A 44,294-nucleotide genomic window follows, 5' to 3' on the forward strand; every position below is an offset into this window, starting at 1 on the left:
ACCTGGTGTTTGAGTTTGATCACGGCGCCTTGGTCGGCCATTTGGGGATGTCGGGCTCACTGCGCGTGGTGGACTCCTGCGTGCCGGCGCTCAAGCACGACCACTTGCTGTTTCACCTCGCCGGCGGCAAGCAGCTGCGCTACAACGACCCGCGGCGTTTTGGCGCGTGGTTGTGGTGCGACGACATCGCCAGCTTCCCGCTGTTTCAAAAACTCGGGCCTGAGCCGCTGAGTGAAGCATTTAATGGCGCGTATTTATTTGCCCAAAGCCGCAAAAAGCAAAGTGCGGTCAAGGGCTTTTTGATGAACAATGCTGTGGTGGTGGGCGTGGGCAATATTTACGCCAACGAGAGTTTGTTTCTCTGCCGTATCCACCCCACCAAAGCAGCCGGCCAACTCACGCGCAAGCAGTGCGATGCGCTCGCCGCCACGATTAAAACCGTGCTGGGCAACGCGATTGAACAAGGCGGCACCACGTTGCGCGATTTCATCCAACCCGATGGCACGCCAGGCTATTTTGCCCAGCAGTTGTGGGTCTACGGCCGCGCAGGCGAGGCGTGCAAAGTCTGCGGCAGCGAGATTCAAAGTGCGGTCATCGCGCAGCGCAACAGCTTTTTCTGCCCACAATGCCAGAAAACGTCGCGCTAGCGGCGCTTGTTAGCCAACGCGCTGAGCACCGGCGGCGGCACCAAGGTGGACACATCGCCGCCGTGCAGCGTGATTTCGCGAATCATCGTGGATGACACATACGACCAGCGATCCGACGGCGGGAAGAATAAACTCTCCACCCCGTGGGTGAGCAGGCGGTTGAGGTGCGAAAGCTGCAATTCGTATTCAAAATCCGCCACCGCGCGCACCCCGCGCACAATGCCTTTAATCTCGCGTTCCATAATCACATCCGCCAGCAGGCCTGAAAAGCCGAGCACCTCCACATTGTCAAGCCCGTGGCAGGATTGCGCCACCAGCGCCACGCGTTCATCAAGGCTAAACAGCGGCTTTTTGCTCGGGCTGGCCGCCACCGCCACCACCACACGCGGGAACAGTGCTGCCGCGCGGGTGATGATGTCTAAATGCCCGTTGGTGATCGGGTCAAAGGTGCCAGGGTAAATCACTGTGGTTTGCATAAAAAATCCTTGTCTAACATCGGCGCAATTAATGAGAGCACGCGTGATAGCGCCCCGCGGTTTTGCGCCAGCACCTGCTCGCCACGCGCGCCAAGTGCGCTGGCAAAGTGCGGTTCGGTGAGGCATTTTATCAGCGCTTGCGCAATCGCCTCAGGCGCGCTGTTGACGATCATCACGCCGTCAACCGCACGCAATTTGTCATACACATCGGTGAAATTGAAGACATATTCGCCGCTGATCACAGGCAACTTGAACGCCAGCGGCTCAAGCGGGTTGTGCCCACCTATCGGCTGCAAGCTGCCGCCAACAAAGGCCACATCACTGATGCCATAAAGCGCCATCAACTCCCCCATGGTGTCGCCTAACATAACCTGCGTTTCAGCGCGTGGCGGCGTGTTGTCGCTCAACCGTGTGGTGGCCAGCCCTGCGCGGTTAAGCAACTCGGCGACTTGCTCAAAGCGCTCTGGGTGGCGCGGGACAATAATCAACAGCGCATCCGGCCGCGTTGCGAGCAGGCGCTGATGAGCTTGAATCAGCAGCTCATCTTCACCTTGGTGCGTGCTGCCGGCAATCCACACCTTGCGCGCACCGAGCTGCCAAGTATGGCGCCAGCTGTCGATTTTCTCCGCCACAGCAGGGTTGAGCTGAATGTCGTATTTCAAATTGCCGAGGGTTTTCACCTTGTTATCCGCCACACCCAAAGTGCGGTAGCGAACCGCACTTTGCTCATCTTGCGCGGCAATCAGGCTGATTTCTTGCCACACGCTACTCAGCGCGGCGTTGAAATACCCATAGCGTTGAGCCGAGCGGGCCGAGAGCCGCGCGTTGATGATCATAAACGGAACATCACGCTTGTGCGCTTGGTGGATAAAATTCGCCCAAATTTCCGTTTCCATCACCAAACATAACCGAGGTTGCACAAAATTAAACAGCCGCGCCATGGCATCGGGCAAGTCGTAGGGCAAGTAATAGTGCGCCACGCGCTCACCAAAGAGCGCCTTCACTCGCGCAGAGCCCGTTGGCGTGACGGAGGTGACGGTAATCGGCAGGTTTGGGTAGCGGGCGAGCAGCGCATGAATCAACGGTGCAGCTGCCAGCGTTTCCCCCACCGATACCGCGTGAATCAAAACCCCACCCGGCTGAGGCGGCGCGGCCTTGCCATAAAACCCATAACGCTCACCGATGCGCGTGCGATAGGCCGGATTTTTACGGCTACGCACTAGCAAATAAAGCCACACCACCGGCTGCAAGCAATATAAAAGTGCGGTATAAACCCAACGAAAGATCATGCGTTGTCCTTACATTGTGCCACGCCGTTGTCGCAATAGGTGATGCCCTCTTGCATAGCGCGCTTGAGCAGTTGATCATTGGCAGGCAGTGCGTCACGCTCGGCTTCATGGTGCCAAAGATGATAGGCAATGGCGGCAAAGCGCACGTTGCGGCGCTTGATGCCGTTGTTGTAAAGCCGCGCGACAAATTCACTGTCTTCCCGCCCCCAGCCGACAAAATCATTATTAAAACCGTTAATCGCCAGCGCATCATCACGGAAAAACGCCATATTGCAACCTCGAATGCCTTTAAATTGCCCCGATTTTGGTTTGAATAACAAGCGGCTAAGCCATGGCAGATGAATGGAGGTGAAGCGTTTTTCAAAACGTGATTCAATCCCTTTGTGATACCACTTCAAGTTTGGGTAATGCATTGGATTTTGCAAAATCGCCTGCGTTTTGGCCTCAGGCAGCACCACTCGTGAGCCTTGCACAAACACACCTTTTTGCGCCAGCGCAATGTGATCAGCAACAAACGCGCGGGAGAGAATCATATCGCCATCAATCACAACCACATAATCGCTTTTTGCTTTGGCCAGCGCCAAATTGCGCGATTGCGCTAGTTTGAAACCTTCATCAGGCTGCCAGCTGTGAATCAGCGGGATGCTAAAGTGCGGTTGGATTTGGGCGATGGCATCACGGGTGCGCGCATCGGAGCCGTCGTCGGCGATGATCACCTCACACGGCATCACCGTTTGTTGCAGCACAGAGTTAAGCACCGCCAACAGCGCGTCGGGGCGATTGTAGGTGGTGATGATAAGCGACACCGTCAAGTTCTCGTTGGCCTCGGCCAGCTTAATGTATTTGTAATACGCACCCATCGCATTCGCGCTTGAAATGACAAAACCATCACGGCCGCTTAAAAAACCTTTTTTCAATACATAATTTTTGAAAAATGCCGCCAGGCCGTGGCTGATTGCGCTGGCGAGGCTGGCGTGCTTTTTGTGCTTTTGCTGTTGGGCAAAAAGTGCGGTGTATTGTTGCATTTTTTGGATCAAATCATCACTGCTTGCAAATGAATAGTGATCAAAGCTGTTTTTCAAGCGTACGGTTTGCACTTGCGCTGACAGCACCAAAGATTCATGCACTTGGTTGTCGTTGAATTTCACCAAAGTGCGGTTATACAGGCGCTTAACGTAATCAGGATACCAGCCGCACGTTTTAATCACACGCCCGCGGTAGTGGTTTAGGCGCAAGATGGCGTACACCGTGGCGGGGTTGCTGAGATCCAGCGCGGCGAGCTCGGCAATCAGTGGCGCGGGGAGCACCTCGTCGCTGTCGATGTTCAAAATCCAATCGTGCTTGGCAAGCTCACTGGCGCGGTTTTTCAGCGGGCCAAAGCCAATAAAAGGCGAGTGCTCAATGCGCACGTTGTCAAACTCACGGGCGATGGCCAAGGTGTTGTCGCTTGAGCCGTTATCGAGCAGCAGCACCTCATCAAAAGGGGCAAGTGCGGTCAGAACCTCTCTGAGGTACTTTTCGGAGTTTTTCACCAACATTGTCACACTGATGGGGAGTTTGTCTGTCATGGAGGCCTCGTTAGTTTATCTCGGTGGGCAGGGGCGCTGGCTCATCGGCAAGCGAGTCAAAATCCACCCAGTTGAAAAAATCAAACACGCGAATCGGCTCGCGCGTGCCCTGCCAAAAGCTCGGCTGGCCGCGGAAAACGGCGCTGTCAATCCCCATCCACTCACTCACCCCGCGCAGCAAGCGCGTGGCACTTTGGTGCAGTGGCAGTGATTGGTGCGCGGTGTCATCACTGGAGAGGACAAAAAACGGAATTTGATAGTTTTGCTTAGTTTTGTTGCCGATCAGCAGCACCATGGATGAGTTGTTCTTCTCATAGCGATCAAACGACAAACCGTGATCGGAAAAATACATCAGCGAATAAGGCTGATGCTGTGCTTTGAGCTTGGCCACCAACGTGTGCAGCAGCGCATCGGTTTCTTTCAGGGATTGCAAATAGCACGACATTTCGTGATTGAGGTAATCAAAGTGCACTTCCTCTCGCACGCGTTGGCAAAATTTCGGGTGTGACCCCATCAAGTGCAGCACAATCAGCTTCGGCTGGCCGGCGTTATCTGCCAGCGCGTTGTCAAACGGCGGCAAAAGTGCGGTGTCGGGGTAGTTGACGCTGTCGTAATTGCCCTTTTTGGTGAAAAAGACGCTATCGGCACGCACGCCCACACTGGCCGCTGCTGTGTCAAATTTGCCGAGAGCCCCTTGGTTGGAAATCCAGTAGGTTTTAAAGCCCGCGTCTTTCGCCAAGGTGATTAAATTGTTGCCGTAAATCACCGTATCCCCCACGTTTTGATACAGTGTGCGCATGAGTGAAGTTTGGGTGTTGGGGGCGGCGGAAATATAGCCTTGATAAAACTTGCCGTTCTCCACACTTAAAAACGGCGTGGTATCGAGTGGGAAGCCGCTGAGCGCGAGGTAATCATTACGCATGCTCTCGCCGATGACCATCACATAGGTTTGATAACGCGGCTGCACCGTGGCAATTTGCCAATCTGACGGTTTTTGTTCTAAAAGTGCGGTGTTGAGTGCTTGGCGCGATTGCTGGTAGTCATCCACTAGGCTGTAGAGCTCAGCATAAAAGCCCACCACAAACACGCGCGTGTTGGCCAGATTAAACGGCTCGCCCTTTTTCACGCTGGTGGAAATCGGTTTATACAACACCGCAATCACCACCAGCACCAACCACAGTAGGTTGAGCCGCGTGCGTTTGACCGCACTTTTCGGCTCAAGGGTGGCAAGATAGAGTACCACTATCCCCAGCAGTGCAAAGGCGGCGACATAAGCCCACACATAAAGCGGGAAGGAGGTGAGATATTCCAAACTTTCGCCGAGATTAGTTTCAAAAAATGAGGCGATAATCCCCGATGATGGCCGGCCGTAAAGCACCGCTTCTGGAATATAAAACAAGCACGAGATTAAATAGAGCACAAAAAAGGCATAAAACGCCCAGCGTGCGTAGTTAAACAAGAGATAAAAATCAAAACGATGCCGCAATGGCATAAAGATTGGGCGCAAAGCCGATAGCGCGCGCAGAAAGTGCGGTGAAGATCACCAATGCGAGATAAAATCGGTGGCGAAATAACGCCTGAAACACGCGTTGCATTGTCTTGCCTTGATAATAATAAGCCCCTAATAATGCAACACACTAATAGGGGCTGGGTTGAGCTCGGTGAAATTATTTCTCTTGCACTTTCGCTTTCAGCTCGCTGATGCTTTGCGCAGCTTGTGAGAGTTTTTCAGTCGCTTGTTGTTGCAAGGCGATAAGCTCCTTGGCTTGCTCTTCAGTCGGTTTTTCAACCACGTATTTTGCAGAGTCTTCCATCAATTTGATGAAATCACCAAAGCCTGAGACAAATTTGTCTTTCAACGCTTTGCCGTCGTCTGTTTTTACGTCTAAGCCTTCAACGCTAGCTTTGATTTCTTCATATTTAGCCGCAATTTTTTTGAAGATGTCAGCTTGCTCTTCAGGGGTTTTCGCGGATTGCAAATCCGATTGCAGTGTTTGAATTTGTGCCAAGTTGCCATTTTGTTCGGTGGCTTGGTCAAACGCCGCTAAGTCTGCTTTCAAATCCGCTTGCACGTCAGCGCTTTGTTGGGCGGCGGCTGGTGCTTCGGCTTTTTGGGTGTCGGCTTTGTCACACGCCACCAACGCCAAGCCTGCAAACATCATGGTTAAAAATTGATAAAAACGTTTCATTTATAGGTCCTCATTGTAGTGTCGCCCCCAGCGGGCAAGTGGATTTTTTTAGTTTACGACTTTTTCACATAGCGGTCAAAGTGTTGCTTGCTTTGACCGCACTTTTTGTCAAAAGTTTAGTCAGCGGAATATAAAGCTTGCCAATTTCAATCTTTTGCCGGCCTTGCGCCTCGCGCCAGCGGTTGGTGTCGCGCAGGGAATAGACGCAGCCGCAATACTCTTGCTGATAAAAGCGCTCGCGCTTGCTGATTTCAATCATGCGTTGCGAGCCGCCGCCTTTGCGCCAGTTGTAATCCCAGTATTCCACATCGTCGTATTTGGCCGCCGCGCGGTGGCCGCAGCCGTTGATTTGGTTCATATCCTTCCAACGCGAGATGCCCAGGCAGCTGGTGAACACGGGGAAGCCGTGCTCGTGGGCGTATTGGGCGGCTTTTTCAAAGCGCATGTCAAAGCACATAGTGCAGCGGATGCCGCGCTCAGGCTCGTCTTCCATACCTTTGGCGCGCTCAAACCACTCGGCGCGGTCGTAGTCGGCATCAATAAACGGGATGCCAAATTTCTCGGCAAAGCGAATATTTTCTTCTTTACGGATCAAATATTCTTTCAGCGGGTGAATATTTGGGTTGTAAAAATAGATGGTAAACTCGATCCCCGAGGCGCGAATGGCCTCCATCACTTCACCTGAGCACGGCGCACAGCACGAGTGCAGGAGCAAGCGATTGTGCCCGTTGGGCAGGCTCAATTGTGGCCGCACAAAAGGGGCGTTGGGGTCTTTTTTGTTTTTGCGCCGCTTGGCGCGCACGGATTCAACCGCACTTTGGGTATATTCAGTTGTCATTAGTAGGTTCTGTCCACAGAAAGATAAGCCAAAGACATCAACGCCTGTTTATACTCGCTCTCGGGCAACACCGCCAAGGCATCCACGGCTTTTTGCGCTTCATCGCGCGCACGTTGCATGGCGTAATCCAGTGAACCGCACTTTTGCATCACATTAAGCACAGCGTTGAGTTTGTCGCGCCCGTTGCCGTTTTCAATCACCGCTTTAATCATCTCACGCTCAGCTTCGTTACCGTGGTGCATGGCGTGCAGCAGCGGCAGGGTGGGTTTGCCCTCGGCGAGATCGTCACCAATATTTTTGCCCAGCTGGGCTTGATCGGCGCTGTAATCGAGCACATCGTCGACGAGCTGGAAGGCGGTGCCGAGGTAGCGGCCGTAATCCGCCAGCGCGCGTTCAACCGCACTTTCAGCTTTAGCGGCAATGGCGGCGCATTGGGTGGCCACTTCAAACAAGCGCGCCGTTTTGCTGTAGATCACCTGCATGTAGCTTTCTTCAGTGGTGTTAGGGTCGTTGCAGTTCATCAGTTGCAGCACTTCCCCTTCGGCGATCACGTTGGTGGCGTCCGACATCACTTTTAAAATGCGCAAATCATCGAGTGCGGTCATCAGCTGGAAGGCGCGGGTGTAGATAAAATCCCCCACCAACACGCTGGCGGCGTTGCCAAACAAGGCGTTGGCAGTTTCGCGCCCGCGGCGCATGTCGGACTCGTCCACCACATCGTCGTGCAACAGCGTGGCGGTGTGAATAAATTCAATAAAGGTGGCGGTGGTGATGTGCGATTGATCGCGTACACCCAAGGCGCGCGCGCTGAGCACGGCAATCATCGGGCGGATGCGCTTGCCGCCAGAGCCAATGATATAATGCCCCAGCTGGTTGATCAGCGCCACATCGGATCGCATCTGCGCCAAAATCAAGGCGTTGACCGCGTGCATATCCTCGGCGCACAGCGCTTGGATCGCCGCCATATCGAGGCGTTTTGGTTGTTCACACATAGACAATTTGCTTTTTTTGGTGTTGATAAATTTGCCCTGATTGTACCTGAAAACCGCCAAATTCTAAAATGGATCACACGAAAAAGGATCTTTTTTCACTTTCACGAAAATAGTTACTTGCTATTGGCACGATTTTTGCGTAAAATCCGCACCCTATATGAATTTTAATTTGCGCAGCGAAAACATAAACGTTATTCCTGCCAACTTTCGCGGAGTTTTTTTATATGTACGCAGTTTTCCAAAGTGGCGGCAAACAACATCGTGTGAGCGAAGGTCAAGTAGTTCGTTTAGAAAAACTTGACATTGCAACGGGTGAAACCGTTGAGTTTGACTCAGTGTTGATGGTCGTTAACGGTGAAGATGTAAAAATTGGTGCCCCATTGGTAAGTGGTGGCAAAGTAGTGGCTGAAGTAGTGGCACACGGTCGTGGCGAAAAAATCAAAATCGTTAAGTTCCGTCGTCGTAAACACAGTCGTAAACAACAAGGCCATCGTCAGTGGTTCACAGAAGTGAAAATCACTGGTATCAGCGCCTAATTTAGAGGAGATCGAAAATGGCTCATAAGAAAGCGGGTGGTTCAACTCGTAACGGTCGTGACTCTGAAAGCAAACGTCTTGGTGTTAAACGCTTTGGCGGTGAATCAGTTTTAGCCGGCAGCATCATCGTGCGTCAACGTGGTACTAAATTCCACGCGGGCACTAACGTTGGCATCGGTCGTGACCACACTCTATTTGCAACAGCAGATGGTAAAGTTAAATTTGAAGTGAAAGGCGACAAAAATCGTAAATTTGTTAGCATCGTAACTGAATAATTTAACGGTTCGAATTGAAAACCCCGCACTTTTGCGGGGTTTTTTGTTTAACCGCACTTTGCCTTTGGCGAACGCGGCGAACTTCAGTACAATAGGTGCAAACAGGCGAGAGATTATGACACCATCAAGACCGATTAGCGGATTTTTCCTAGCGCTCACCACCGCAGCCTGCTGGGGCAGCTTGCCACTTGCGTTGCAGCAGGTGGTGCGGCTTATGGACAGCACCACCATTGTGTGGTTCCGTTTTATGGCGGCCACGCTCGGCTTGCTGGTGATTTTAGCCTTGCTGAAAAAGCTGCCTAATTTTATCTTGCTGCTCAAAGGCAGCTACCGCTGGCTGATTTTGCTCGGCGGCATCGCGCTCGGTGCCAACTTTGTGCTGTTTAATACCGCACTTTTGTATGTGTCGCCCGATGTCACCCAAGTGCTAGGGCAGATTTCGCCGTTTTTAATGATGATCGCCAGCAGCCTGTTTTTAAAAGAAACCATGGGCGCGCCGCAAAAAATCGGCGCCTTGCTGCTGGTGGCGGGCTTGTTGTGTTTTTCAATCAAAAATTGTTTGAGCTGTTCACCAGCCTGACCGATTACACCATCGGCGTGATTTTCACCGTCAGCGCCGCGGTGGTGTGGGTCGGCTATGGCTTGGCGCAAAAAGTAATGCTGCGCCGGCTCAATTCCCAACAGATTTTATTAATTTATTATGCCACCGCCGCACTGCTTATCACCCCGATGGCCGCGCCCCATGAAATCACGCGCCTGCCTGTGTTTGAGCTGTGCTGCTTGGCCTATGCCTGTGTAAACACCTTGGTGGCCTACGGTTCGTACGCCGAGGCGCTCAACCGCTGGGAGGTGAGCAAAGTCAGCGCGATTATCACCCTTACCCCGCTGTTTACCATTTTATTTACCGCGCTGGCGCACTGGCTGGCGCCAGCAATTTTCAGTGAATCGAGCCTTAATTTCACCTCCTATATTGGTGCGTTGGTGGTGATTGCAGGCGCGCTGTATTCCGTTTTAGGCAACAAAATGCATTGGCATGCTCGCCCAACGCGAGCAAAGGAGACGAGATGAAATTTATTGATGAAGCCCTGATTCGCATTGAAGCAGGCGACGGCGGCAATGGCTGTGTGAGCTTTCGCCGCGAAAAATACATCCCCAAAGGTGGCCCAGACGGCGGCGACGGCGGTGATGGTGGCGATATTTATTTAGAAGCGGATGAAAACCTCAACACCTTGATTGACTACCGCTTTGAAAAACGCTTTAACGCTGGCCGCGGTGAAAACGGCCGCAGCGCCAATTGCACTGGCCACCGCGGCAACGACATCACCTTGAAAGTGCCCGTCGGCACACGCGCGATCGACAACGACACCAAAGAGATCGTCGGCGATCTCACCCAACACGGCATGCGTTTGTTGGTGGCCAAAGGCGGCTATCACGGCCTGGGCAACACGCGCTTTAAATCGTCTGTCAACCGCACGCCGCGGCAAAAAACCAACGGCACCGAGGGCGAAAAACGCGATTTACTGCTTGAGCTGATGCTGCTGGCGGACGTGGGTATGTTGGGGCTGCCGAATGCGGGCAAATCCACCTTTATCCGCGCAGTTTCAGCCGCTAAGCCAAAAGTGGCGGATTACCCATTCACCACCTTGGTGCCAAGTCTTGGTGTGGTGCGCGTGGACGACACCCGCAGCTTTGTGATTGCCGATATTCCAGGTCTGATTGAAGGCGCAGCCGACGGCGCGGGCCTCGGCATCCGCTTTTTGAAGCACCTAGAGCGCTGCCGCGTGTTGATCCACTTGGTGGACATTAACCCGATTGACGGCAGTGATCCGGCGGAGAATATCGCGATCATCGAGCAAGAGTTAGCGCAATACAGTGAGAAGCTGGCAGAAAAACCGCGCTGGCTGGTGTTTAATAAAATCGACACGTTGCTTGAGGATGAGTTGCAAAGCAAAGTGCAAGACATCATCGATCGCCTAGGCTTAGCGGAAAAAACCTATCAAATTTCCGCCGCCAGTGGTGAGCACGTCAAACAACTGTGTTGGGATATTATGCAGTTTTTAGATGAGCACCCACGCGAACAAGCTGAGGCCGAACAGGCACCAGAAGAGGTGAAATTTAAGTGGGATGACTATCATCAAGAGCAACTCGCCGCCCATCAAGATGAAGACGATGAGGATTGGGATGACTGGTCCGACGAGGATGAAGAAGGCGTTGAGATTATTTACAAGCCTTAAAACCAAAACCGCACTTTAAAGTGCGGTTTTTTTGTTTTCTTGTTCTCTTTCATAACTCCGTCATCTCTTTTTTGGCGATCTGTTTTCTTTCATAACTCCGTCATCTCTATCTTTTGGTGATCTTTTTTCTGCCATCACTCCGTCATGCCGCTACGGTTTCGCCGTTGGCGACTTCCTTTCTTTGCTTGTCCAAAGAAAGGAAGCAAAGAAACGACATTAGCCCCTGTCCATAAGATATTCGCTTAGCGCCAAATTGCTACGGCTCATTCGGGATCAAACCCTCACTCGCCTAGCACTTTAGGCACCCGCTCAGCATCTTATTCCGGGGGCGATCGCATAATCGAGATTTTAATTTTGAAATGCAAAGTGCGGTCACCGCACTTTTAAACTGACTTTGAAACCGCACTTTTGATCTACAAAACACGGAACGTTGTGGTTCGATCCGCCATTTTTCGCGCGGAAATGGAGCGGTTGGATGAATTTCAAGGAAGCATTTGAGCGCCTGCATCAAATGCGACGTAGAAATTCCCAACAAGCGAGATTTCCTTAAAAATGGCAACGCCCTTTCTTTCCCCGATTTCTTTGGGCGAGCAAAGAAATCGGGTCGCCAACGGCGAAACCGTAGCGTGATGACGGAGTGCTGAGAGAGAAAAAGCCGCCCGCCGCAGACGGAACTGCGATACAGATAACGGAGTCATAAAAGAAAACAGATCACCCAAAAAGAGATAACGGAGTGATGAAAGATAAAAGTGCGGTCAAACCAGACCACACTACAAATTAAGAGTGTGTTTTGCGGCCTCACCCCACCCGATAAAGCCGTGAGCAGACGGCGCCGGTGGTTTTTTCTTTGAGCAGTTGCCAGGTGTGGGGGAGGGCAAGTGCGGTGAGGGTGGCTTCGCTTTCCATGTAAATTAAGGCGTTGTTGGCCAACCAGTGGTGTTGTGTCAGTGCCTGAATACAAGGCGCGAGCAAGTTTTGGTGAAAAGGTGGGTCGAGGAAGATGATGTCAAAAGGGGCTTGTGGCGCGCTTTGCAGCAGCTTGAGGCTGTCGCCTTGGCGGATGTCGGCGTTGGGGGCGGCAAGGCGGCTGAGGTTTTGTTGCAAAGTGCGGTAGGCTTGCGGGTTGAGCTCAAAAAATTGCACAAAGCCAGCGTGGCGGGAGAGGGCTTCAAAGCCCAAGCTGCCGCTGCCGGCGAACACATCTAGGCAGCGGGCGTCGATGATGTCGTTCATCAGCCAGTTGAATAACCGCTCTTTGATGCGATCGCCCGTTGGGCGCAGGCCTTCGGCATTGAGCACGGGCAGTTTGCGGCCACGATAGCGCCCTGCGATGATCCGCACGTCGCCACTCGGGGCGCTGCCTTTTGATTGTTTTTTCGCCATAACATCTTCTTTTTGTTTAAATTTTGCGCCTATCATCGCGCAATAGTATGACGTAAGTCAATAAAATGTGGACTGGTGTGCAAAAAGGATTGCAAAGCGAAGCGGGATCACAATAATTCTCATTAATAATCATTACAAAAACAAAGGGTATTATGGAGTCGATTTCGCTACTCGCGTTGCCAAAAGGGCAATGCGCCACCATTGTGGCGGTGGAGGATAACCACGAATTTGGTGCGCTGGACGCCACAGTCAGCCAGCGCTTGTTGGATTTGGGCTTTTGCCCGCAAACGGCGATCACGGTGATTGCACACGGCCTTTTGGGCTCGCCGCTGGCGGTACGCTTGGGCAATGGCTCGCAGTTTTCGCTGCGCGCGCAAGAGGCGGCGAAAATCCGCTGCCAAGTGCGGGAGGGCGCATGAATGTTGCATTAGTCGGCGCGCCCAATTGCGGCAAAACGGTGTTATTTAATGCACTCACGGGCCTGCGCGCGAAGGTCGCCAATTACCCAGGCGTCACGGTGGATAAAAAAGCCGGGCGCTGTCGTGAAAACCCAAACATCACCTTAATTGACCTGCCGGGCACCTATAGCTTGCACACCACCAGTTTAGACGAAGACGTCACGCGCAAGGTGCTCCACGGTGAGCTCGGCGAGGCGCCTGAAGCGATTTTGGCGGTGGTGGATGCCACCAATTTGCGGATGTCGCTGCGCATGCTCCTTGAGCTTAAAGCGCTGGGCTTGCCGATGATGGCTGCGCTGAATTTGAGCGATGTGGCGTGCCATCGTGGTTTGAAAATCGACATCGCGCGTTTATCTGACTTGCTCGGCATGCCGGTGGTGGAAACGGTGGCAATTAGCCGTCGCGGCATCACCGCACTTTGCCAGCAGCTGCGTGACAACGCCTTTGCCAACACCCCAACCGACACCGCCCATGAGGCGCAAAGTGGCCATTACCAAGCGGCCGATGCGATTTTGGCGCAAGTGGTGCAAACTCAACCGCACTTGCCCGTTTGGCACCAGCGGCTGGATGCTTTGGTGCTTCACCCTGTGTGGGGCTTTGCGGTGCTGCTGGTGATTTTGCTGCTGACCTTTCAAGCAGTGTACAGCTGGTCGGCACCGTTGATGGACCTCATTGAAGCCAGCGTGGGCGCCTTTGGTGAGTGGCTCGCTGGCGTGCTGCCTGAGGTGCTGCTGCAAAGCTTGCTGGTAGACGGCGTGATTGCTGGCGTGGGCAGTGTGCTGGTGTTTTTGCCGCAAATTGCCATCCTCTTTTTGTTGATTTTGTTGCTGGAAGATTCAGGCTACCTGCCGCGCGCCGCGTTTTTGCTCGACACCTTGTTTGACAAAGTAGGGCTCTCGGGCCGCACCTTTATCCCGCTGCTGTCAAGCTTTGCCTGCGCGGTGCCGTCAATTATGTCGGCGCGCACCATCAGCAACCCGCGTGAGCGGCTGGTAACCATTGCCATAGCACCACTGATGACCTGCTCTGCGCGGCTGCCAGTGTATGCACTGTTGATTGCCGCCGTGGTGCCAGATAAAACGGTGTGGGGCGTGTTTAATTTACAAGGCTTGACACTTTTTGCGCTCTATCTTATCGCGATTCTCTCCGCGATTGTGGTGGCGTGGGTGATGAAATATGTGGCCAAGCGCCGTGGCGGCGTGCGCCAATTCCCGCTGTTGATGGAGCTGCCGACCTATCGCATGCCGAATTTCAAACACATCGCGCTGTCGCTGTGGGATCGCGTCAGTGCCTTTTTGAAAAAAGCCGGGACGGTGATTTTTGCCCTGAGCGTGATTTTGTGGGCGCTGGTGTCCTTCCCGCAGGCGCCGGTAGGTGCCGCGCTGCCTGAGATTGAATACAGCCTCGCCGGCACCTTGGGCCATTGGATTGAACCGCTATTTTCACCGCTGGGGTTTGACTGGCAAATTTGCATTGCGATGATAACCGGCATTGCCGCGCGCGAAGTGGTGGTGGCCTCGCTTGGCACAATTTATGCCGTGGGTGCTGGCTCTGAGGAGTTGTTGCAACAAAGCTTAATCCCGATTATCCACAACACCTGGAGCCTGCCAACAGCGTTTGCCTTTTTGGCGTGGTATATCTACGCACCGATGTGCATGGCCACGATAGCGGTGATTAAACGCGAAACCAAATCCAACGCGCAAACAGCGCTGATCACACTCTATTTGACCGCACTGGCCTATTTTGCCGCGTGGTGCGTTTTTCACCTGACACAATGGGGGTTATCGTGGTAGAAAAGTTGATTGTTTTTGCTATCGTCTTACTGGCTGCGATCTTTTTATGGCGGCATTTTTTCAGCCGCAAACGCGCGTGCGGCTGCGACAAATGCGCAGGCTGCGGCCAATCGGATAAGGGCTGTCATTAAAACACGAAAGTGCGGTTGAGCAATATGCAAAAACCGCACTTTTAGGCTATAATTACGCCTTTATTAGCCATTTTTTACCGATTATGTTACCCGATACCCATGCAATTATGAGCAAAGTGCGGTATTACCTGCACCATAAAGGCCATCAAACGTGGCGATTGTCGCGCAAAAGCATTGAATTTATTTGCCTGCTGATTGGGGCAGCGCTGGTGGCGTTGGTGTCGCTGGGCTTTGCGCTGCTCTCTGAAATGGGGCTGGAGTGGAACGCTCACTGGGCGCAGCATTACCCTTACGCCATTTGGATTGCCTTGCCGCTGGGGCTGCCTATTTTGGCGTGGTTCACCCAGCGCTACACGCCGTTTGTCAGCGGCAGTGGTATCCCTCAGGTGATCGCCTCCCTCTCGTTGCCACATGGCGCGAACAAAACCCGCCTGATCACCTTTTGGCAAACGATTTGGAAAATCCCGCTGACCTTTTTGGCGATGTGCCTGGGCGCCTCGGTCGGGCGTGAGGGGCCGTCGGTGCAAGTGGGCGCGGCGGTGATGCTAGCGTGGGGCAATTTTTGCCGCAAGCACAGCATTGCTTTTAAAGGCTTGACCACCAATGAGCTGATTGCAACGGGTGCCGCTGGTGGCTTGGCGGCAGCGTTCAACGCGCCATTAGCTGGTGTGATTTTTGCCATTGAGGAGCTTGGGCGTGGCTTGCTGCTGCGCTGGGAGCGCCGCGTGCTGTTGGGCGTGCTGGCCGCGGGGTTTATTTTGGTGGCGATTCAAGGCAACAACCCGTATTTCCCGCATTATATCGGTGAAACCGAAGTGCCGAGAATGTACCTGTGGGTGCTGATTTGTGCGCTGGTGTGCGGCGTGTTGGGCGGCTTGTTCGCGCGGCTTTTGAGCAAAGGCTTTGCCGCCTATTCGCCTGCCAAGTTTCGCGGCTGGATTCGCCGTCATCCGTTGGCGGTGGCGTTTTTGATGGGCTTGATTCTCGCCGCCCTTGGCGCGTACAGCGAGGGGCGCACCTACGGCACGGGCTATGAGCAAGTGACCTATCTTTTAAACGACGCCCCCGTTCACCCTGAAGGCTTTGGCTTGGCGAAACTGTTCGCCACCGTGGCCACCTATTGGGCCGGCATTCCAGGGGGGATCTTCACCCCTGCACTCACCACGGGGGCGGCCATTGGCGCACACATTTGGGATTTCTCTGGCGGTTTGATTGACCAACGCCTGCTGGTGTTGTTGTCGATGGCAGCATTTTTGGCTGCGGCGACGCAATCGCCTGTCACCGCCAGTGTGGTGGTGATGGAGATGACCGGCAGCCAGCCGGTGCTGTTTTGGATGTTGATTTGCTGCTTGGTGGCGTCCATTGTCTCCCGCCAATTCTGCCCGAAACCATTTTATCACTTTGCCGCCGGGCGCTTTCGCCAACGCATTCAAGAAGAAAACGCGCTGCAAGCCCATTTGCAGCAGGCAGAAATGCGTGATGACAACGACAACAGCCCAACTGAGCCGAGCAAATCGCAAGGATAATTATGCACGATATCACCCAAGCGCGGCGCTTTAGCGTCGCGCCCATGCTGGATTGGACTACCCGCCATTGCCGCTATTTTCACCGTCAGTTCAGTTGCCATGCGCTGCTTTATACCGAAATGGTGACCACGGGCGCGGTGATTCACGCCAAATACGACCACCTCACCTACAGCGAGGCGGAGCAACCGCTGGCGTTGCAGCTCGGTGGCTCTGACCCAAACCAGCTGGCGCACTGTGCTAAATTGGCCGAACAGCGCGGCTATAACGAGGTTAATCTCAACGTTGGCTGCCCGTCGGATCGCGTGCAAAACGGTGCGTTTGGTGCCTGCCTGATGGCGAACGCCGAGTTGGTGGCGCGCTGCGTGACGGAAATGCAAAGTGCGGTCAGCATCCCTGTCACGGTCAAAACCCGCATCGGGATTGATGAGTTGGATTCGTATGATTTTTTATGCGCGTTTATTGATACCGTCTCCCGCGCGGGCTGCCGTGATTTTATTATTCACGCGCGCAAGGCGTGGCTGTCGGGCTTGAGCCCAAAACAAAACCGCGAAATCCCACCGCTGGATTATGAGCGCGTTTATCAATTGAAAAAAGACTTCCCGCAGCTGTGGATTGGCATTAACGGCGGCATCAAAACACTAGACGACATGCAAACCCACCTCGCCCACGTTGACGGCGTGATGGTCGGGCGCGAGGCGTACCTCAACCCAAGCCTGCTCGGCCATATTGACCGCACTTTATACGACAGCCAAAGTACGGTTGTCACCCCGGTTGAAGCGGTGCAGGCGATGCTGCCGTATATCGCGCATGAGCTGGCGCAGGGCACGCGGCTTCAAAGCATCACACGGCATATGATCAACGCCTTTGTGGGCTGCAAGGGCGCCAAGCAGTGGCGGCGTTATTTAAGCGAAAACGCCCACAAAGAGGGCGCGGGGCTGGAAGTGGTGGAAACCGCACTTTCATTTGTGATATAACTCAAATATATTTCATTTATTGCTATTAACTATCAACATTGTGCGCAAAAGTTGTGTACACTGTCAGGATATGAATAAAAAACAGGAGAATAAAATGGCATCACGTAGAGAACTCGCCAATGCGATTCGATTTTTAAGCATGGACGCCGTGCAAAAAGCCAAATCGGGCCACCCAGGTGCGCCGATGGGCATGGCGGACATCGCTGAAGTGCTGTGGCGCGACTTTTTAAGCCACAACCCAGCCAACCCAAGCTGGGCCAACCGCGACCGCTTTGTGCTGTCAAACGGCCACGGCTCAATGCTGATTTACAGCCTTTTGCACTTAACTGGCTATGATTTGTCCATCGAGGACTTAAAACAATTCCGCCAACTGCATTCCAAAACCCCAGGCCACCCAGAATACGGCTACACCGCGGGTGTGGAAACCACCACCGGCCCACTTGGCCAAGGCATCACCAACGCGGTGGGCATGGCGATTGCCGAAAAAACACTGGCAGCGCAATTCAACCGCGACGGCCATGACATCGTCAATCACTACACCTACGCCTTTTTAGGCGACGGCTGCTTGATGGAAGGCATCTCTCACGAGGCCTGTTCACTGGCGGGCACTTTGGGCTTGGGCAAATTGATTGCGTTTTATGATGACAACAATATTTCCATCGACGGCCACGTGGACGGCTGGTTCACCGATGACACCCAAAAACGCTTTGAAGCCTACGGCTGGCATGTGATCCCAGCAATCGACGGCCACGATGCCGAGCAAGTGAAAAGTGCGGTTGAAAAAGCGCGCGCTGAAACCAATAAACCGACACTGATCATCTGCAAAACCATTATCGGTTACGGCTCGCCAAACAAAGCCAACTCTCACGACAGCCACGGTGCGCCATTGGGCGATGACGAAATCGCCGCCACCCGCAAAGCGCTGAACTGGGAATACGACGCGTTTGAAATCCCACAAGCTATCTACGACGAATGGTCCGCCCTTGAAAAAGGCAAACAAGCCGAGCAAGCATGGGACGAAAAATTCGCCGCCTATGAAAAAGCGCACCCTGAACTGGCGAAAGAATTTTTGCGCCGCGTGAAAGGCGAGCTGCCAATTGACTTTGATGCCAAAGCCAATGAATTCATCGCCAAATTGCAGGCTAACCCAGCCAACATTGCCAGCCGCAAAGCCTCGCAAAACGCGATTGAGGCCTACGCACCACTGTTGCCAGAACTGCTCGGCGGTTCAGCTGACCTTGCAGGCTCCAACTTGACCTTGTGGTCTGGCTCACGCCCAATCCGCGCAACCGAAAACGTGGACGGTAACTACATCAACTACGGCGTGCGTGAATTTGGCATGTCTGCCATCATGAACGGCATTGCGTTGCACGGCGGCTTTATTCCTTACGGCGCAACCTTCTTGATGTTTATGGAATACGCACACAACGCGGTGCGCATGGCGGCATTGATGAAACAACGCGTGTTGTTTGTCTACACCCATGATTCCATCGGCTTAGGCGAAGACGGCCCAACGCACCAACCGGTTGAGCAAACTGCCGCCTTGCGCTTGGTGCCAAACTTAGTCACCTGGCGCCCATGCGACCAAGTGGAATCCGCCGCTGCGTGGAAGGCCGCCCTTGAGCGCCAAGACGGCCCAAGTGCGCTGATTTTCAGCCGCCAAAACCTCACCCAAATGCCACGCGATGAAGCGCAATTAGCCAACATCGCCCGCGGTGGTTACATCTTAAAAGACTGCGACGGCACCCCTGAGCTCATCTTGATTGCCACCGGCTCTGAAGTGGAACTGGCGGTGAAAGCGGCAGAAGAGCTCAGCGCTGAGGGCAAAAAAGTGCGCGTGGTTTCCATGCCAAGCACCAACGCCTTTGACGCGCAAGACGAAGCCTACCGTGAAAGCGTATTACCAAGTGCGGTCAGCAAACGTGTTGCGATTGAAGCCGGCATCGCTGACTTCTGGGCGAAATACGTAGGCCTCAACGGCCGCGTGGTGGGCATGCACGGCTTTGGTGAATCCGCACCAGCCGGTGAGCTGTTCAAACTCTTTGGCTTCACTGTGGAAAACGTGGTGAAAACCGCCAAAGCGATTTTGTAATTCGCAAAAGTGAGAAAAGCAGCCTTCGGGCTGCTTTTTTATTGCCTGAAGCGCGTGGAAACTGCGCTATCCGCCGCTGTGTGAGGCATCTCACAGAAATTTACGCCTTTAGGCATTGAATTGGCGGTGAAAAACGATTATGTTAGCTAAATACGTCAATTTTGTTAAAGAGTGCTCATGAACAACACCCGCGAGACAGCCACGCCCGTGCGCGAATTTGCCGCCATTGACCTTGGCTCCAACAGTTTTCACATGATTATTGCCCGCATTGTCAATGGCTCCATTCAAGTGCTCTCTCGCCTTAAACAACGGGTGCAGCTAGCCCAAGGGCTGGATGAGAACAACCACCTCAGCCAAGCGGCGATTGCCCGCGGCGTGGCGTGTTTGGCGCTGTTTGCCGAGCGTTTGCAAGGGTTGCCGGCGGAGAATATCCGCACTGTGGGCACCTACACTTTGCGCCAAGCGGTGAACAAGGCGGATTTCCTCAACGCGGCCAAGGCGGTGTTCCCCTACCCGATCAACATTATTTCAGGCGAGGACGAAGCCAAGCTGATCTACTCCGGCGTATGCCACACCCAGCCTGAATCGGGCCGCAAACTGGTGGTCGACATTGGCGGCGGCTCGACGGAAATGATTGTCGGCGACGGCTTTAAGCCACTGCTGGCCAACAGCCGCAACATGGGGTGCGTGAGTTTTGAAGTGGCGTTTTTCCCCAATGGCACCATCAGCCGCGCACAATTTGAGCGCGCCCGCCAAACCGCACTGTCACGCATGGCGGATTTAAGCGAGCCTTACCGCACTTTAGGTTGGGACACGGTGCTCGGCTCCTCGGGGACGGTGAAAACGGTCAGCCAAATTGTGCAGGCCAATTTTGACCCCAGCGGGCTCATCACCGCCGAGATTTTGGCCACCGTGATTGAGCGCGTGCTGGCGGTGGATCATTTTTCAAAAATCAACCTCAAAGGGCTCAATGCTGAGCGCGCCAGCGTGTTTGTGCCAGGCTTGGCGATTTTAAGTGCGCTGTTTGACAATTATGGCATTGAGCAGATGCGCTACTCTGACGGCGCGCTGCGTGAAGGGGTGATGTATGGGCTGGAAAAGGCCTTTGTGGTGGACAACATTCGCGAGCGCACCATCGACAGCCTGATGGAGCATTTCACCGTGGATCAAGCGCAAGCGCTGCGCGTGACCGACACCGCCATGCTGCTGGGGCAAAAATATGCCTGCTGGGCGAATGAGCAGCAAGCCGAAGAGCTTTTAAATATTTTATTTTGCGCCGCGTTTATCCACGAAATTGGCCTGTGCATCAACCACAAAGGGGTGCAAAAGCACTCGGCTTATATCATCGAGCACAGCGATTTGCCGGGGTTTGACTACCACCAACAGCACCTGCTCACGCAATTGGTGCGTTTTCACATTGGGCCTGTCAACCTCGATGAGCTCACCATTCCCGCACGCTATGCCAAGCGCGATGTGGTGTCGCTGCTGGTGATGCTGCGCTTGGCGATCATCATCAACCGCTCGCGCCAAGCCACCGAGCCGGCGGAGCGTTTTGCCTTCACGATAACAGAAAAGTGCGGTTTATGGCGCCTGGCATTTGAGCCCAATTACCTCGCGCGCAACCCGCTGACCGAAAAAGAGCTCAATGAAGAAGGCGCGCTGCTGCACGCCTTAGGGATCAAGCTCGAGATTGCTTAACTTAGCTTTCTTGTACGCCGCCGACTTCTTCGGCGAGTTTTTGCACAAACGCCAGCAAGGTGTCACTCATCAGCAAAAAGTCGGCTTCAAAGCGCTGTTGCACGTCTTCTTTGACGATGTCGTCGTTTTGGCTGCGCAGGCTGTCGCTGAATTTCACCCGTTTGAGGCTGGCATCACTGGCCAGCACCGCACTTAAGCGCTCGCTCCACTCCAGCGCTAATTTGCTCACCAGCTTGCCGGCGTCAAAGTGGGCGAGCATTTCATCGCTGTCCAGCGCTTGCTGCTTGCAGCGAATCACTGAGTCATCACGGCTGGAGATGAGCTCCGCCTCACCGAGGGTGGCGAGCCATTCAGGCAGTGTATCGCTGGCGATCCAATCCGTCATCACCGCACTTAGGTCATCCACAAAGGCCAGCGGCACCACCGGCAGCGAGCCGAGGGATTTGCGCAACAGTGCCAGCACCGCCTCTGCGCGGGTGGCGCTGGCGGCATTGACAACAATCAGCCCCGTGGCGGGGTCAATAAAAAGTGCGGTGTGTTGATGCTTGCTAAAGGCTTGCGGCAGCAGCTCGTGCACCACGTCGTCTTTCAGCGCTTGTTTTTCCACCTTGCTGAGCTTGCGCTGCTCTTGGTCTTCGCGCACGAATAGGCGCTCTTCAAAGGCCTTTTTCACCACCGCCGCGGGCAGGATTTTCTCCTCTTTTTGCGCCACTAAAAAAAGCCGGCCGGTGAGGGCAAAGGTGAGCGCATCGAAGCCTGCCACAGGGGGCACCCAGCCAAAGTGGCTTAAATCGTGCTTGCCGCAAGGGTGAAAAGCCTGCGCTTGCAGCGCCTTGGCCACGGTTTGCTCGCTTAAATCAATCGCCTTGGTGAGGCGATAAATCATCACATTTTTAAACCATTGCATTGTATCTTTCCGTTAGCAGTCAATGATAGAATAGCGCTATTGTACTGATTCTTTCATGATATAGCGATGAAAAACACCCAAATTGCCTTTATTGGCGCAGGAAATATGACCAACGCCCTCATCTCGGGGCTGCTGCGCGCTGGCCTGTCAGGCGAGATGATCATGGCCAGCAACCCAAGTTTACCGAAGCTGACCGCACTTTCACACTTAGGCGTGCGCACCACGCAAGACAACCGCGAGGCCGCGGCGTTTGGCGAGGTGGTGGTGCTGGCGGTGAAGCCGCAAATCATGGCGCAGGCCTGCCAAGGGCTCAGTGCGCTCGATTTTGCCGACAAATTAGTCATCTCTATTGCCGCTGGCATGCCGATATCAAGGCTCAAGCAGCTGCTGCCAACGGCGCAGGCGATTGTGCGCGCGATGCCCAACACCCCAGCACTGGTGCAAGCGGGCATGACGGGGCTTTTTGCCAATGCGCACTGCAATGCGCTACAAAAACAGCTGGCTCAAGAGTTGTTTGAAGCGGTTGGGCGTGTCTGTTGGCTGGCGCGTGAAGAGGAGATTAACGCCGTCACCGCCGGCTCTGGCTCGAGCCCGGCGTACTTTTTCTATGTGCTGGAGGCAATGCAGACCGCACTTTTACACATGGGGCTGGATGAAGCCCAAGCGCGCACGCTGATTGAGCAAGCCATCGCCGGCTCTGCCCAGATGGTGATTGGCAACCCGCAGCTGAGTTTAAGCGAACTGCGCGCGCAAGTCACCTCCAAAGGCGGCACCACGGCGGCGGCGATTGCGCAATTTGAAAAGTGCGGTTTGGCCGACATCATCGAGCAGGGCATGGCGCAAGCGGCGGCGCGCGCGCGTGAGATGGAGCAGCAGTTGTGATCACACTTTCGCCTTTTGCTTGGCTGATCGCCAGTTTTATCGGCTATTTCGCCGCTTATGGTGTATTTTTGCCGTTTTTGCCGGTGTGGCTGCAATCGCAACACTACAGCGATGAGATGATTGGCATCATTGCCGCCAGCGCGTTTTTGTTCCGCTTTATCGGCAGCATGGCCTTTTCCCAATGGGTGAAGCTGCCCTCGCATTTGATTCCAACCCTGCGCGCCATTGGCTATTTGAGCCTGCTGCTGACCGTGGGCATGATTTTCAGCGCGCAAAGTGCGTGGCTGCTGTTTATCTTTATTGCGCTGTTTAACATGGTGTATGGCGCGGGCGTGCCGCTGACCGACTCGCTGGCGGGCACCTGGCAGCAGCAAGTGCCGCTTGATTACGGCAAGGCACGCCTGACCGGCTCGCTGTCGTTTATCGCCGCCAACTTGCTGGCAGGCTATGTGCTGGCGCTGTGGGGCGATGAAAACACGCTGTGGCTGATGAGCGCGCTGCTGCTTGTTTACATCATCGCGCAGCACGCCAAGCCGGCCGTTGCGCCACTCAACCCGCAAGACGACACCGCAGGCGTGGAGGAGGCCAGCTACAAGCGCATTTTCCAAAACCGCCCTGTGGTGGCGCTGCTGGCGGTGCTGGCGCTGTTGCAAGGTGCGCACGGTGCTTATTATGCTTACGGCGTGCTGTTTTGGTCACAACAAGGCATCAGCGTGGAGCTCACCGGCTGGCTGTGGGGCTTTAGCGTGGCGGCGGAGGTGATTTTATTTTCTTTGCCAGCCGCTTGTTTAAAGCGACCTCGCTGACCGCACTTTTAACCATTTCCGCCCTGTTTTCGGTCATCCGCTGGGTCGGCATGGCCTATGTTGAGGGCTTTTTCGCCTTTTTGCTGCTGCAATGTATGCACGCCTTCACCTTCGCGATTTGCCATTTTGCCACGGTGCGCTACATCTCCGCCCAGCCAAGCCGCTTGATTCCGAAACTGCAAGCACTCTATTCCGGCGTGTGCAGCTGCTTGAGCGTGGCCTTGTTGATGCTGCTTTCTGGCAGTTTGTATAAAATCAACCCCGCTTGGGCCTTTTTGGCGATGGCGATTGCGGTGCTACCGTGCTTCCCGCTGTTGGTATACATCAAGCGTCGGCTGGCCTAAACCGACCGCACTTTATGCAAAGTGCGGTTGAAAAGTGCACAAAAGGCTTTATTTCTGCGCGCAAAAAACTTATACTACCGCTCTAGTGCCAATCAGGAACTAGTTTATGCCAGTATTTATTCACACTCTATTTTGTTCGCATCCACTACGCCGTAGTGCTGCTGACTATTTCCATTGGCAACGATCCTCAATTATTGAGGATTTTTTTTGCCCAAAATTCGCCCTTTTCACGCCTATTATCTCGGAGTAAACGATGCAACACGTTCGTACCTTTAACACCTATATCCGCGACGAAATCATTAAACAAGGCGGCTGGGTCAACGCCCATGCCCACGCCGACCGCGCGTTTACCATGACGCCTGATAAAATCGACATTTATCGGCGCTGCAATTTGCAACAAAAATGGGATTTGGTGGATGAAATCAAGCGCCAATCGAGCATTGAGGACTACTACGCTCGCTTTTGCCAAGCAATTGAGATGATGATTCAACAAGGCGTGACGGCCTTTGGCACCTTTGTGGATATTGACCCGGTGTGTGAAGACCGCGCCATCATCGCCGCCCACCGCGCGCGCGAGGTGTACAAAAACGACATCGTGCTCAAATTCGCCAACCAAACCCTCAAAGGCGTGATTGAGCCCACCGCGCGCAAGTGGTTTGACATCGGCTCAGACATGGTGGATATGATTGGCGGGCTGCCGTATCGCGATGAGCTCAACTACGGCAAAGGGGCGCAGGCGTTTGACATTTTGATGGAGGCGGCCAAATCCCGCGGGATCATGTGCCACGTACACGTTGACCAGTTCAACACACCGAAAGAAAAAGAGACCGAAATGCTGTGTGACAAAACCATCGAGCACGGCATGCAGGGGCGCGTGGTGGGCATTCACGGCATCTCGATTGGCTCGCACCCGAAAGAATACCGCTATCAATTATACGAAAAAATGCGCCAAGCCCAATTGATGATGATCGCCTGCCCAATGGCGTGGATTGACTCCAACCGCAAAGAGGATTTAATGCCGTTTCACAACGCCTTGACCCCCGCTGATGAAATGATCCCTGAAGGCATTGTGGTGGCGCTTGGCACCGATAACATCTGCGATTACATGGTGCCGCTGTGTGAGGGCGATATGTGGCAAGAGCTCAGCCTGCTCGCCGCCGGCTGCCGCTTCCCAGACATTGAAGCGATGATCAATATCGCCAGCGTCAACGGCCGCAAAGTGTTGGGATTGGATTAATTAAAACGCAAAGTGCGGTTAATAAAAACCTCACCGATGTGAGGTTTTTTAGTTCAGTTAAGCATAAAACCACAGCGCGCCGAAGATATCAAGCAGGAGGTTGTTGCCTAAAATCAGGCCAAAGGCCAGCACCATCGGGGCAAAATCAATCATGCCTGTGCTTGGCAAAATGCGGCGAATCGGGGCAAGCAGCGGCTCACTGATTTGGTAAAGCACATAATCGAGCGGATGTTGCCCGCGGGAGAACCAGCTCATCACCGCGCGGATAAAAATCGCCCAGAAAATAATCTTGCCGAAGGTTTTCACCAGCGAGAAGGCGGCAATAATCAGCATGCTGCTCCACGGCAGGGCGGTTTCAGACAGCGAGTTCAAGCTGGCATAAAGCACCACGTTCAAGGCATAAGCCAGCACGATCGCAGCAATATCGATGTTTTTCCGCGTTGGGATCACCTTGCGCAGCGGCGCAAGCACTGGCTGGGTGAGTTTCACCACGGTTTGGGACAGCGGATTATAAAAATCCACCCGACAAAACTGAAACCACGCGCGCAGCAGCAACACGATGGTATAAAGGCCGATCACGGTTTGTAACAAAAATGGCAACGTGTTCATAGCATTCCTTACAGTGAATAAAAAGTGCGGTTGGACCGCACTTGATAAGATAAGGCTGAATTAACAAAATTCAAGTTACGCGGTTGGGTAATCCCACCAAATGTCGAACAGCTCAGTCACTTCAATGTTTTGCAGTTTGTTTTCTTCCAGCCATTTTTTGACCAGCTCGCGGTGGCTGTCGTCACATTGGCCAAGTTTTTCAAGGCACACCAAGCCTTCCCAGTTGAGGTAGCCGCTGCCTTCATAGGCCAAGCCGTTTGGGCGGATCACTTCAGCGATAAAGCGGTCTAACGTGGCGTCGATCTCGTCCACTGGGGTGTTTTCAGCAAATTGCCAACGCACCACAAAGCCGAGCTCTTTAAACTCGCCAAGGTGCATTTTTTTACGTTGTCTGCGGTTACGTTCGATAGCCATAGTTATGTCCTTTTGTCGGTTTTAATAAAATAGAGATCCCACACGCCATGGCCGAGCTTTTGCCCGCGCAGCTCAAATTTGGTCAGCGGGCGGCTGCTTGGACGGGCGATAAATGCGCCATTGTCGGCTTGATTGGCCAGCGCATCGGTGCTGCCTAGCACCTCAAGCATTTGCTCGGCGTAGTTTTCCCAGTCGGTCGCCATGTGGATAAAGCCACCGCACTTGAGTTTTTGCACCACAAGATCGACAAACTCACGCTGCACAATCCGGCGTTTGTGGTGCTTGGCTTTGTGCCATGGGTCTGGGAAGAACAGCTGCAAGCCCTGCAAGCTTTCATCGGGGATACAATCTGTCAACACTTCAACAGCATCGTGACAGATTACACGTAAATTGTCCACCTTTTGATCCACCGCGTTGGCAATGCACGCACCCACGCCCGGGGTGTGTACCTCAATGCCGAGATAATTAAGCTGTGGGTTGGCTTTGGCCATTTCCACCAGCGAGTGGCCCATGCCAAAGCCAATTTCCAGCACCACGGGGTTGGCGTTGTTAAAAAGTGCGGTCAAGTCAAAGTGGGCGTGTTGATAATCCACGCCGTAATCGGCCCAGTGCTCGTTCATCGCATTTTGTTGATGCTGGCTGAGCCGGCCGGTGCGCAGCACAAAGCTGCGGATTTTGCGCTTAAAGCGCCCATCGGCGGTGAATTCAGGGTTGGCCACATCTTTACGTTTGCCTTGGGCAAAGTTGGTTGTTTTCTTGTCAGTCATAGATTTTCCTTAACGCTTGCCTGCATTATGCAAATCTGGCGTGAGATTACAACTGTTTTCTCCCCTCTTGAGGGCGGCTTGGTTTGTAAATTGATATAGATTTGTGTAGGCGTGCGGCGAACTTGTGCTATAATTGACCGAATTTTTATGATGCAATTTTAACCAACACTTCCTAACTTGGGTACCACAAACCATGGCTAATCATTTTATCACTCGGCCTCGCGCGCTGTTGGCAGCGTGCATGTTGTGCTTGGCGTCGGTGGCGCACGCCAATGAGCTGCAAACGATTGTGCAAAAAGCGCTGCAAAAAGACCCGCGCATTCTTGAGGCCAAAGCCGATGTCAAAACGGCTGAAAACCGAACTGAACAGGCAGTTTCTGAACATTATCCGAAATTGTCGGTGTTTGGCCGGCAAACGGTGCAACAACACCACCGCTATGAAAGTAATAGCTCATCGAGCTTCAACCCAGGCGTTGAGGCCTCGGTTAATTTGTATTCCTTTGGCGCGATTGAAAAACGCGTGAAACAAGCCAAAGCCAACGAGCAGGCCACGCTGCACAAATTCGATGTGGCGCAAGAGCAGCTGGCGTTCAATATGATTGAAATTTATTTGCAGGCACTCAAAGCCAAAGAAACGCTCAGTGTGCTTAAACAAAGCTCAGGGCGGATTGACAGCACCTTAAACGAAATTGATGTGATTGCCGACAACGATGTGGGCCGCCGCTCGGAATATGTGCAAGCGCAAGCGCGTAAATACGCCATCGCCCAGCAAATGAACAGCGTTGAGCGCGAGCTGCAAAGCGCTATTGGCAAACTCAAACGCTACACAGGGCACAACTTGAGCGTGGCCAAAATCACTGACCCGTTCAACAAACTCAACGCCAAGGTGCTTAAGGCCCGTTTCACGCGGGATAAAACCTTGCATCCGTCTTATTTAGCCAGCAAAGAAGAGATCAACTCCACCCTTGCAGAGCTTGAAGCGCAAAAAGCCGCGCGATTGCCAAAAGTGGATTTGGTCGGCCAAGCCACCAAAGACGACCAGCTGGTGTATTTGAATGTGTCGGTGGATCTTTACAACCGCCAAAACAGCTATGCCGTGCAAGAAAACGCCAGCCGTTTAAGTGCGGTTGAAACCCGCCTTGACCAACTGGTGCAAGATCTTGATGAGCGCAAAGAGCTCGCGCTGATTAACCTGGATCAATACAAAGCCCACATCAAAACCTTAAATAGCCAGGTGAACACCCAAAAAGAGGTGATTGAGTTTTATAAAATGCAATTCTCCATTGCCAAGCGCACCTTGCTCGAGCTGCTCAACGCGGAAAACGAGCTGCTCTCAGCACAGTTGAGCAAAGTGAACTCAGAATACGAATTACGTCACTCGATCCTCGATTATTTGGCCTCACAAGGCACATTGACCCAGTGGGCGGGCGTTAGTCAACAATAAAGGGCATTATGAAACAGATTATTGAAAACCTTGCGTTAGCAACGCAATTGCTCGGTGCGCCGTTGTCGGTGGCAACACTGGCCGCGCACACCGTGAAAAAAACCGGCAACAGCCTTGATTTTTCATCGCTGTGTGAATTTTTACGTAGCGAAGGCTACGACAACAGCCTTTCTGAGCGCGCTTTGCGCGACATTCCATCCTTGGCGATGCCCGTGATTTTGATTTTGCGTAATGAAGAGGCCGCTGTGGTCACTCAAGTGCGGGTCAATGAAGAGGGCGAGCGTTTTTATCGCATCGCTGAGCCAGGTGATGTGCAGCTTGAGGTCAGTGAGCGTGAGCTGCAAGAAAAATACATCGGCTATTGCTGGTTTATCAAGCCAAAATTGGCGCAGGATTTGCGCTCCGAGCTGCCGGAATACACCTTGCCGAAATCGTGGTTCTTCCGCATTATTTGGCGCTTTAAAAAAATACTACTACCAAGTGATTTTGGCGACATTTTTGATCAACACCCTCGCGCTGGTCAGCTCACTGTATGTGATGAATGTGTATGACCGCGTGATCCCAAACCAAGCGTATGAAACCTTGTGGGTGCTGAGCATTGGCGTGTTTTTGGCCATTTTCTTTGAATTTTTAGCCAAAACCTTGCGTGGCCATTTGACTGACATCGCCGGCAAAAAGGCGGATTTGATTATCTCCGCCATGCTCTTTCGCCGCGTGATGTCGCTGCGGCTGCAAGACCGCCCTGTCTCGGCGGGGTCTTACGCCAACAACTTGCGCGATTTTGAATCAGTGCGCGAGTTTCTTACCAGTGCCAGCTTGCTAACGTTGGTGGATTTGCCGTTTTTGATTTTGTTTATCACCGTGATTGGCCTCATCGGCGGCAAGCTCGCATTAGTGCCAGGGATTTTGATCCCAATTGTGATTTGCATCGGCATTTTTGCCCAATTCCCGCTATCGAAAGCGATCAACGAATCCATGCGTGAGTCGTCCCAACGCCAAGGCTTGGCGGTTGAGGCGATTGAAGGCATTGAAACCTTGAAAAACAACAACGCCGCATTGTGGGCGCAAAAACGCTGGGATCATTTCACCGCCAAAAGCTCGTTTTCATCCATCAAGGTGAAAGACATCAGCAACTTGGTGATCAACGCCATCACTGGCTTGCAACAGCTCAACACCGTGATTTTGGTGGTGGTCGGGACTTATCTTATCCACAGTGAAGACCCCGCCTCACGCATCACCATGGGTGCCTTGATTGCCTCAGTGATTCTCTCCGGCCGTGCGTTGGCGCCATTGGGCCAAATCGCCAGCCTGGCGATTCGCTTTCAACAAGCGTGGACCGCACTTAAGGGTGTGGACGGCATTGTGCAGCGCCCAATTGAAAAATCCACCGAGCGTGAATATATTAGCTTGCGCCAAGTGCAGGGCAACATCAGCTTTAAAAACGTCAGCTTCCAATATCAACAAGACGACGCACCGGCATTGAGCGGCTTGAACCTCAACGTGCGCGCAGGTGAAAAGGTGGCGATTTTGGGCAAAATTGGCAGTGGTAAGTCAACCGCACTTAAGTTGGCGGTGAACTTGTATCAACCCAGCCAAGGCACCGTGACGCTCGATAATATCAACACCCAGCAAATCGACCCTTACTTTTTGCGCAACCAAGTGCTGCTGCTTGAGCAAAACCCGCGTTTGTTCCTCGGCACCCTGCGTGAAAACCTCGACATTGCTCGCACTGATAACTTTGCCAGCGACCAAACCTTGCTTTATGCGTTGCAGCGCTTAGGGCTGCTGGAGCTGATTCAAAGCAACCCACGCGGGCTGGATATGCCGCTGGGTGAAAACGGCTTAGGCCTTTCTGGCGGGCAACGCCAAGCGGTGGCACTGGCGCGTATGATGTTGAAAAACCCGAAGTGGCGCTGCTTGACGAGCCAACCACCGGCCTTGACCAATACAACGAAAATGTCGCGCTGGGTGCCATTGCCCAGTGGGCGCGCAACAAAACGTTGATTGTAGTCACCCACCGCCCACAAGTGCTGCGCATTGTTGACCGCGTGATTGTGATGGAAAACGGCCAGGTGACCATGGACGGCCCGCGCGATGCCGTGTTGCAACGCTTGAATGAACAAAACAGCAAGCCGACTGCCAAAGCAGTGAGCGAAAAAGTGCCAACTGACGTAGAGGACGACAGCCGCGCGCAATAAAAGTGCGGTTGCAAACAGTATGAAAGAGAAAAAGCAACAACAAGAAAATATCAACAGCCATGACCTGCACCTGCTGACCGATTTGCACGCCGCGCTGCAGCATGAAAAACACACCAAAATTTTTGCCATGCTGTGGTTGCTGGCGGCGTTTTTGGTGGTGTTCATCACTTGGTCCTATTTCAGCAAGCTTGAAGAAGTCACGCGCGGGCAGGGCAGCATTATCCCTAGCAGCCGTGAGCAGATTATCCAAAGCTTAGACCCTGGCATTTTAAGCGAAATGCTGGTCAAAGAGGGGGATCAAGTTGAAAAGGGCCAAGTGCTGTTGAAAATGGACGACACTCGCAGTTCAGCGGTGCTGCGTGAAACGCAAGCCAAAGTAGACAACCTCGAGGCCATCACATTGCGGCTGAAAGCGGAAATTTCAGGCGATAAATTAACCTTCCCTGAAAATATCCCAGAGGAGATCAAAAAGCGCGAAATGGGCGTGTATCAAGCCAAAAAAGACGCGTTGCGTGAGTCGATCAAAAGCCTGCGTGAGAGCAAGCGCCTGCTCGATTCTGAAATCAACATTACTGCCCCGATGGTGAAAAAGGGCGCGGTTTCGCAAGTGGAATTGCTGCGCATGAAGCGCTCATCGAATGAAATGCAAATGCAAATTTCAGAGCGCGAGCACAAATACATCACCGATGCCAATGCCGAGCTGGCCAAAATGCAAGGCGAGCTCGACCAAGCGCGGGAAAACCTCGCCATGCGGGCCGACCCGGTTGAGCGCTCGCTGATCCGCGCGCCACTGAAAGGCATCATTAAAAATATCAAAGTCAACACCATCGGTGGGGTGATTTCAGCCGGCCAAGACATTATGGAAATTGTGCCGATTGAAGAAAGCCTGCTAGTGGAGGCCTACATCAACCCGAAAGATGTGGCCTATATCCACCCAGGGATGTCGGCGGTGGTCAAACTCAGTGCCTATGATTATGCCATCTACGGCGGGCTGGAGGGTAAAGTGATTTTGCTCAGCCCAGGCACACTGCAAGACAAACGCCAAGCCGACGAGCTCAAACTTAACCCAAATAACTCGTTTTATCGCGTGTTGGTGGAAACCAAAGGCAGCACCCTCACCGACAAAAATGGCAAAGTGTTGCCTGTGTTGCCAGGTATGGTCGCCACAGTGGACATCAAAACTGGCGAGAAGAGTGTTTTTCAATACTTGATCAAGCCAATTACGAGAATGAAACAAGCCTTACAAGAGCGATAATTTATCAAATAAGTTCAAGTAAGCAGAAAAATTGTACAACTCATCAGGTAAAAATTGACAAATGTCAAAAAAGCGGGTAAATTTCGCAGTGTGATTATTTCTGGTGGGTTGTATCAATTTTTTTACACTTTTATATGCTATATCAAGCAGTTCATAATTCATCGGATAATTATCACGTGGGGTATTTTAGTTTAAAACAGTGAAATAATTATCACCGTTTTAATTTTCTTCAGCACAATGGATTTGCTGTCAACATTATTTTACATTTAAAGCCAAGCATGGCGTTTTTGCTATTTTATCTTGCTTAATCTGCTCAATCACTGGGCGGGTCTTGTTTTATTTGATCAAATATGAGGAGTTACCATCCATGAAACTGCCTTTCCGTAAAGGATTGCTTGCACTTATCCCTATTCTTGCCACCGCCTGTGTTGCTCACGACCCGCTCACATGGACCGACACCAAAAACGTAGGCTACAGCGACACTGTGCCTGAAGGCCGCGCATCTGTGGTGATCTACCGCCCAGCGGACGCCATCGACGGCTCAACCGTGAACGTGTACATCAACGGTGAATACTTGGCCTCATTGCAGCCAAATGCCTACCGCCAAGAAAATGTCTGCTCTGCCAACCAACGCCTGTTCGCCGAGTTCACCCAGCAAGACCCAGCCTATCGTGAAAAAGCGACCAAAGGCCAATACTACAACTTGCCTGAAAACCACGTCGCATTCTTCAAAATCGTGAACCACAACGGCAAACCTGCCCTGGCGCAAGTGAGCGAAGACGTAGCCAAAGAAGAGCTGAAAAACGTCAAACGCCAAAACCACACCCTGCCACGCGTGGACAAAGTGGCGCAATGCTCAACTGTGTTGAAACAATACAACTTGGATGCCTCAGCGCTGTTTAAATTTAACCGTGCGGCCTATGGCGACATGCTGGCTAAAGGCAAGCAAGAAGTGGCGGAAGTGGCTGCTGACATCAAACAAAACCCTGCGAAAATCAAAGACATTCTCGTGATTGGTTACACTGACCCAGAAGGCAACGCGGCTTACAACAAAGCGCTTTCTGCCAAACGTGCCGCGACGGTGAAGCAAGCCCTAGTGCAAGGCGGCGTGCAGTCAAACCTCATTATGACAGAAGGCCGTGGCCAAGCGGAACTCGTGGTGCCAAACTGCCGCGCGCAATTCCCTAAAGATGCCAAAGCACGTCAACAATGCGACCAACCAAACCGTCGTGTTGCCATCATCGTGCACGGTGAAAACAAGTAATTATTACAAACGCTAAAACATCAAAGTGCGGTTTAAGGGCCGCTTTAAAACAGAAAAGGTAAATTTCATGTCGAAACAAATTACACTAAAGATTAACGACGCAAAACAAACCCTTTAAACAATTAAGATCGACGCTGGCAAAGAGGTGGTGAAAGTGCCTGCGCAAGCGCACGTGAACTACCAGCTGGTTGACGAGCAAACTCAATTTGCCCCTGAAAATATGATGGTCAAACGCGTGGGCGATGACTTGACTATCGCGTTTGAAGGCAGCGAAATCGACACACCTGATTTGATCATTGAAGGATACTATTCTGACGACACTGGCGCGTATAAAGACAGCTTGCTGGTGGGTGAATTTGAAAACGGTGAAGTCTATCCGTTTGTGCCTGAAAGTGCGGTCAAAGCCGATGCCATCACCCAATTGGCTGATGGCGCGAGCGCCGGCCAAGCCCTTGGTGGCAATCCTGTTGGGCCATTTTGGGCATTTAGCCCGTTGTGGCTTTTGGCGTTGGTGCCATTGATTGGCCTCGGCTCTGCGGCGCTATTCCACACTCGCCATGAAGACGCGCCAGACACCACACCACCGCACGCCCCTGATGTTGAAGCAAAAGACGACGGCTCTGTGACCATCACGCCACCAGCCGACAAAGACACCACACGCGTGGATGTGACCTACACCCCAGAAGAAGGCACACAACCGAAAAAAATCGTAGCCGAAAAAGACAACGGCAAATGGAAAATCACCAACCCAGATGAAAACCCAGGTGTGACCATTGATGAAAACACCGGTGTGATCACCATTCCTGAAGACAAAGTGAAAGACGGCAGCGATGTGACCGGCACCGCCACCGACGACAGCGGCAACACAGGCGACAGCGACAGCGACACCGCCAAAGATGTCACCCCACCGGGCAAACCTACCGTTGAAATTTTAGACGGCGGCGATGGCCACCTCAACAAAGATGAAGTTGACCGTGGTGTTGAGGTTAAAGTTGGCCTGCCTGACGACGTGCAACCAGGTGATAAAGTACAAATCGACGTGGATGGCGATGGCACACCTGATGTTACCCATGAAGTGACCCCAGAAGATAAAGAAAAAGGCGAAGTGGTGCTGCCACTGCCGAAAGACAAACTGCCAGAAAACGGCCCAGTGCACGTGGACGTCACCATTGAAGACCCAGCGGGTAATATCAGCGAGCCAGGCCAAGATGACAGCATTGTTGATCAAATCGCGCCAGGTAAACCAACGGTGACCATCACTGAAGATGCCAACAACGATGGTTACATCAACGCCAAAGAGCTCGACGGCGATATTGGTGTGCAAGTTGGCCTGCCAGGTGATGCCAAAGCAGGCGATACCTTGTTAGTGGACACTGACAATAACGGCACGGCCGATTTTGAACACACATTAACCCCTGAAGACATCGCTAAAGGCAGCGTGGACGTGCCGAATGTGAAAAATCCAGGCGAAGGCAAAACCTTGACAGTGGATGCGTGGCTGAAAGACCCAGCCGGCAATGAAGGCGAAAAAGCTTCAGACAGCGCGATCATCGACACCAACGTGCCAAACGCAGGTGTGGCGCCGATTGTGGAAATCACTGAAGATGCCAACAACGACGGCTTCATCAACCGCAAAGAACTCGATGGCGATGTCGACGTGAAAGTCAGCTTCGACAAAGACAAAGTCAGCCTTGGCGATACTGTGCTAATCACCTCTGATGGCGTGACCAAAGAAGTCACAATCGACGAAACCGCACTTAACAATGGCTTTGTCACTACACACTTCACGCCACCGGCTGATGGCACCAACATGGTGGTGACTGCTGTGATCCGCGATGCGGCAGGCAACGTGTCTGAAGAGGGCCGCGATAATGCGAAACTAGATTTGAGCGATCTTAACGACAACCCAAATACTGCCGATGTGAACGAAGGCATCAGCATTGAAATCACTGAAGATACCAACAACGACGGCATCATCACCAAAGATGAGCTAGACGGCACCATTGGCGTGGCGGTGACCTTGCCAAAACAAGCGGTTGCAGGCGACTCCTTGGTGGTGACTGGCACTGGCAACGCACCAAAACAAATCATCTTGACCGATGCTGACATCGCCGCAGGCAAAGTGATTGTGGAATTTGACGCGCCAGCCAACGGCACCGAGTTTGTGGCTACTGCGCAAGTAACTGATGCAGCAGGCAACCAAAGCCAATTGGTTGACGACCAAGCCTTGTTAAAACTCGACCCGCCAGGGGCACCGACAGTGACCATCGTGGACGATGAAAACAACGACGGCTTTATCAACCACGACGAAGGCAAAGATAAAGAAAAGGTTACCGTGAAAGTTGGCCTGCCAGATGACGCCAAAGTGGGCGACACCGTGGAAGTAACCGACGACAAAGGTCACAAAGAAACCGTTGAAATCACCCCTGAAGACAAAGAAAAAGGCGAAGTGACCGTTGAGCTGCCAATGCCGAACGACGGCGACACCATTGATGTGACCGCTGGCGTGATTGACCAAGACACTGGCGACAAAGGCCCAGAAGGCAAAGACAGCGCCGTGGTAGACAAATCCGTGTTCGAAGGCTTGAAAATCGAAATTACTGAAGACGCCAATAACGATGGCATCATCAGCCAAGATGAGCTCAAAGACAACGACATCGACGTGAGCGTCACCCTACCGAAAAGTGCGGTTGCAGGCGACACCTTGACCATCACTGGCAGCGGCAATGTTGACCAAGTGGTGACCTTGACGGATGCTGACATCGCCGCCGGCAAAGTGAACGTCAAATTCAACCCAACTGATGCGGGCACTGATTTTGTGGCGACTGCCACCATCAGCGACAAAGCCGGCAACAGCGCAGGCCCAGTGCAAGACAGCGCACGCCTTGAAACCACCGCACCAGGTAAACCGGTTGTGACCATCTTAGAAGATGCCAACAACGACGGCTTTATTAACGGTGACGAGCTGAAAGGCGACATCGACGTGAGCGTCACCTTGCCAGGCACCGCCAAAGTGGGCGACAAAGTACAAGTCGACACCAACGGTGACGGCAAACCTGATTACACCAAAGAATTGACCCAAGACGACATCACCCACGGCAGCATCAGCGTACCAAATGTGAAAAACCCAGGTGAAGGCGAAACCCTCACTGTGGACGCATGGCTTGAAGACCCAGCAGGCAACAAAGGCGAAAAAGGCTCTGACAGTGCTGTGATCGACACCACACCATCAGTGGCAGAAGTTGACCCGAAAGCTGACGGCTCGGTCGTGGTACATTTGCCGACAGATGACGATGCCAAAGAAACCACCATCGACTACAAAGATGAAGATGGCAACGACAAGCACATTGTGGTGGGCAAAGATGACGACGGCAACTGGGTGGTGAAAAACCCAGACGAAAACCCAGGCGTTGAGATCACCAAAGATGGCGACCAGGTTGATGTTGTGATCCCAGCTGACAAAGTGAAAGGTGGAGAACCAGTCACTACCGACACCACCGACAACGCGGGCAACCACGGCACAGATGATGGCACCGCGGGCAACGACCCAGCGCGTGCGAAACCGATTGTGGACATCCAAGACGGTGGTGATGGCGTGATCAACGCTGATGAAGCGAAAGACGGCGTAGATGTGAAATTCACCTTCGACCCACAAAATCCACCGAAAGCGGGCGATGTTTTAACCGCGGATTTTGATGGCGATGGCACACCTGACTTCACCAAAACGCTCACCGAGCAAGACATTAAAGATGGCCTTGACCCACAAAAAGGCGTGATTGGCCACGTGAGTGAAGACAAACTGCCACAATCAGGCGGAAAACTGGTTGTGAATGCGGAAATCACCACCAAAGAAGGTGTGGCGAGTGAAAAAGGCAGCGATGAGTCTGCCATTGACACCATCGCGCCACAGGTTGATATCAACTTTATCGCGGGTGAAGCGCAAGGTGCGGATGATGCAGATGGCTATGCCACCATCAACATTCAAGACAAAGCTGATGGCTTTGACGTGCGCGGCACCACCGACGCGGAAGACGGCCAAGTGGTGCGCGTGAGCGTGCGTGATGCCGATGGCAAAGAGGTGGCGAGCTATGATGCCACCGTGACCAACGGCGAGTGGACAGCCAAAGTGCCAGCGGGTGCTGACTGGGTGCAAGATGGCAAAGCCTATGACTTCACCGCGACCGTCAGCGACAAAGCCGGCAACAGCGCCAGCGACACCGACCGCACTTTAGACACTGACTTGGTGGCACCACAGCAGCCAACCACCACATTGGAAATCACCAAAGTGGCAGGCGATGATGTGCTCAACGGCAAAGAAGCGGGTGAAGAGAACGTGCCAGTCACCGGCAAAGTGACAGGCGAGTTCAACGAAGGCGATAAAGTGATTGTGACCGTCAACGGCCATGATTATGAAACCACCGTGGATAAAGCGGGCAACTTCACAGCCCTAGTGAAAGGTGAAGACCTGAAAAACGACAGTGACACCACAGTTGATGCCAAACTCATCACCACCGATGCGGCGGGCAACACGGGCACCATCACCGCGCAGCGTCCTTATGAGGTGAAAACTGCGGTGCAAATTGACATCGACACCATTGCCGGCCAAGAACAAGGCCCAGTGGACCGTGACAATTACGCTACAATTAACTTAAGTAATAAAGATGGCTTACCAACGAAAGGTGGATTGGGGCCTATTGAGCCAATCACAATCAGCGGTACTACAACGGCTGAAAAAGGTCAGAAAGTTGAAGTAGTTTCGATCGGTAAGGATGATAAAGTCTTTGCGGCAACAGGAACAGTGGGCGATAACGGCAAATGGACAGCGTCAACGACTTTCATTACGCCACACCTCTTTGATGATGTTGCTAATGGCACAATTACATTTAAAGCTGAAGTGTCAGACAAAGCAGGCAACTCCGCATTTGATGAAGATACTGCGTTAATTGACACTGTAGCACCGAAAATCACCGTCGATGCGCCGGATAACACCCAAGATAACACGCCGACCATTACGGGCACCACCGATGCGCCGAAAGGCTCTGTTGTGACCATTGAAATCACCGACAGCAAGGGTGGAAAACAAACTGTGACCACCACAGTGGGTGATGGCGGCAAATATAGCGTGGATGTGCCAAACGCCTTGCCAGATGGCAAATACAACGTGGTGGCCAAAGTCAAAGACCCAGCCGGCAATGAAGGCGTGGCGAAAGACCCAGGCAGCGTGGATGTGACTGCACCGACCATTGACCTAACAGGCGTGACAGCCGATGCTGATCATAACACCGTGACTGAAAAAACAGGTGACACCATCAGCGGCAGCTTCACCGTGAAAGACAACGGCGACATCGCGGGTGTGACCGTGGCAGGCCAAGACATCACCGATGCCACTCGCAGCCCTGTGACCATCACCACCGACAAAGGAACGTTGGTCATCACCGGCTACGATAAAGCAACAGGTGAAGTCAGCTACAAATACACCGAAGGCAACAAAGCGCAAGACCACAGCGCAGGTGATGACAGCGTGAAAGATCACTTTGAAGTGAAGGTTATCGACAACGCGGGCAACAGCGCGACGGCTGACTTGCCAATCACCATTGCCGACACCGCGCCGGTGGCGAAACCAGACACGAATTCGATTATGGAAAATGCGAAAAGTGCGGTTTCAGACACCGTGGCGGTAAACGATGTGGCCAATGCGGACACCCCGTTGACCTACAAAGCGGACACTACTGGCGACCACCACGGCATCTTGGTGATGAATAAAGACGGTTCTTACACTTATAAAGTTAACCCGAACGACCCAGCCCTCAAAACGCTGGACGAAGGCCAAGTGCTGAAAGACACCTTCACCTACACCGTAACCGACAGTGATGGCGACAGCGCGACCTCCACCTTGACTATCGATATCCACGGTGTGACCAGCGACAAAACCACCACAGGCGACAACGGTGACAACACGGTTGACGGCTCCAACGGCAACGACGTGCTGGTGGGTGACAAAGGCGGTTATGACGTTATCCTCAAACCTGCGCAAAACTATAATGCGGCGATTGTGCTGGATATTTCAGGCAGTATGAGTCATGACAAGACTAGATTCAGTAAAGGTGAGTGGAAAAACTACCTTGAAGCGGCGCAAAAAGCATTAACGAAACTGGCGGATGATTTCAAACATCACGACGGTAAAATTAATGTGAAATTAATCACATTCAGTGATGATGCTACAGAAGCATTAAACCTAGGTGAAGTAACACCAGGCAATATTCAGTCCTTGGTTGATACGGTTATGGGCTTGAAAGCGGATGGCTTTACTAACTACGATGCGGCTTTCCAAATGGCAGATGAGTGGTTATCAAGCCAAACTAATCATTATCATAACTTAACCTACTTTATTACCGATGGTGAGCCAAACCGTCCTGTGGTTAAAGAAGGTTTTGCTACTTGGCAAGAAGGAACGTTAGATAGCTTTGCTAAACTGTCTAAACATTCTGATGTGCATGCGATTGGCTTTACGGGTGTTAACCATAAAATGCTTGATTTCTTTGATGACACTGTACCAAATGGTACAGAGTTGCAAGAGGGTAAATTAGGCCCATGGCATGGTAAGACAGGTGAATCGGCGATTATCAGCAACCAAAATGAGCTTGATGCCGCACTGGAAAGTGGCTCAATTGAGTTCCGTCAATTGCCAGTGGGCAAAGACACCTTAAATGGTGGTGACGGTAATGACATTCTCTTTGGTGATAGTATCAACACTGACCACTTAGGTTGGACAAATGGCACCACTGGCAAAGTGTATACCGATGGCAGCCACAACACCATGGGCTCAAAAGCGTTGAATGAATTTATTCAATGGACAGAGTTCCATGGAAAAGGTACGGAAGAGCAAGTGAACGCTAAAGTCACTGAATATGTGAAAGAACACTGGTCTGAACTGCTTGACGGCCGTGCAGACGGTGGTGATGATACCTTAAACGGTGGCGCGGGCGATGACATCTTGTTCGGCGGTGCGGGCAACGACACCCTAAGCGGTGGCGAAGGCGCGGATAAATTCGTGTTCTTAGTCAACAGCAATAGCGGAAAAGACACCATCACCGACTTTGAAAGTGGCAAAGACAAGATCGTGCTTTCAGGCTTAGGTGTTAATGGCAGCGACAGCAAAGCTGTGGCTGAAGCCGTTAAATCGCATAACATGACTTGGGATAACGACAAGCATGTATTGAGCTTTGACAACGGCGGTACTCATCACGAGTATAAGAGCACCATCACCGTGGCAGGCGCCAGTGCTGATGACTTAGACCACTTCTTACAACAACACGTTGAAATTATTGGCTAATTAATACAGCGCTTTAAAAACCCACCGAAAGGTGGGTTTTTTTATGTTGAAATGTAAATTTCGACAATTTTTAGCCAAAATTCATTGACAAATAAAGCTATGTAGATAAAATGAGCGAAATTTTGGACTTAATTTTTCGATCATTAGGTCCATTTTTTATGGAATGGTTTTTTATTTCAATAGTCACGCGCGGGTACTACTGCCGCGCGCGGGATAATCAATCTCTGGGGATAATCAATCTCTGGGGATAATCAATCTCTGGGGATGTGTGTAAATTAACGTATTCTTAGGGATTGTATCACACCATCAGATTTACTTATCAAACCAGTAGGTAATATCGTCTATACAATTCCTTGAAAGCTGATATTCTGTCAAACATTACGATGTAATGTAAATTTATGTATTGCGCGTACTGTGTGCACGCAAATTGAGCAATGAAACATCTTGAAAGGAGCTTATTATGATGTTGCCTTCTCGCAAATGGCTGTTAGCACTTTTGCCATTTTTAACCACCGCTTGTGTCTACCACGATCCACTGACATGGACCGACACCAAAAACGTAGGCTACAGCGACACTGTGCCTGAAGGCCGCGCATCTGTGGTGATCTACCGCCCGGCGGATGCCATCGACGGCTCAACTGTGAACGTGTACATCAACGGTGAATATTTGGCTTCTTTACAGCCAAATGCGTATCGTCAAGAAAATGTCTGCTCTGCTAACCAACGCCTGTTCGCCGAGTTCACCCAGCAAGACCCAGCCTATCGCGAAAAAGCGACCAAAGGCCAATACTACAACTTGCCAGAAAACCACGTCGCATTCTTTAAAATCGTGAACCAAAACGGCAAACCTGCCCTGGCGCAAGTGAGCGAAGACGTAGCCAAAGAAGAGCTGAAAAACGTCAAACGCCAAAACCACACCCTGCCACGCGTGGACAAAGTGGCGCAATGCTCAACTGTGTTGAAACAATACAACTTAGACGCCTCAGCGCTGTTTAAATTTAACCGCGCGACCTATGGCGACATGCTCGCTAAAGGCAAGCAAGAAGTGGCGGAAGTGGCTGCTGACATCAAACAAAACCCAGCGAAAATCAAAGACATTCTCGTGATTGGCTACACTGACCCTGAAGGCAACGCGGCATACAACAAAGCGCTTTCTGCCAAACGTGCGGCCACTGTGAAGCAAGCCTTAGTGCAAGGCGGCGTACAGTCAAATTTGATCATGACGGAAGGCCGTGGCCAAGCAGAATTGGTGGTGCCAAACTGCCGCGCGCAATTCCCTAAAGATGCCAAAGCACGTCAACAATGCGACCAACCAAACCGTCGTGTTGCCATCATCGTGCACGGTGAAAACAAGTAATTCCAAAATGAACACAGGCCCAACGGCAAAATGCAAAGTGCGGTTGGGCGCCATGAACAAGTTAATTTAAGGTAAATCAAATGGCTAAACAAATTACGTTGAACATCAACAACGCAAAAGAAACATTAGACACGGTTAAAATTGCAGTGCACTCGGGCAAAGCGGTTATTGTGAAAGCGCAGCCGCACGTGAACTATCACCTCACCGATGAAGACACCCAATTCGGCCCAGAAAATATTATGATCCAACGCGACGGCGACGACCTCAAAGTGGCGTTTGAAGGCTCAACGATTGACCAACCTGATCTCATCATTGAAGGCTACTACGCAGACGGCAACGGGTCTGACAGTTTGTTAGTCGGTGACTGGGAAAACGGCGAAGTTTACCCATACGTGCCTGAAAGTGCGGTCAAAGCCGATGCAGTGACTGAACTTGGCGAAGGCGTGGCCGCAGGCCAAGCACTCGGTGGCGAACCTGTGACCGCACTTTGGGTTTTCAGCCCATGGTGGTTGCTGGCATTGGTGCCATTGGTGGGCTTGGGCGGCGCAGCATTGTTCCGCTCCCACGGTGACGACAACCACGCTCCAGACGTGGCCGACCAACCCAGCGTGGAGCAAGACCCAGCGCACCAAGGCGGCATGATCGTCAAACCAAAAGGCAACGACGACAAAGTGACCATCACCTTCACTGACGAAAACAACCAACCGCACACCGTGGTTGTGGCCAAAGACCCGAACGGCAAATGGAGCCCGAAAGGTGACTTGCCAGCTGGCGTACACGTCAACGAAAACGACGGCACCGTCACCCTTGACCCGAACGCCGTGAAAGACAACACCCCAGTGAAAGCCATTGGCGGCAAAGACGGCGCGGATGACAGCACCCCAGCCACCGGCACGGCGGGCGAAGATGCTGTGGCCGACCAACCCAGCGTGGAGCAAGACCCAGACAACCAAGGCGGCATGATCGTCACGCCAAAAGGCAACGATGATAAAGTGACTATCGACTTCACCGACGAAGACGACAAACCACAACACGTTGTGATCACCAAAGACCCATCAACTGGCGAATGGAAACCAGAAGGCGACTTGCCTGACGGCGTACACGTGGATAAAAACACCGGCAAAGTCACCATCGACCCAGATGCGGTGAAAGACAACACCCCAGTGAAAGCCATCGGCGGCAAAGACGGCGCGGACGACAGCACCCCAGCCACTGGCACGGCGGGCAATGATGCCGAACCTGCGCGCGAAGCGCCTGAAATTGTGATCCACGACGGTGATGAAGGCAAAGATCCAGCCGATCGCTTCTTAAACAAAGAAGAAGTGGACAACAACCCAACGGCAACCGTGACCCTGCCAAAAGACGCCAAACCAGGTGACACTTTGCACGTAACCTTTGAAGGCGAAGGCAAAGACCCAGTGGCAGCTGACCCAATCGTGTTGACCCCAGAGATGATCAACAAAGGCACTGTTGAAGTGCCTGTTGCGAAAGACGCGATTCCTGAAAAAGGCACCTTGACCGCCACCGCCGAAGTGACCAACAAAGACGGCGTGCTAGGCAAAACCGCGCAAGATAAAACCAACGTTGACCAAGTGGTACCAGGCGACAGCAATGGCGATGGCAAAGCGGACGGCAAGGACGAAAATAACGGCGCGCCAAAAGTTTCCTTCCCTGAAGATAAAAACGGCGATGAGCTGTTGAACAGTGATGAAAATAAACGTGATGGTGATGAAAACACCACCACCATCCAAGTAGATTTGCCAAAAGGCACTGAAAAAGGCGACACCGTTGAAATTAAAGTCACAACCACCAACAAAGATGGTGAGCGTGAAGAAAAAACCATCTCTGTGAAAGTGGAAGACCCAAGTAAGCCTGTCACCACCACCGTTGACGTGAAAGAAGGCGACAAAATCACCGCCACAGCAACAGTGAAAGACCCAGCGGGCAACCACTCAGCCCCTTCAAACACCGCCGAAGTCACCGTGGACGGCAAAGCACCAGTTGCGCCCGTTAAACCACAAGACAACGGCGATGTGAAAGTTGACATGCCAACCGACCCAGATGCCACCAAAGTGGTTATCACCTTCCCACCAGAAGAGGGCGGCAAAGATAAAACCGTGACTGTGGTTAAAAACCCAGAAACCGGCAAATGGGAAATTGAAAACCCAACCGACAACCCGGATGTCACCATCGACGACAACGGCACTGTCACCATCCCAGCAAAGGATGTGAAAGATGGCGGCAAAGTAGAAACCGACGCCGAAGATAAAGCGGGTAATCATGGCAAAGACGATGGCAAGGCTGAGCCAAACAAAGACAGCGACGACGCAGGCAAAGATCCTAGCGACGAGCCAGCAAAACCAGGTGACGATGGTGAT

Annotated in this window: 38 protein-coding genes and 1 pseudogene (1 of these 39 running past the window's edge); 26 read left to right on the forward strand and 13 right to left on the reverse strand. The window is 52.5% G+C overall.

The window, feature by feature from the left end; genetic code table 11:
• Positions 1–647 carry the 3' portion of a bifunctional DNA-formamidopyrimidine glycosylase/DNA-(apurinic or apyrimidinic site) lyase gene (mutM, locus tag HPC37_RS03900; RefSeq protein ID WP_208121897.1) on the forward strand. It extends 172 nt beyond the left edge of the window, so 647 of the gene's 819 nt are visible here — the last part of the coding sequence; the start codon falls outside the window, past its left edge; it ends in the stop codon at positions 645–647.
• On the opposite strand, the gene coaD is transcribed toward mutM, so the two are convergent.
• From coaD to ispB, 8 genes are all read right to left on the reverse strand, one after another.
• A complete protein-coding gene (coaD, locus tag HPC37_RS03905) occupies positions 644–1,123 on the reverse strand; it encodes a pantetheine-phosphate adenylyltransferase (protein ID WP_208121898.1) in 480 nt (159 codons plus the stop codon). The genes mutM and coaD overlap by 4 nt on opposite strands.
• Entirely contained in the window at positions 1,108–2,409 is a 1,302-nt protein-coding gene (gene waaA, locus HPC37_RS03910; RefSeq protein ID WP_208121925.1) for a lipid IV(A) 3-deoxy-D-manno-octulosonic acid transferase, read from the reverse strand. The genes coaD and waaA overlap by 16 nt, the downstream gene beginning before the upstream one ends.
• Positions 2,409–3,980: a glycosyltransferase family 2 protein gene (locus HPC37_RS03915; protein ID WP_208121899.1), complete on the reverse strand. Its 1,572-nt coding sequence runs from the start codon at positions 3,978–3,980 to the stop codon at positions 2,409–2,411. The genes waaA and HPC37_RS03915 overlap by 1 nt, the downstream gene beginning before the upstream one ends.
• Positions 3,981–3,990: 10 nt before the next feature.
• Positions 3,991–5,439 (reverse strand): phosphoethanolamine transferase, encoded by a 1,449-nt coding sequence (locus HPC37_RS03920; protein ID WP_208121900.1) that lies wholly within the window; start codon positions 5,437–5,439, stop codon positions 3,991–3,993.
• A 10-nt stretch (positions 5,440–5,449) separates the two neighbouring features.
• Positions 5,450–5,575: a hypothetical protein gene (locus HPC37_RS11065; RefSeq protein ID WP_282435392.1), complete on the reverse strand. Its 126-nt coding sequence runs from the start codon at positions 5,573–5,575 to the stop codon at positions 5,450–5,452.
• A gap of 72 nt (positions 5,576–5,647) precedes the next feature.
• Entirely contained in the window at positions 5,648–6,169 is a 522-nt protein-coding gene (locus HPC37_RS03925) for a hypothetical protein (RefSeq protein ID WP_208121901.1), read from the reverse strand.
• Positions 6,170–6,233: 64 nt separating this feature from the next.
• The gene (locus tag HPC37_RS03930; RefSeq protein WP_235961368.1) at positions 6,234–7,007 is read right to left on the reverse strand and encodes an epoxyqueuosine reductase QueH; all 774 of its coding nucleotides are present in this window, start codon (positions 7,005–7,007) and stop codon (positions 6,234–6,236) included.
• The gene (ispB, locus tag HPC37_RS03935; RefSeq protein ID WP_427915950.1) at positions 7,007–7,999 is read right to left on the reverse strand and encodes an octaprenyl diphosphate synthase; all 993 of its coding nucleotides are present in this window, start codon (positions 7,997–7,999) and stop codon (positions 7,007–7,009) included. Before ispB ends, HPC37_RS03930 begins: the two co-directional genes overlap by 1 nt.
• Before the next feature lie 224 nt (positions 8,000–8,223).
• Here ispB and rplU point away from each other — a divergent pair, with 224 nt between their 5' ends.
• The 5 genes from rplU to cgtA all read left to right on the forward strand — a co-directional run bounded on the left by rplU (position 8,224) and on the right by cgtA (position 11,044).
• Entirely contained in the window at positions 8,224–8,535 is a 312-nt protein-coding gene (gene rplU / locus HPC37_RS03940; RefSeq protein WP_208120799.1) for a 50S ribosomal protein L21, read from the forward strand.
• A gap of 17 nt (positions 8,536–8,552) precedes the next feature.
• Complete coding sequence (gene rpmA, locus HPC37_RS03945) at positions 8,553–8,810, forward strand: 50S ribosomal protein L27 (protein WP_208118349.1); 258 nt, start codon at positions 8,553–8,555, stop codon at positions 8,808–8,810.
• A 115-nt stretch (positions 8,811–8,925) separates the two neighbouring features.
• Positions 8,926–9,390, forward strand: coding sequence for an EamA family transporter (locus tag HPC37_RS11220; RefSeq protein WP_427915952.1), 465 nt, complete (start codon positions 8,926–8,928; stop codon positions 9,388–9,390).
• The gene (locus HPC37_RS11225; protein WP_427915953.1) at positions 9,348–9,878 is read left to right on the forward strand and encodes a DMT family transporter; all 531 of its coding nucleotides are present in this window, start codon (positions 9,348–9,350) and stop codon (positions 9,876–9,878) included. The genes HPC37_RS11220 and HPC37_RS11225 overlap by 43 nt, the downstream gene beginning before the upstream one ends.
• The gene (cgtA, locus tag HPC37_RS03955; RefSeq protein WP_208121902.1) at positions 9,875–11,044 is read left to right on the forward strand and encodes an Obg family GTPase CgtA; all 1,170 of its coding nucleotides are present in this window, start codon (positions 9,875–9,877) and stop codon (positions 11,042–11,044) included. Before HPC37_RS11225 ends, cgtA begins: the two co-directional genes overlap by 4 nt.
• Before the next feature lie 798 nt (positions 11,045–11,842).
• Here the strand turns inward: cgtA and rsmD are convergent.
• Positions 11,843–12,427, reverse strand: coding sequence for a 16S rRNA (guanine(966)-N(2))-methyltransferase RsmD (rsmD, locus tag HPC37_RS03960; protein ID WP_208121903.1), 585 nt, complete (start codon positions 12,425–12,427; stop codon positions 11,843–11,845).
• A 152-nt stretch (positions 12,428–12,579) separates the two neighbouring features.
• On the opposite strand from rsmD, the gene HPC37_RS03965 reads away from it, so the two are divergent.
• The 7 genes from HPC37_RS03965 (at position 12,580) to ppx (ending at position 21,099) form a co-directional block, all read left to right on the forward strand.
• Positions 12,580–12,846 (forward strand): FeoA family protein, encoded by a 267-nt coding sequence (locus HPC37_RS03965; RefSeq protein ID WP_208121904.1) that lies wholly within the window; start codon positions 12,580–12,582, stop codon positions 12,844–12,846.
• A complete protein-coding gene (gene feoB / locus HPC37_RS03970; RefSeq protein ID WP_208121905.1) occupies positions 12,843–14,678 on the forward strand; it encodes a ferrous iron transport protein B in 1,836 nt (611 codons plus the stop codon). Before HPC37_RS03965 ends, feoB begins: the two co-directional genes overlap by 4 nt.
• The gene (locus HPC37_RS11230; protein WP_427915954.1) at positions 14,660–14,809 is read left to right on the forward strand and encodes a FeoB-associated Cys-rich membrane protein; all 150 of its coding nucleotides are present in this window, start codon (positions 14,660–14,662) and stop codon (positions 14,807–14,809) included. Before feoB ends, HPC37_RS11230 begins: the two co-directional genes overlap by 19 nt.
• 107 nt (positions 14,810–14,916) lie before the next feature.
• On the forward strand, positions 14,917–16,335 hold the full coding sequence (locus HPC37_RS03980) for a chloride channel protein (protein ID WP_235961375.1): 1,419 nt from the start codon (positions 14,917–14,919) through the stop codon (positions 16,333–16,335).
• A 2-nt stretch (positions 16,336–16,337) separates the two neighbouring features.
• Positions 16,338–17,309 (forward strand): tRNA dihydrouridine(20/20a) synthase DusA, encoded by a 972-nt coding sequence (gene dusA, locus HPC37_RS03985; protein ID WP_208121908.1) that lies wholly within the window; start codon positions 16,338–16,340, stop codon positions 17,307–17,309.
• 94 nt (positions 17,310–17,403) lie between these two features.
• The gene (gene tkt / locus HPC37_RS03990; RefSeq protein WP_208121909.1) at positions 17,404–19,401 is read left to right on the forward strand and encodes a transketolase; all 1,998 of its coding nucleotides are present in this window, start codon (positions 17,404–17,406) and stop codon (positions 19,399–19,401) included.
• A 177-nt stretch (positions 19,402–19,578) separates the two neighbouring features.
• Positions 19,579–21,099: an exopolyphosphatase gene (ppx, locus tag HPC37_RS03995; RefSeq protein WP_208121910.1), complete on the forward strand. Its 1,521-nt coding sequence runs from the start codon at positions 19,579–19,581 to the stop codon at positions 21,097–21,099.
• A 1-nt stretch (position 21,100) separates the two neighbouring features.
• On the opposite strand, the gene rdgC is transcribed toward ppx, so the two are convergent.
• Positions 21,101–22,006: a recombination-associated protein RdgC gene (gene rdgC / locus HPC37_RS04000; protein WP_208121911.1), complete on the reverse strand. Its 906-nt coding sequence runs from the start codon at positions 22,004–22,006 to the stop codon at positions 21,101–21,103.
• A gap of 66 nt (positions 22,007–22,072) precedes the next feature.
• On the opposite strand from rdgC, the gene proC reads away from it, so the two are divergent.
• The 4 genes from proC to HPC37_RS04020 all read left to right on the forward strand — a co-directional run bounded on the left by proC (position 22,073) and on the right by HPC37_RS04020 (position 25,275).
• Entirely contained in the window at positions 22,073–22,888 is an 816-nt protein-coding gene (proC, locus tag HPC37_RS04005) for a pyrroline-5-carboxylate reductase (protein ID WP_208121912.1), read from the forward strand.
• Positions 22,885–23,694, forward strand: a complete 810-nt coding sequence (locus HPC37_RS04010; protein ID WP_208121913.1) for a 3-phenylpropionate MFS transporter — start codon at positions 22,885–22,887, stop codon at positions 23,692–23,694. Before proC ends, HPC37_RS04010 begins: the two co-directional genes overlap by 4 nt.
• Positions 23,673–24,038 (forward strand): MFS transporter, encoded by a 366-nt coding sequence (locus HPC37_RS11070; protein ID WP_208121914.1) that lies wholly within the window; start codon positions 23,673–23,675, stop codon positions 24,036–24,038. Before HPC37_RS04010 ends, HPC37_RS11070 begins: the two co-directional genes overlap by 22 nt.
• Before the next feature lie 253 nt (positions 24,039–24,291).
• A complete protein-coding gene (locus HPC37_RS04020; RefSeq protein WP_208121915.1) occupies positions 24,292–25,275 on the forward strand; it encodes an amidohydrolase family protein in 984 nt (327 codons plus the stop codon).
• A gap of 57 nt (positions 25,276–25,332) precedes the next feature.
• On the opposite strand, the gene HPC37_RS04025 is transcribed toward HPC37_RS04020, so the two are convergent.
• The 3 genes from HPC37_RS04025 to trmB all read right to left on the reverse strand — a co-directional run bounded on the left by HPC37_RS04025 (position 25,333) and on the right by trmB (position 27,065).
• Positions 25,333–25,884: a YggT family protein gene (locus HPC37_RS04025; protein WP_208121916.1), complete on the reverse strand. Its 552-nt coding sequence runs from the start codon at positions 25,882–25,884 to the stop codon at positions 25,333–25,335.
• A gap of 75 nt (positions 25,885–25,959) precedes the next feature.
• On the reverse strand, positions 25,960–26,298 hold the full coding sequence (locus tag HPC37_RS04030; RefSeq protein ID WP_208121917.1) for a YggL family protein: 339 nt from the start codon (positions 26,296–26,298) through the stop codon (positions 25,960–25,962).
• A gap of 2 nt (positions 26,299–26,300) precedes the next feature.
• Entirely contained in the window at positions 26,301–27,065 is a 765-nt protein-coding gene (gene trmB, locus HPC37_RS04035; protein ID WP_208121918.1) for a tRNA (guanosine(46)-N7)-methyltransferase TrmB, read from the reverse strand.
• A 193-nt stretch (positions 27,066–27,258) separates the two neighbouring features.
• On the opposite strand from trmB, the gene HPC37_RS04040 reads away from it, so the two are divergent.
• The 9 genes and pseudogenes from HPC37_RS04040 to HPC37_RS04070 form a co-directional block, all read left to right on the forward strand.
• The gene (locus tag HPC37_RS04040; protein WP_235961380.1) at positions 27,259–28,509 is read left to right on the forward strand and encodes a TolC family protein; all 1,251 of its coding nucleotides are present in this window, start codon (positions 27,259–27,261) and stop codon (positions 28,507–28,509) included.
• An 8-nt stretch (positions 28,510–28,517) separates the two neighbouring features.
• Positions 28,518–29,060 (forward strand): cysteine peptidase family C39 domain-containing protein, encoded by a 543-nt coding sequence (locus HPC37_RS11175; protein ID WP_345790000.1) that lies wholly within the window; start codon positions 28,518–28,520, stop codon positions 29,058–29,060.
• Entirely contained in the window at positions 29,008–30,513 is a 1,506-nt protein-coding gene (locus HPC37_RS04045) for an ATP-binding cassette domain-containing protein (RefSeq protein WP_345790001.1), read from the forward strand. Before HPC37_RS11175 ends, HPC37_RS04045 begins: the two co-directional genes overlap by 53 nt.
• A complete protein-coding gene (locus HPC37_RS11180) occupies positions 30,417–30,707 on the forward strand; it encodes a hypothetical protein (protein WP_345790002.1) in 291 nt (96 codons plus the stop codon). The genes HPC37_RS04045 and HPC37_RS11180 overlap by 97 nt, the downstream gene beginning before the upstream one ends.
• A 19-nt stretch (positions 30,708–30,726) precedes the next feature.
• Positions 30,727–31,962 (forward strand): beta-barrel domain-containing protein, encoded by a 1,236-nt coding sequence (locus tag HPC37_RS04050; protein WP_208121919.1) that lies wholly within the window; start codon positions 30,727–30,729, stop codon positions 31,960–31,962.
• Between the two features lie 367 nt (positions 31,963–32,329).
• Positions 32,330–33,226, forward strand: coding sequence for an OmpA family protein (locus tag HPC37_RS04055; RefSeq protein WP_208121920.1), 897 nt, complete (start codon positions 32,330–32,332; stop codon positions 33,224–33,226).
• Positions 33,227–33,380: 154 nt separating this feature from the next.
• Positions 33,381–40,559, forward strand: coding sequence for an Ig-like domain-containing protein (locus HPC37_RS10895; RefSeq protein WP_208121921.1), 7,179 nt, complete (start codon positions 33,381–33,383; stop codon positions 40,557–40,559).
• A 460-nt stretch (positions 40,560–41,019) separates the two neighbouring features.
• Positions 41,020–41,916 (forward strand): OmpA family protein, encoded by an 897-nt coding sequence (locus tag HPC37_RS04065; protein ID WP_208121922.1) that lies wholly within the window; start codon positions 41,020–41,022, stop codon positions 41,914–41,916.
• 80 nt (positions 41,917–41,996) lie between these two features.
• A pseudogene (locus HPC37_RS04070) lies at positions 41,997–44,294 on the forward strand (hypothetical protein); the annotation flags it as partial.

It is taken from the genome of Spirabiliibacterium mucosae (assembly GCF_014884965.1).
Classification (GTDB): Bacteria; Pseudomonadota; Gammaproteobacteria; order Enterobacterales; family Pasteurellaceae; genus Spirabiliibacterium; species Spirabiliibacterium mucosae.

Coding starts and splice junctions, on each gene's coding strand:
- cgtA (WP_208121902.1), top strand. CDS start 9,875: ATGAAATTTATTGATGAAGCCCTGATTCGCATTGAAGCAGGCGACGGC.
- HPC37_RS04030 (WP_208121917.1), bottom strand. CDS start 26,298: ATGGCTATCGAACGTAACCGCAGACAACGTAAAAAAATGCACCTTGGC.
- rdgC (WP_208121911.1), bottom strand. CDS start 22,006: ATGCAATGGTTTAAAAATGTGATGATTTATCGCCTCACCAAGGCGATT.
- trmB (WP_208121918.1), bottom strand. CDS start 27,065: ATGACTGACAAGAAAACAACCAACTTTGCCCAAGGCAAACGTAAAGAT.
- HPC37_RS03965 (WP_208121904.1), top strand. CDS start 12,580: ATGGAGTCGATTTCGCTACTCGCGTTGCCAAAAGGGCAATGCGCCACC.
- rpmA (WP_208118349.1), top strand. CDS start 8,553: ATGGCTCATAAGAAAGCGGGTGGTTCAACTCGTAACGGTCGTGACTCT.
- rsmD (WP_208121903.1), bottom strand. CDS start 12,427: ATGGCGAAAAAACAATCAAAAGGCAGCGCCCCGAGTGGCGACGTGCGG.
- HPC37_RS04025 (WP_208121916.1), bottom strand. CDS start 25,884: ATGAACACGTTGCCATTTTTGTTACAAACCGTGATCGGCCTTTATACC.
- proC (WP_208121912.1), top strand. CDS start 22,073: ATGAAAAACACCCAAATTGCCTTTATTGGCGCAGGAAATATGACCAAC.
- HPC37_RS04020 (WP_208121915.1), top strand. CDS start 24,292: ATGCAACACGTTCGTACCTTTAACACCTATATCCGCGACGAAATCATT.
- HPC37_RS04050 (WP_208121919.1), top strand. CDS start 30,727: ATGAAAGAGAAAAAGCAACAACAAGAAAATATCAACAGCCATGACCTG.
- HPC37_RS11065 (WP_282435392.1), bottom strand. CDS start 5,575: ATGCAACGCGTGTTTCAGGCGTTATTTCGCCACCGATTTTATCTCGCA.
- HPC37_RS04055 (WP_208121920.1), top strand. CDS start 32,330: ATGAAACTGCCTTTCCGTAAAGGATTGCTTGCACTTATCCCTATTCTT.
- HPC37_RS11175 (WP_345790000.1), top strand. CDS start 28,518: ATGAAACAGATTATTGAAAACCTTGCGTTAGCAACGCAATTGCTCGGT.
- rplU (WP_208120799.1), top strand. CDS start 8,224: ATGTACGCAGTTTTCCAAAGTGGCGGCAAACAACATCGTGTGAGCGAA.
- HPC37_RS03930 (WP_235961368.1), bottom strand. CDS start 7,007: ATGACAACTGAATATACCCAAAGTGCGGTTGAATCCGTGCGCGCCAAG.
- HPC37_RS03915 (WP_208121899.1), bottom strand. CDS start 3,980: ATGACAGACAAACTCCCCATCAGTGTGACAATGTTGGTGAAAAACTCC.
- feoB (WP_208121905.1), top strand. CDS start 12,843: ATGAATGTTGCATTAGTCGGCGCGCCCAATTGCGGCAAAACGGTGTTA.
- dusA (WP_208121908.1), top strand. CDS start 16,338: ATGCACGATATCACCCAAGCGCGGCGCTTTAGCGTCGCGCCCATGCTG.
- HPC37_RS11230 (WP_427915954.1), top strand. CDS start 14,660: ATGGGGGTTATCGTGGTAGAAAAGTTGATTGTTTTTGCTATCGTCTTA.
- ispB (WP_427915950.1), bottom strand. CDS start 7,999: ATGTGTGAACAACCAAAACGCCTCGATATGGCGGCGATCCAAGCGCTG.
- HPC37_RS03980 (WP_235961375.1), top strand. CDS start 14,917: ATGAGCAAAGTGCGGTATTACCTGCACCATAAAGGCCATCAAACGTGG.
- ppx (WP_208121910.1), top strand. CDS start 19,579: ATGAACAACACCCGCGAGACAGCCACGCCCGTGCGCGAATTTGCCGCC.
- coaD (WP_208121898.1), bottom strand. CDS start 1,123: ATGCAAACCACAGTGATTTACCCTGGCACCTTTGACCCGATCACCAAC.
- HPC37_RS11220 (WP_427915952.1), top strand. CDS start 8,926: ATGACACCATCAAGACCGATTAGCGGATTTTTCCTAGCGCTCACCACC.
- HPC37_RS04040 (WP_235961380.1), top strand. CDS start 27,259: ATGGCTAATCATTTTATCACTCGGCCTCGCGCGCTGTTGGCAGCGTGC.
- tkt (WP_208121909.1), top strand. CDS start 17,404: ATGGCATCACGTAGAGAACTCGCCAATGCGATTCGATTTTTAAGCATG.
- HPC37_RS04065 (WP_208121922.1), top strand. CDS start 41,020: ATGATGTTGCCTTCTCGCAAATGGCTGTTAGCACTTTTGCCATTTTTA.
- HPC37_RS03925 (WP_208121901.1), bottom strand. CDS start 6,169: ATGAAACGTTTTTATCAATTTTTAACCATGATGTTTGCAGGCTTGGCG.